Origin of the sequence: Streptomyces sp. NPDC006294, from assembly GCF_042870895.1 — a bacterium.
Classification (GTDB): domain Bacteria; phylum Actinomycetota; class Actinomycetes; order Streptomycetales; family Streptomycetaceae; genus Streptomyces.
Genome location: NZ_JBIAHV010000016.1, coordinates 1 through 54767, shown reverse-complemented (window position 1 = coordinate 54767; position 54767 = coordinate 1). Strand labels below are relative to the sequence as shown.

Genomic DNA, 54767 nt, shown 5'->3' with positions numbered 1-54767 from the left:
GCCCCGGTCCGCGACTACGCGATGACCCGGGACAAGGCGATCGCCTTCTGCGAGGAGAAGCAGCTCCCGATCGCCACCTCCAAGAAGTCGCCGTACTCCATCGACCAGAACGTCTTCGGGCGGGCCGTCGAGACCGGCTTCCTGGAGGACATCTGGAACGGTCCGATCGAGGACATCTACGAGTACACCTCGAACCCGGCCGAGCAGCGCGAGGCCGACGAGGTCGTCATCTCCTTCAAGGCCGGCGTCCCGGTCGCCGTCGACGGCAGGCCCGTCACCGTCCTCCAGGCGATCCAGCAGCTCAACGAGCGGGCCGGCGCCCAGGGCATCGGCCGGATCGACATGGTCGAGGACCGGCTCGTCGGCATCAAGTCCCGCGAGGTGTACGAGGCCCCGGGGGCGATCGCCCTGATCACCGCCCACCAGCAGCTGGAGAACGTCACCGTCGAGCGCGAACTCGCCCGCTACAAGCGGCAGGTCGAGCAGCGCTGGGGCGAGCTGGTCTACGACGGCCTGTGGTTCTCCCCGCTCAAGCGGGCCCTGGACGGTTTCATCGACGAGGCCAACCAGTACGTCACCGGTGACATCCGGATGACCCTGCACGGCGGCCGCGCCGTCGTCACCGGCCGGCGGTCGGACGAGTCGCTGTACGACTTCAACCTCGCCACCTACGACTCGGGCGACACCTTCGACCAGTCGAAGGCCCAGGGCTTCATCGAGATCTTCGGCCTGTCGCAGAAGATCGCCGCGCGGCGTGATCTGCGGGCACAGTCCGACGGGACCTTCCCGACGGGACCTCGCGTAACCCCCGGCCGTTGAACAGACCGCCTCCCCGCCCCGTACGGAGCGGGGAGGAGGCCGCACATCCAATCTCTTGAGGACTCCGAGGAGTTTCAGCTGTGAGCAGCAACAACGGTGACGTCCGGCTCTGGGGCGGCCGCTTCGCCGACGGCCCCGCGGAGGCGCTGGCGAAGCTTTCCGCGTCGGTGCACTTCGACTGGCGCCTCGCGCCGTACGACATCGCCGGCTCCCGTGCCCACGCCCGCGTCCTCAACAAGGCGGGTCTGCTCACCGACGACGAGCTGACCCGGATGCTGGCCGGACTCGACCGGCTCGAGGCCGATGTCGCCGACGGCTCCTTCACCGGCACCATCGCCGACGAGGACGTCCACACCGCCCTGGAGCGGGGCCTGCTGGAGCGGCTCGGCCCCGACCTCGGCGGCAAGCTCCGCGCCGGCCGGTCCCGCAACGACCAGGTCGCCACGCTCTTCCGGATGTATCTGCGCGACCACGCCCGCGTCATCGGCGGCCTGATCGCCGACCTCCAGGACGCCCTCGTCGCTCTCGCCGAGGCCCACCCGGACGTCGCCATGCCGGGCCGTACGCATCTCCAGCACGCGCAGCCCGTCCTCTTCGCCCACCACGTCCTCGCACATGTGCAGTCGCTGTCGCGGGACGCGGAGCGGCTGCGGCAGTGGGACGCACGGACCGCCGTCTCCCCGTACGGCTCCGGCGCGCTCGCCGGGTCCTCGCTCGGGCTCGACCCGGAGGCGGTCGCCGCCGACCTCGGTTTCGAGCGCGGCTCTGTCGGCAACTCCATCGACGGCACGGCCTCGCGGGACTTCGTCGCCGAGTTCGCGTTCATCACCGCGATGATCGGCGTCAACCTGTCGAGGATCGCGGAGGAGATCATCATCTGGAACACGAAGGAGTTCTCCTTCGTCACCCTCCACGACGCCTTCTCCACCGGCTCCTCGATCATGCCGCAGAAGAAGAACCCGGACATCGCGGAGCTCGCCCGCGGCAAGTCGGGCCGCCTCATCGGCAATCTGACCGGGCTGCTCGCCACCCTCAAGGCCCTGCCGCTCGCCTACAACCGCGACCTCCAGGAGGACAAGGAGCCGGTCTTCGACTCCTGCGACCAGCTCGAGGTCCTGCTCCCGGCGTTCACCGGCATGATGGCCACGCTCACCGTCAACCGCGAGCGGATGGAGGAGCTGGCCCCGGCGGGCTTCTCCCTCGCCACGGACATCGCCGAGTGGCTGGTCAAGCAGGGCGTGCCGTTCCGTGTCGCGCACGAGGTCGCCGGCGAGTGCGTCAAGGAGTGCGAGCAGCAGGGCATCGAGCTGGACCAGCTCACGGACGAGCAGTTCGCGAAGATCTCCGAGCACCTCACCCCGGAGGTCCGCACCGTCCTGAACGTCCCCGGCGCGCTGGCCTCCCGCGACGGCCGCGGCGGCACGGCCCCCTCGGCCGTCCGGGCCCAGCTCAACGAGGTCAAGGCCGACCTGGTGATACAGCACGCCTGGGCCGACGCCAAGAAGTAGGCCGGACGCCGAGAAGCAGCCCCTGTACGCCGAGAGGCAGCCGACGGCACTGCAGCGCCGCCGCCAAGTCCGCGAGCGCGTCGAAGTCCGGCCGGGTCAGCCCGATCCGCTCGTCGACGCGCAGCAACAGGGCGGCGGCGGGCACGCCACCGTCGCGGGAGCCGCCCGCCGCGCCGACGCGGCGCTGCCCGGTGACCTGGCCGCGACGCTGAAGACGCCGGAAGGCTCCCGGTTCTCGGAGCTGGAACGGCTGCGCCGGCCGCCGACGCGGACGACGGGAACGGCGTTCGCCCGCGCGCCGACGCGCTTCAAGACCCGCATCGCTCGCGAGCGTCCGCAGCTTCGCCGGCGGCAGCTGCGAGGCCGCAAGGTTGATCCATCTACTACTAGTGGTCACGAAGACATCTTGTCTTCCCTCTTGACCTGGTCACTAGCGATCTCCTCAGATGTGCCTCACGTGCCTGCCGCGATGTCAGGACGAGGACCAGCGGAAGAGCTTGACACTCCTAGATAACGACCGATAACGCCTCGTACTCCGGTCCTACGACCTGCTGCGGATGTTCGGCCGCGAGGGCCACCCGACGCCGCTCGGCGCCGCGTTCGCCGAGTACGGGCGGATCGACAAGACCATGCACCTGCTCGCGTTGGTCGACCCGGTCGACGACACCTACCGTCGGCTGATGAACCGGCAGCTGACCGTGCAGGAGTCCCGCCACCGCCTGGCTTGCGCGATCTGCCACGGCGGCCGGGGCCAGATCCGCCAGGCGTACCGCGAGGGCCAGGAGGACCAGCTTGCCGCCCTCGGCCTGGTCCTCAACGCTGTCGTGCTCTGGAACGCCCGCTACCTGGACGCCGCCGTCGCCCAGCTCCGCGCCGAGGGCCACGACATCAAGGACGAGGACGTCGCCCGCCTCTCCCCGCTCAAGGACCGGCACATCAACTTCCTGGGCCGCTACCTGTTCAACATCAAGGCCAGCGACCCCGGCCAGGGCCTGCGCCCGTTCCGGGATCCGGACGCCGTCGAGGACGCGAAGACGAGGAGTGACGGGCGCGGCGCACCCGACCTGTCGGGCCGCCTGTAGCGGACTGGGATTCATTCTTCGCGGGGCGTTCGTATGGCCAGGATGGCCATGTCGTCGTGGCCGTCGCTGGGATGGTGGTCGGCGAGGGCGTGCACGAGGGCGTCGAGCGGCTGAGTGGCGTGGGCTGCGGCGAGTTCGGCGAGGGCTCTCAGGCGGTCGTCGATGGGATGATCCGGGTGTTCGACGAGGCCGTCGGAGAACAGCAGCACGATGGCGCCTGGCGGCAGCTGATGGGTGTGGTCGGGGCGGTGGATGTCGGGATCCACCCCCAGTGGGATGCCGGGCTCGGCATGCAGGTAGCGGGCTGTGCCATCGGGGGTCAGGATCAGTGGCGGGAGGTGGCCGGCGGTGCTCCAGTGGAGCGTCCAGCCATCGGTGGAGGGGGGCTCGATCCTGACCAGGCATGCGGTGGTGACCGGCAGGTCGGTGATGGCGTGGACGGTGTGGTCCAGCTTGGTCAGCACCTCGCTGGGCGGGGTCTGGCGGTCGTAGAGCAGGGCGCGGAGCATGTTGCGGGCCTGGGCCATAGCGGCTGCGGCATGCAGGTCGTGGCCGACGACGTCGCCGATGACGGCCGCGCAGGCCTGGTCGGGCAGGACGACGGCGTCGTACCAGTCTCCGCCGACGCTGGCCGGTTCGGCCGCTGCTCGGTAGACCGCAGCCCCGGAGAACGGTGTCAGGTCCGGCAGGGTCGGCAGCAGCAGCCGCTGGAACTGTTCGGCGCTGTCGCGCATGTAGCCGAACAGGCGGGCGTTCTCGATGGCGATACCCGCAGCTCCCGCCAAGGCCCGCACGACCGACTCGTCGTCCTCATCGAACGGCCGGCCGTCCCGGCGCTCGGAGAGGTAGAGGTCGCCATAGATCTCCCCACGGACGGTAATCGCCACGCCCAGAAGCGTACGCATAGGCGGGTGTCCGGGCGGAAAACCGACCGAGGCCGGGTGCGAGGGGATGTCGGTCACCCGCAGGGGCTCGGGATGGTGGATCAGATGGCCCAGGACGCCACGGCCGTGCGGAAAATCGATGCCTCCGAGCGCCGCGCGCTCCTCATCGGTGAGGCCGGCCGTGATGAATTGCTGCAGGTGGTCGCCGGAAGGGGCGAGGACGCCGAGCGCACCGTAACGCGCCCCGGCCAGATCCATGGCGGTAGTAACAATCCTGTGCAGCACTGTCGGCAGATCCAGATCACCGCCAATCTCCAACACCGCAGACAGCAGCCCCTGCAAACGGTCCTTCGCCCTGGCCAGCGACCGCAACTGCTGGGCGATGCCCTCCAACTGCTCGTCCAGATTCAGCCGCAACCCAGGCAGACCCGATGTCCCGTGCGGCTCTTCCTCGGTCGTCACAGCACCACCTCATCCATTGCCGCCCACGGTACGCACGCCGCCACCGCCCCGCCGGGAGCACACACCGGACAGACGAGCCTCCCTGGTATCACCAGCCGCAAACCGTCTACCCCCATCGCCGCCTACTTCACGACGGCCAGGCGCCGCAGAACCCCTGGGTCAGCGGCTGGTGGACGGGTCCGTCGACCGCCTCGACGCGGCACCGTCGCCGCTGAACAACGAGGAAGGCTGTCGTCCCAACCTGGGCTGCCCTCCACGCCGGACTCCGCCTGTCGTCAAACGATCGTTTGACGACAGGGGGCCGGTGCGTCCAATGAACCCGCGCAATCCGGGGGTTCGCGACGGCCCGAATCCAATCGAATCCGATGGTGATTGCTGACCGGGTTTGACGACAGATAGGGTCCCATCCTCCGTACGGAAGGGGCCCCACGAGTGGCGAATCTGGTCTACAAGCGGGTCTCGACCGACCAGCAGTCGACCGCCCGGCCGAACCTCGTCCTTCACGAGGCCGGGATCGAGGACCCGGTCGACTTCGAGGAGGACCCGGGCGCACCTCCAGCCGCCTCCACCCTCTCCAGCGGCCGAAGTTCCGCAAGCTGCTGAACTACGCGCGGCCGGGCGACACCGTGCACATCTCCGAAATGTTCCGCCTCTTGCGCGGCACCGGGCACATCCTCGACGTGCTCGACGTCCTGCATCGCGAGCAGGTGGCTGCGTATCCACGACGGCGCGTTCTCCGCGATGGACCTCACCGCCCGCCACCCGCGCACCGGCGAACTGCTGTCCACCGTGAAGTTCATGGTGCAGACCCTCGCCGCCGCCGGCGAACTCCAGCGCGACCTCCAACGCGAGCTGACCTACGACGGACTGCGCGCCGCCGAGGCCAAGGGCAGCAAGGGCGGGCGCCGCCCCGCCGTGGCGGCCGACAGGACCGGCACTGTCCGCACCGCGTACCTGGAGGGCCGATCCATCGCCGCCCTCGCGCGCGACCACGGCGTCAGCCGCGGCGCGATCCGCACCGCCGTCGCCGATCTCCTGCCCGAGCACACGGCCGGCGACCCGGGCGTCCCGGCCCCGGAACTGCCGGTCGTCCTCGACGTGCCGGGCAAGGTCGCCGGCTTCCTCCGCGCCGCCGAGCTGGAGCCCGCCGAGGGGGCCGCGCTTGCCAAAGGGGTGGCCGTGCGGCGCGGCCAGGGCTACACGCTGCGCGTCAGCGCCGTACCCGCAGTCCACCGCCGACTTCTCGACCTCTGCCAGGCCCTCGACGGCACCACGGCAGTCCCGGCTCGGCGCAAGGCCCGCCGCGAGTACAAGAACCGGGTAAGCGAGAACCGGGTAAGCGCGCTCACGCCAATTGAACCGTGATCGTTCTCGGCGCCAACGGCCTTATGGGTGTTCCCCGAGGCCAGGCCGGACACACCCATATGGCCGATGACATCGTGTTTGCTCTATATGCGTCACGCAACATGGGCGCTGTCAGTGCATGGGCCACTGGCGCCTGCCGCAAGGTAGTGCGTCGGCGAACGGCATGAAGGGAAACGCCCATGTACAGCAAGGACGGATACGAGGAAATGAGCGGCATCAGTCAGGGGGCTCAGATGGTGTCGAACTTGATCGGCAAGGTTCTGCGCACCGGGCGGAGCCCTTCGGGCACTCAGCTGTCAGAGAAGGAGCAGCTCGACTTCATCACAGACGTCGTCACGCACATCGAACAGACCAAGGGTGAAGACGAAGCGATCACGACGTTCATCGAGAGCGTCGGCAAGGGGCTTCAGACGCCGGGCAACTTCGTGAGGGACAACGCCGGCGGGGCCATCGACGACGGCACGGTCCATCGGACGGGGGCCGGCAAGGTCGTGCCCGGCCACCGGCACGGGCAGACCGTATTCAGCCCCGGCACCGCCCGGCGATCTTTCCGCGACCCCCCGCAGAGCCCGCAGCCGGTGTGCTGACCGACCATGATCGTTCTCAGCGCCAACCGCTGTACCGATGTTCCCCAGGGTCGTGGAAGCCGGCCGGGTGGTGACGACCGGGCGCATCATCGACCTGCTGTGGGACGGCGGCCCGCCCGCCTCCGCCCGTGGCACCATCCACACCTGCATCGGCCGGCTCCGCGCCCGGCCGGGCCCGTACGGGCCGCGCGTCGACACCCGGCACGACGGCTACGCCGTCGATCCGGACGGTCACACCGTCGACGCCCACGACTTCGCCGACCTCGTCCGCCGAGCCCAGGCCGCCGCCGGCGGGACCGAGCGCGTACACCTGTACGACCAGGCGCTCGTGCTGTGGCGAGGGCCGCTGCTCGCCGACATCGCCGACGACCGGCTGCGCGAACGGCTCGGCGGGCCGGTCGCGCGACTGCGGCTGTCCGCGCTGGAGCAGCGCGCCGAGGCCCAGCTGGAACTGGGCGACCACGACCGGGCCGTGGCGGGACCTGACGCCGCTCGCCGGTGCGCACCCGGACCGGGAGCGGCTGGTCGCGGCGCAGATGACCGCGCTGTACCGAAGCGGGCGGCCGGCCGACGCGCTGGAGCTGTACCGCGCCACCCGCACGGCGCTGGTGACCCGCCTGGGCATCGAACCGGGCGATCGGCTGCACACCCTGTACGACCGCATCCTGCACGGTGACCCGCGGCCGAACCGTCCGGCCACGCCCGGGTACGCGGTGCGGGTCGGCGAGGAGTGGCTGCCGTGGAGCACGAGCGGCGACCCGGCGCTCGAGTTCTGCAACACCTGGGCCGGCTGGCACGGCCCGCCGCGGCCCGGCTCCGAGTGGCTGCGCACCTACCGCACCCTCGCGGTGTGGGCCGGGCACCTGGATCTCGCGGAGGACTGGCTGGTGACGGGCCTCCTCCAGCAGGCGCGGCAGCGTCCGCGGGAGGCGGACGCGGTGCTGGAGGAGGCGAGGGGACTCCGCGCGCGGCTGTAGGCGTGTCTGACCGACCCGGACGACGGGCGGGCGTTCAAAGCGGTGGCCGACGCGGCGCAGGACGCCGCGAAGGTGTCCGTGTTCGTCCGTGGTGCGGACGGTCTGGGGCGCCGGCGGCTGTCGCCGGCCGCCGGTCTGCGGCTGCCCGTCCTCGCCGTGGCCCGCAGCGCCGCCGAGCTGCTCGGTCAGCCGCGGCGCTTCACCGTCCGGGTCTGCCCGGGGAAGGACTGCGGCTGGCTGTTCCCGGACGACAGCGGGCGGCGCAGGCGGTGCAGCCTCGGGACCTGCGGCAAGGAGACATTCAGCTCCTGAATGAGACATTGATGTCTCACATGGCCTATGGTTGTCTCATGGCCATGGATCGAGAGCACGTCCTGCGCGCAGCCGCCGCCCTCCTCGCCCGTAAGTCGACCGCCACCATGGACGAGGTCGCCCGGGCCGCGGGGATCGGCCGAGCCACCCTGCACCGGCACTTCGCCGGCCGGGACGCGCTGGTCAGAGCGCTGGAACAGCACGGCATCCAGGAGTTCGAGGCCGCCCTGGACAAGGCTCGCCTGGACGACGGCGGCGCGGGCGACGCCCTGCGACGGCTGATCGGCGAGGTGGAACCGGCCGCCGATCTGCTGGCCTTCCTCTACACCGAGAACCAGCTCTTCGAGGGCGACGAGGTCAACGAGGGCTGGGCCCGCCTCGACGCCCGCGTCTCCGACCTGTTCCGGCGCGGCCAGGAACAGGGCGAGTTCCGGATCGACCTGACACCTGCCTGGCTCACCGAGGCGCTCTACGCCCTCATCGGCTCCTGCGCCTGGGCCGTCATGGACGGCCGCGTGGCCCAGAAGGACTTCCAGCACATGACCGTCGAGCTGCTGCTCGGCGGCGCACTACGGAGAGTGGATCAATGAGCAGCACCGTCCGGGCCACGAGCGGAGCGGACGAGACCGTGTACCGCCCCGGGCGCTGGCTGGCGCTCGCGGTCCTGGTCCTCGCCGTCCTGCTGGTGGCCGTCGACGCCACCGTCCTCGGCCTCGCGACCCCGTTCCTCAGCGAGGACCTGAAGCCGACCGGGGCGCAGTTGCTGTGGATCGGCGACGTCTACTCGTTCGTGATCGCCGGCCTGCTCGTCTCCATGGGCAGCCTCGGCGACCGCATCGGCCGCAAGAAGCTGCTGCTGACCGGAGCCGTCGCCTTCGGCGCGGCCTCCGTGCTCAACGCGTACGCCACCACCCCCGAGATGATGATCCTCGCCCGGGCGCTGCTCGGCGTCGCCGGCGCGACGCTGATGCCGTCCACGCTGGCGCTGATCCGCAACATCTTCCACGACCCCAGGGAACGCAGCCTCGCCATCGGCATCTGGGGTGCCACCGCGTCCGCGGGCGCGGCCGTGGGTCCGGTCGTCGGCGGGCTACTGCTGGAGCACTTCTGGTGGGGCTCCGTCTTCCTGATCAACCTGCCCGTGATGGCGGTCCTCGTCGTCGTCGGCGTCAAGCTCGTGCCCGAGTCGAAGAACCCGGTCTCCGGCCCCTGGGACCTGCCGAGCGTCGGGCTCTCGCTCGTCGGCATGGTCGCCGTCGTCTACGCGGTCAAGGAGGCGGCCGGCCACGGACCGAGCTGGGAGGCGGGCGTGGCGGCGCTCGTCGGCGTCGCCGGCCTGTACGGATTCGTCCGGCGCCAGCTCACCCTGAGCACACCGCTGCTCGACATGCGGCTGTTCCGGCACCGGGGGTTCTCGGGGGCCGTGCTGGCCGATCTGCTGACCATCCTCGGCCTGTCGGGGCTGGTGTTCTTCCTGTCCCAGTTCCTGCAACTGGTCCAGGGCCGTCAGCCGTTGGAGGCGGGGCTGGCCGAACTGCCGGCGGCGATCGGCGCGGTGGCCACCGGGCTGGTGGCCGGCAGGGTCGCCCGCCGCTTCTCCGTACGCTCGGTGGTCGCGGGCGGCCTCGCGGCGGTCGGCCTGTCGCTGGCCGTGCTCACGCTGCTCGGCAAGACGACCGGCTACCCGCTGCTCGGCGCGGCCCTGCTGGTCGTCGGCGCGGGAGCGGGATTCTCGTTCACGGTCACCGCGGACGTGATCCTCTCCAGCGTCCCCAAGGAACAGGCGGGCGCCGCGTCCGCGGTCTCCGAGACCGCCTACGAACTGGGGGCCGCGCTCGGCATCGCCCTGCTGGGCTCGATCGTGACCGGCGTCTACCGCGGCTTCAGCGCGCCGGACGGCACGCCGGCGAGCGTCTCCTCGGCCGCCCACGAGTCGCTCGGCGGCGCGGTCGAGGCGTCCTCGGCGCTCACCCCCGCCCGGGCGGACGCGCTCCTCGGCGCGGCACAGGAGGCGTTCGTCGACGGCCTGCGGCTCGCGGCGGGCGTGGGAGCGGTGGTGCTGCTGGGGGCGGCGGTGGCGGCGTGGTTCCTGCTACGGGGCCAGACGCTGGCGGACACGGCGGACCACTGAGCGACCCGCCTGCCCCCCTACCCGCCCCTTCCCGCTCTAGCGGATGTGCGGCTCCGCCGCGTGGCGGGGGCAGGCCCCGGACCGCGCGCCGCCCTCCGGGCGGCGGCCCGGGCTCTGCCCGGACCCGTACCGCACTCCGCCCTCCGCGCGGTGGCCCCAATCCCCCCTACGGCCTGGCGGCCGTGGGTCGGGGCACCTCCCACGCCGCCAGGCGTAGGGGGAGTGCCCCCGGGCCGGGCTGGATCTCGCTCCGCGAAACCAGCCCCGCCGGCGTTTGAGGCGCGGGTGCGGGGCGGGGCCCCGACAAGCCGGCAAGTTCCCAGCCCGCCGGTGCTTGAGGCGGCGCGTCCGGGCAGTGCTCTGGCGGGCAACTTCAGCCTCGCCGGCGTTTGAGGCGCGGGGTTCGGGGCGGGGCCCCGACGGGACCGGCAGGCTCCGGCTCGCCGACCCCGACGCGCCGCGCTACGCCGCCTTCGCCTTGGTCGCGTACATGTCCACGTACTCCTGCCCCGACAACCCCATGACCTCCGTCATCACGGAGTCCGTCACCGCACGCAGCACATACCGGTCCCGATCCATCCCCTCGTACCGGGAGAACTCCATCGGCTCGCCGAAACGGAGGGTGACCCGGCCCGGTCGGGGCAGGCCCGCGCCGCCCGGCTGGAGTTTGTCGGTGCCGATGACGGCGAACGGGACGACCGGCGCGCCGGTCATCAGGGTGAGGCGCGCGATGCCCGTGCGGCCCCGGTAGAGCCGGCCGTCGGGGGAGCGGGTGCCCTCCGGGTAGATGCCGAACGCCTTGCCCTCCTCCAGCACCCGCCGTCCCGTCATCAGCGCCGCAACACCGCCGTTGGCGCCGTCGCGGTCGACCGGGATCATGCCGCTGCCGGTGAAGAACCAGGCCATCAGGCGGCCCTTGACGCCCTTGCCCGTGACGTACTCGTCCTTGCCGATGAAGTACACCGGGCGGTCGCAGACCAGCGGGAGGATCATCGAGTCGATGAAGGTGAGATGGTTTCCGGCGAGAATCACCGCCCCGTCCGCGGGGATGTTCTCGGCGCCTTCCACACGGGGGCGGAACATCAGGCGCAGGATCGGCCCCAGCACTGCCTTGATGAGTGTCAAGCGGGACAACGGGTCCTCCGGTGTCATGGGACGGGCGGTTATGACCGTGAAATCTCTGCAGGTGAGGACGATACTCGCGGGTCGCCCCCGACCGCACATCGGGTTCACGCAGTCGATACGCCGTGTTGACGCGCGTTCCCACGGTGTTCGTGCAGGGTCTGCCGCAGGTAAGACGTAACTGCCTACCATCAGGCGTCGCTTGGCAGGTGCGGGACATCACATGAACAACACATGGAGGAACGTTTCATGACACAGGGTGCGAGCAGCAGTCCGGCGCGCCGCAGCGTGCTGGGGGCGGCAGCGGTCGTGACCACCGCCGCCCTCGGGGCCGGCGTCGGCACGGCGGCGACGGCACGTGCGGACGAGCGTCACGGTGGTGGCCCGTCCGGCAGGGGCCGGCGGGAGCTGCCCGTGCCCACGGTGATCGCCCACCGCGGCGCCAGCGGATACCGGCCCGAGCACACGATGGGCGCGTACCAGTTCGCCCTCGACATGGGCGCGCACGTCATCGAGCAGGACCTGGTGCCCACGAAGGACGGCCATCTCGTATGCCGTCACGAGAACGACATCACGGGCACTACGGACGTCGCCGACCACCCCGGGTTCGCGTCCCGCCGGACGACCAAGTCCGTCGACGGCGTCAGCCTCACCGGCTGGTTCACCGAGGACTTCACGCTCGCCGAGCTGAAGACGCTGCGCGCCAAGGAGCGCATCCCGGGCACCCGCCAGGAGAACACCCTCTACGACGGCCGTTGGACCGTGCCCACCTTCGAGGAGGTGCTGCAGTGGGCCGAGCGGGAGGGCCGCCGCCGCGGCCGCCCGGTGTGGCTCTACGTCGAGACCAAGCACCCCAGCTACTTCCGGAGCATCGGCCTCGGCCTGGAGGAGCGGCTGGCGAAGCTGCTGCGCCGGTACGGGCGGCACCGCGCGGACTCCCCGACGTTCCTGCAGTCCTTCGAGCCGACGAGCATGGAGCGGATGGCCCGTCTGGTCGGCACCCCGCGGGTCGTCCTGCTGTGGACCCCGGACGACCGCCCGTGGGACTTCCGCGAGGCGGGCGACCCGCGCACGGTCGCCGATCTGATCACGGCCGAGGGCCTGGACTGGATCGCCGGCTTCGCCCAGGGCATCGGTCCGCTGCTGGACCTCGTCATCCCCAAGGACGCGGCCGGCCGGCTGACCGAGCCGACGACGCTGGTACGGGACGCCCACGCGCGCGGCCTGGTCCTGCACCCCTACACGATGCGCAACGAGAACGCCTTCCTCCCCGCCGACTTCCGGCGCGGCACCGACCCGAACGCCTACGGCGACGTCTTCGGCGCGTACAAGACGTACTTCGCGACGGGCATCGACGGCATCTTCACCGACAACGCGGACACCGGTCTGCTGGCCGCCGCCGAGTTCAAGGGCTGAGGCCCGCCTCCGGGGCGTCAACCCCGGGCCGACCGTGAGGTTGACGCCCCGTCACCGCCGCGGGCCCCGGAACCGGTGCCCGCGGCGCTCTCGTACGGGTGACGCCGGCCGGGCTCGGGCAACCGGAGCCCGTCCCGCCGCCGTCCCGCCGGGCATGACCGCATCCCGAGCAACAGCCACCACCGGCCAGGTCGTCGGCGCTCTGAGAGCGCTGGTGAGCGCGGAGGCGACGGCGGAAGCGCCCGCCGCCGCGATCGAACCGGGCGACCTCGAACAGGCCGTATGGGTACGGCTCCTGGAGCGGCTCGACGGCGAAGGGCCGCCGGCCGACGCCGCCCGCTGGGTCAGGACGGCCGTACGGGCGGAGGCGCGCCGCGCCCGCCGCACGGCCCGGCGGGAACTCCCGCACCGCCACGACCCCTCCGCCGATCCCGTGGCAGGCCCGGAACGCGCCCTGCTCAGGAACGAGCGCCGCCGCGCCGTGCGGGCGGCCGTGGCCCGCACTCCCGGGAACTGCCCGCGCCTGCTGACTGCGATGCTGTCGCCGCAGGACCCCACCTACCGGGAAATCGCAGGGACGTTGGGTATCTCACAAGGAAGTCTGGGGCCGATGCGTTCCCGCTGCCTGGGATGTCTGCGCAGAATGCTGGCGGCAGAGGTTGCAGCTCCTGAGCATCGGGGAAAGGAGCGGTAGACAACCGGCGGTGACAGGTGAGCGGGAGGCGTGCGCACATGGGCATGAGCGTGACCATCTCGGCGGCGGCGGAGGCCGACGCGGAGCACATCCTCAAGCTGCAGTATCTGTGCTATCAGACCGAGGCCGAGCTCTACGGCGACTACGGCATCGAGCCGCTGACCCAGTCCCTGGCCGACCTCCGCGCCGAACTCACCCAGGGCCCCGCACTCGTGGCCAGGCTCGGGGGCGAGGTCGTCGCCTCGGTACGCGCCAGGGTCGACGACACCGGGACGGCCCGTATCGCCAAGCTCATCGTCCATCCCCGGATGCAGCGGCACGGCCTGGGCGGCCGGCTGCTCGACGCGATCGAGGCGCGCTTCACCGGGGACGCGGCGGCCAAGCGGTTCCAGCTGTTCACCGGCCACCGCAGCGAGAGCAATCTGCGGCTGTACCGCAGCCGCGGCTATGTCCCGGTCTCCCGCGAGCAGGTGGGCCCGCGGCTCACCCTGGTCACGCTGGAGAAGGAGGCCGAGGCCGGCTCGTACGTCGCCAGCGCCTGAGCCGCCCGCCCGAACCCGCAGGGGTGCCGCCCTCCGAACCCGCAGGGGTCAGGCGGACGACCGGGAGCGCCGCAGCCAGAGCATCCCGGTCACCGGCAGCAGCACCGGGATGAACAGGTAGCCCATCCCGTACTCGGACCACACCGTCGAGTCGGGGAACGCCGAGGGTTCCAGCACCGTCCAGGTCCCCACGACGAGGACGCCCGCCAGCTCGGCGGCGCAGCACACCAGCGCCGCCCTGCGGGCGGTCTCCCCGCCCCGCACCAGGGTGTACGTGATGAACGCGTACACGACGGCCGCGACGGCCGACAGCACATGGGCGAGCGGCGCGCTGCCGAAGTCGTCGATGATCTGGTAGACGGACCGGGACACGGCGCCGACGGACATCACGCCGTAGAGCCACACCAGCAGCAGCCCGGGCCCCTCGACCAGCTTCGTCCGCTTCTGCTTCGCGGCGGTCCCGGTCATCGTCAGCCTCCCCAGATGTCGTGAAGCCGGACTTCGAGCACGGCCAGCACGACCGCTCCCGCCGCGACCGTCGCGGACCCCCAGCGGGTGCGCTCCGCCACCGACAGGAAACCGGCCGCCGGCACGGCGAGGGCCGAGCCGATCAGATACGACACGAAGATCGCGGTGCCCTGGTCGGGCTCCTCGCCGCGGGCCAGCCACACGATGCCGACGATCAGCTGGGCGACGGCCAGCACCGTCACCACGGCCATGCCGATGAAGTGCCAGTCCTTGGTGGGCTGGTCCCGATAGGCGGCGAAGCCGCACCACGCGGCGAGGGCGAGCGCGGTCACACCGACCGCGACCGTCAGGGCGTCAAGCATGGGCCCGAGGGTATTACGGGCCAAAGGCCGCGATGCGCGCGGCCCCGGCGCACGGGGAGAAGGACCGGAAGCCTAGGCTTCCGGGCATGAAGCTGCACGCCGAAGCCCTGCTGTTCGACAACGACGGGACGCTCGTCTCCTCCCTGGAGTCGGTGAACCGCTGCTGGACCCGCTGGGCCGGCGAGTACGGCATCACCGCGGAGGCGTTCGCCCGGATCGAACTCCACGGCCGCCCGGCCGCGGAGATAGCCGCCGACCTGCTGCCCGCGCACCTCGTGCCCGAGGCGGTCGCCCGCATCGAGCACCTCGAGGTGGAGGACGTCGCCGGGGGAGTGGTGGCGCTGCCCGGCACACTCCGGCTGCTCGCGCAGCTGCCGCCGGAGCGGTGGGCCGTGGTCACCTCCGCCACCCGCAGGCTCGCCGAGGCCCGGCTGGCCGAGGTCGGCGTACGGCCCAAGATGACGGTCGCCGCCGACGACATCACGCGGGGCAAGCCCGACCCGGAGCCGTACCTGCTCGCGGCCCGCCGCCTCGGCGTCGACCCCGCCCGCTGTGTCGTCTTCGAGGACGCCCCCGCGGGGCTGACGGCCGGGCGGGCCGCCGGTATGCGCACCGTGGCATTGACCACAACGCACCGCCGTGCCGAACTCACCGCCGACCTCGTCGTCCCCGACCTCGCCGCGGTGTCGGTGCAGGTCACGGCGGAGGGCTTCGAGATCACCGCGGCGCAGTGATCCGTCCACATGGCGCGACGACTCGGTCCGCTATGCGGACAGCGTCGGTCCGGTGCCCGACCTGTCTGTTTTACTTGCAGCCATGACCACGACGAGCAGCCGCATCCCTGCGACCGAGGCGGACACGACGCCCGGTGCTCGCCGTATGTGTCGAATGTGCGCCATCTGAGGGCCCCTGACTGAGCCTCGCGCCCCGAAGCGAGACCGACAGCCGCGCCGTGTCCGACCGTCCCCGTGGATCAGGAACGCCCCGGACCGAGCTGCCCCGCGCACGCGTTCCCCCCGGCCGCAGGCCGAGTCCGCCCGTGCCGCGTCGGAACCGAAATGCCCCGTGCCCGGCGGACACCTCGCCGCGCACTCGACAGTGACGGAAACCCCCTGTGATCACCACTACGGGCCTGACCAAGGTCTACCAGTCGCGAGGCGGCCGCGAGGTCACCGCTCTGGACGGCGTCGATCTGCACGTCCGCGAGGGCGAGGTCTTCGGAGTCATCGGACAGAGCGGCGCCGGCAAGTCCTCGCTGATCCGCTGCGTCAACCTCCTTGAGCGCCCCACCTCCGGCACCGTGACCGTCGCCGGTGAGGACCTCACCGCCCTGGCCGGCCGCGGCCGGCGCGCCTCCAGGGAACTGCGCGAGGCGCGCAGCCGCATCGGCATGGTCTTCCAGCACTTCAACCTGCTGTCGTCGCGCACTGTCCAGGACAACGTCGAACTGCCCCTGGAGATCCTCGGCGTCCCCGGCGCCCGGCGCTCCCGCAAGGCCCTCGAACTCCTCGACCTGGTCGGCCTCGCCGACAAGGCCAGGTCCTACCCGGGCCAGCTCTCCGGCGGCCAGAAGCAGCGCGTCGGCATCGCCCGCGCTCTCGCAGGCGACCCCAAGGTGCTGCTGTCCGACGAGGCGACCAGTGCCCTCGACCCGGAGACCACCCGCTCGATCCTCCAGCTGCTGCGGGACCTCAACCGGCAGCTCGGGCTCACGGTCCTGCTGATCACCCACGAGATGGACGTCGTCAAGACGATCTGCGACTCGGCCGCCCTGATGAAGAAGGGGAAGATCATCGAATCCGGAACGGTGAGCGAACTGCTGGCGACCCCCGGCTCCGAACTCGCCCGCGAGCTCTTCCCGGTGGGCGGCGACGCGTCCGGCCCCGACCGCACGGTGATCGACGTCACCTTCCACGGCGAGGCCGCGACCCAGCCGGTCATCTCCCAGCTCTCACGCACCTACAACATCGACATATCGATCCTCGGCGCCGCCATGGACACCGTCGCCGGCCGGCAGATAGGCCGGATGCGCATCGAACTCCCCGGCCGCTACGAGGAGAACGTCGTCCCGATCGGCTTCCTGCGCGAACAGGGCCTCCAGATCGACGTCATCGACTCCGACACCGAAGCCGCCCCCGCTCAGGACGCCGCCCCCGCGCTGGTCAAGGAGGTCGCGAAGTGACCTGGTCCGAGATGCAGCCACTGCTGAGCCAGGGCACCCTCGACACCCTCTACATGGTGCTGTGGTCCACCCTCGTCACCGTCGCCGGCGGACTGCCGCTCGGCGTGCTGCTCGTCCTCACCGACAAGGGCGGACTGCTCCAGAACACGCCGGTGAACAAGGCCGTCGGCGTGATCGTGAACATCGGCCGCTCGCTGCCGTTCATCATCCTGCTGATCGCGCTGATCCCCTTCACCACCCTCGTCGTCGGCACCTTCATCGGCCCCACCGCGATGATCGTGCCCCTCGCCGTCGGCGCCATCCCGTTCTTCGCCCGGCTCGTCGAGACGGCGATCCGCGAGGTCGACCACGGACTCGTCGAAGCGGTCCAGGCGATGGGCGGCTCCGTCCCCACGATCGTGCGCAAGGTGCTGCTCCCGCAGGCCCTGCCCTCGCTCGTCTCCGCCGTCACCACCACCGTGATCGTCCTCGTCGGCTACTCGGCGATGGCCGGCGCGGTCGGCGGCGAGGGCCTCGGGTCCAAGGCCGTCACCTACGGATTCCAGCGCTTCGAGACCCAGTTCATGCTTGTCACGGTCGTGATCCTGATCGCCCTCGTGACGATCGTGCAGCTCGCCGGCGACGGCGTCGTACGTCTCCTCGCCCGCCGCGGACGCACCGCCGGCTGAGCCCACAGACCTTCTCCTCCCCACACGGCCCGCACTCCTTGTCCGGGCGACGCACCACCACAAGAAAGAGGCACTTTTCGTGCGCAGCACCATCAAGTTCACCGCGGCCGCCGCCGCCTCCGCCGCCCTCGCCCTCGGCCTCACCGCCTGCGGCACGGCCTCCGACCCGGCCGCCCGGGCAGACTCGGGGTCCAAGGGCGACGCGTCCAAGGCCCTCGTCGTCGCCGCGTCCCCGACGCCGCACGCCGACATCCTGAACTACGTCAAGGACAACCTGGCGAAGCAGGCGGGCCTGACGCTGGAGGTGAAGGAGTTCACCGACTACGTCCTGCCGAACACCGCCACCCAGCAGGGTCAGGTCGACGCGAACTTCTTCCAGCACAAGCCGTACCTGGACGACTTCAACAAGAAGAACGGGACGACCATCGTCCCCGTCGCCGACGTCCACCTCGAGCCCCTCGGCCTCTACTCCAAGAAGGCCGACGCCCTCAAGGACATCAAGGCCGGCCAGACGATCGCCGTCCCCAACGACACCACCAACGAGGGCCGCGCGCTCGCCCTGCTCGCCGACAACGGCCTCATCACCCTCAAGGGCGGCGCCGGCACCGACGCCAAGCTCTCCGACATCGCCGACGCCAAGGGCCTGAAGTTCAAGGAGCTCGAGGCCGCGACGCTGCCCCGCGCCCTGAACGACGTGGACGCCGCGGTCATCAACGGCAACTACGCCATCGAGGCCGACCTGGAGCCCGCCAAGGACGCCCTGGCCCTGGAGAGGGCCGAAGGCAACCCGTACGCCAACTTCCTCGCGGTCAAGGAGGGCAACGAGGACGACGCGCGCGTGCGGAAGCTCGTGAAGCTCCTCAACTCGCCCGAGGTGAAGAAGTTCATCGAGGACACGTACGCCGGTTCCGTCGTCCCCGCCTTCGACTCCGCCAAGTAGGGCCCCGGCAGCTCCACTTGACGCAGGCCCCGCGCACCTACGAAGGTGCGCGGGGCCGTGTCGTACCCCCACCCGGCCATGCGCGGCCCGCACCCGATGTTGCATGCTGTGCCTTTACGGCTACGACAACCCAACGGCTTTGACCATTTATCGACAGTCTTCGGCATGGAGCTGCGCATGACTACCACCTTCCCGGACGTGTCCATCAGCACGGAGCGGTTGGTGCTGCGCCCCTACGAGGACGCGGACATCGCGGCCCACACCGAGATGATGAACGACGAGATGGTCACCGCCTGGACCTCCGTGCCCCACCCCTATACGACGGCGGACGCCGAGGACTGGGTCCGCAGGATCGCTCCTGCGGAGCGGACCGAGGGCCGCGGCATCGTCCTCGCCGTCACCGAGTTCCTCACCCAGCGGCTCGTCGGCGTCGTCCACCTGCGCAACACCGACTGGCGGACCCTGTCCACCGAGGTCTCCTACGTCACGGCCCCCTGGGCACGCGGCGAGGGATACGCCACCGAGTCCGTCCTCGCCGTCGCCCGGTGGCTCTTCCGCAACCAGAAGTTCGAACGCATGGAACTGCGCACCGCCGCCGACAACACCGCCTCCCAGCAGGTCGCGCAGAAGATCGGCTGCATCAGCGAAGGCGTCCTGCGCAACGCCTGGATAGCCCGGACCAGGCCCGACGACGGCACCGGAAGCTGGACGGACATCCGCACCGACCTCATCGTGTGGAGCCTGCTGCCCGAAGACCTGGAGGCCGACCGGATGGCCGAGGCCGGATACCGCTCCCTCACCGACTGGGACTGAGGCCGCCCGGGCGTCCGGACGCCCTCCGTACCGCCCGCGGCCATGGCCGCCAGGTACGCTCACGGTGCGACGCGTACCCGCGGTACTGCCCACCACCTGCGACAACTGACGGAGACTGACGACGATGGCCGACCGGGTCACGGTGATCGGCTGGGACGGTTCGCCTCTCACCCGAGCAGCGAGGTCCGCCCTCTCCGCCGCCACTCTGGTGGCCGGCGCCGCCCACCACCTGGCACTGCCCGAGGTCCCGCCGAGCGCCGAACGCATCCGGCTCGGCAGCGTCGGCCTCGCCGCCCGCCGTATCGCCGGACACCGCGGCAGCGCCGTCGTCCTCGCCGACGGCGACCCGGGCTTCTTCGGCGTCGTACGCACCCTGCGCGCGCCCGAGTACGGCCTGGAGGTCGAAGTCGTCCCCGCCGTCTCCTCCGTGGCCACGGCCTTCGCCAGGGCCGGTATGCCCTGGGACGACGCCCAGATCGTCGTCGCACACCGCCGCACCCTGCGCCGCGCCGTCAATGTGTGCCGCGCCCACACCAAGGTCGGGATCCTCACCTCCCCGGGCGCCGGCCCCGCCGAACTGGCGCTGCTGCTCGACGGCATCCACCGCACCTTCGTGATCTGCGAGGAACTGGGCACGACCCGCGAGCAGGTCACCGTCCTCACCTCCGACAAGGTCGCCGACCACATGTGGCGCGACCCCAATGTCGTCATCGTCATCGGCGGCACCGGCAGCGCGCCCGCCCCGACCGGAACCGGCGGCTGGATCGCCGGCCGCGACCCGGGCTATCCGCCGGCCGACCGCGGCTGGGCGCTGCCGCCCGAGGAGACGCCCACCCGTGGCGAGGGCGAGTACGCCGGGCTGCGGGCCGCCCAACTGGCCCGGCTCGGCCCGCGCACCGGCGACCTCGTCTGGGACATCGGCTGCGGCAGCGGCGCGCTCGCCGCGGAAGCCGGCCGCTTCGGCGCCGCCGTCATCGCCGTCGACGACGACCCCGAAGCCTGCCGTCGCAGCGAGGCGGCGGCACGTCGCCTCGGCGTCCAGCTCCAGGTCGTGCACGGACGCGCGCCGCACGTCCTCGAACGGCTGCCCGAGCCCGATGTCGTGCGGATCGGCGGCGGGGGAGTGCCGGTCGTCACCGCCGTCGCCGACCGCAGGCCGGAGCGCATCGTCACCCATGCCTCCACGCGCGACGAGGCGGAGGCCATCGGCGCGGCCCTCGCGGCCGGTGGATACACCGTCGAATGCGCCCTCCTCCAGTCCGTCGAAATGGACACCTCCGACTGGTCGGAGCGGGAACGCTCGGTGGTCTTCCTGCTCTGCGGAAGGCAGTCCGAGCCTCGGCCCCGGCCCCCCGTGACAGACGGTCCGGGGTAGGCTGGCCGATCGTTGTACCGCAGCCGGGCGTTCGTCGCTTCGTTCGTCAATGTCCGGAAAAGGGAGTCACTTTGGTTCCCGTATGTGGTACGTCGATACCGGGGGGGTCGCGCGACGTGGCGCAGCCCACAGCGAACCACGGCGGATCTTGCTGCCGTGGTGGCGAACGACCGCGACAATGCTTTGGTCCGTGGGTCAATCGTGCCGCGCGGCGCACACGCTCGTTCTTGTTCACGGGCGTCCGGTGTGCCGCTGTCGGACGCCCCGGGCGAAGGGCGAAGGAGCAAACCGATGGGCGAGGGGTACGCGCATGACTGACACCGGCCAGATCCCGGGCGAGGGGCTGCCGGAGAACGCAGGCATGGTGGAGCAGCCGGGCATCCCCGCTCCGGACGCGTACACCTACCTCGAGAACTCCGAGAACAGCCCCGAAGAGGACGACCTGCTGCTGATGCCGGGCTCCCAGGGCGCCTGGAGCGACGCCCAGCACGCGGCTCCCGCCCAGGGCGGGCACCACCCGCAGGGCGTGCCCGCCGCCGATCAGTACGCGGCCGCGGCCGCCTCCGTTCACCCGATGGCGAACCACGCCGCCGGACCGCAGCACCAGAGCGGCGAGTACCGGCCGGACCACGGCGCGGTGGGCTACGCGCCCCAGGACTACCAGGCCGCGCCGGTCGTGCACGGAACCCTGCAGACGGCGGAGCCCGTTCCCCCGGTCACGGAGAACGCGGCAACGCCGGCGCCCGAGTTCGTCGAGGTGTCCCAGACCGCCGGAGCGTCGGGGCACGCGCAGCAGCAGCCCCAGCAGCCGCAGTTCCACGAGGTCCAGCCGCAGGAGGCCGCGGCCCACGAGCCGTTGACGCAGGTGCAGGGGACCATGTCGGTCGTTCCGGGCGTGGCGCCGGCCGGCGCGGAGCCCGAGGCTGTCGCGGAGCCGTCGGCCGCCGTGGAGGCCGAGGCCGCTCAGGCCGTGGCACAGGCGGCGGTTCACGAGACCGGTGCACACGAGGCGGGCGGTCGCGATTCCGGCGCCGTCGACCTCGGAGCCGTACGGACACCGGCCGCCGCCACCTCCGCCATGCCGACGCCGGCGCCCGCCCGCCGCCCGCTCCACATGGGACCGCCCGTGCCCGAGTCCTCGAGCGGCGTGGTCCGCTCGCTGGCCGACCGCGGGCCGGCCGGCACGCCGCCGCACCCGATGGTCGTACGCACCGCGCAGGCCCAGGCCGCAGCCACCACCGGCGTGGAGTACCTCGACGTACCGCGGGAGGACCCGGCCGCCGAGCTGCCGGGCCCGCAGCTGGGCGAGATCCCGCCGCAGGCCGGGGCCCCCTGGGACCCCCGGCCGGCGCAGGAGCAGACGGCGGCCCCGGCAGAAACGGTCGCCCCGCCCGCCCCGCCCGCCGCGGAGGACGCCCCCGAGCACGCCCCCGAGAACGCGCAGGCCACCGTGCCCGCGCCGCGAGCCGGCGGGTCCGACCAGCCGGTGGCCCCGGAAGCGGCCGTGCCCGAGGCGGCCGTCACCGAGCCGGAGGCTCCCGCACCCGCGGCGGCGCCCGCTCCGGCCGCTGAGGCCGTCGAGCCGGCCGCTCCGGTCGTCGCCGACGCGCCGGAGACGGTCGCCCCCGAGACCGCCGTCGCTCCGCAGCCGTCCGCGCAGGCCGAGGCCCCCGTAGAGGTGCATCCGGAGGCGCAGCCCGTACCCGTCGAGGCCGAGCCGGTGGCCGTCGCGCCGGAAGCGGAAGCGCCGGCTCCGCAGCCGGAGCGGCAGCCGGGCACGGACGCGCCCGAAGCCGCCGCTCAGGACGCCCCCGTCACGGCCCCGGAGGGTGCCACGCCGCCCCCGGCGGAGCACCTGACGCCGGCCGCCCCCGAGGCGCCCGCCGCCGAGCCGGTTGCCGTCGCCCCCGCCGGCCCGTCCCCGGTGGCGGAGGCTCCCGCTTCCGCCACCGTGCCCGCCGGCCCGCAGGTACCCGACGCGCAGCCCGAGGCCGCCCCCGTGGACGCCCCCACCCCCGCCGCCGGCACGCCGGCCCCTGATGAGGCGCAGCCCGAGGCCGCCCCCGCGGAGACGCCCGTCCCCGCCGCCGAGACGGCCGCCCCCGCCGAGACGCCCGTCCCCGCCGCCGAGACGCCCGCCCTCGCCGAGACGGCCGCGCCCGCGGAGGCCGGCCCGGAAGCCGCGCCCGAGCCCGGCGACACCGCCGCGGCCGACGCCGCACCGCGGGAGGCCGAACACGCCCCCGCCCAGCCTGCCCCCGACGCCGCCCAGCCCGCCCCGGCGGACGCCGGACCCGCCGTCGCGGACGTCGAGCCGGCCGAGGACCACCCCGCCGCGCCCCCGGCCCCCGGCTACGCCGACGCCGAGCGCGAGGCCGTCCTGCGCGTCATGCGGGAACGGCGCGACATCCGCAACGGCTTCCGCAGCGACCCCATCCCGCACGAGGTCCTGCTCCGTGTCCTCGAAGCCGCCCACACCGCGCCGAGCGTCGGCCACTCGCAGCCGTGGGACTTCGTCGTCATCCGCTCCGCGGAGACCCGCCGCACGATGCACGAACTGGCCCAGCGGCAGCGCGAGGCGTACGCCAAGTCGCTGCCCAAGGGCCGGGCGAAGCAGTTCAAGGAACTGAAGATCGAGGCCATCCTCGACACCCCGGTGAACATCGTCGTCACCGCCGACCCCACCCGCGGCGGCCGCCACACCCTCGGCCGGCACACCCAGCCGCAGATGGCGCCGTACTCCTCCGCCCTCGCCGTCGAGAACCTGTGGCTCGCGGCCCGCGCCGAGGGCCTCGGCGTCGGCTGGGTGTCGTTCTTCGACGAGCGTGAAATGGTCCGTACGCTCGGCCTGCCCGAGCACCTGGAGGTCGTCGCCTACCTCTGCGTCGGGTACGTCGACGAGTTCCCGGAGGAGCCCGAGCTGATGCAGGCGGGCTGGTCCAAGCGCCGCCCGCTGTCCTGGGTGGTCCACGAGGAGACCTACGGCCGCCGTGCGCTGCCGGGCGAGGAGCCCCACGACCTGTTGCAGGAGACCGTCACCAACATCCGTCCGCTGGACGCCAAGGCGCTCGGCGAGGCGTGGGAACGCCAGAAGCGGATGACCAAGCCGTCCGGCGCGCTCGGGATGCTGGAGATCATCTCCGCGCAGCTCTCCGGTCTCTCCCGGATGTGCCCACCGCCGATCCCGGAGCCCGCGGCCGTCGCGATCTTCGCCGGCGACCACGGAGTGCACGCCCAGGGCGTCACGGCCTGGCCCCAGGAGGTCACCGGCCAGATGGTCGCCAACTTCCTCGGCGGGGGAGCGGTCTGCAACGCCTTCGCCAACCAGGTGGGCGCCGAGGTCTGCGTCATCGACGTCGGCGTGGCGTCCGACCTGCCCGCCACCCCGGGCCTGCTGCCGCGCAAGGTCCGCGCCGGCACCGCCGACTTCACCACCGGGCACGCCATGACCCGCGACGAGGTCCTCTCGGCGATCGAGGTCGGCATCGAGACCGCCCGTGACCTGGTGGCCGCCGGGAACAAGGCGCTCCTCACCGGTGAGATGGGCATCGCCAACACCACCACCTCCGCCGCCCTGATCGCCGTCTACACGGGCGTCGACCCGGCGGAGATCACCGGCCGAGGCACGGGCATCAACGACGAGATGCACGCCCGCAAGGTCGACGTCGTGCGCCGTGCCCTCGAGCTCCACCGGCCCGACCCGGCCGACCCGATCGGCGTGCTGTCGGCCGTCGGCGGTCTGGAGCACTGCGCGCTGGTCGGCCTCATCCTCGGCGGCGCCTCCCTGCGCACCCCGGTGGTCCTCGACGGCGTCAGCACCGGCGCGGCGGCCCTCGTCGCGCGGGCCATCGCCCCCGAAGCGCTGGCCGCCTGCATCGCGGGCCACCGCAGCGCCGAGCCGGGTCATGTGGCGGCGCTGAACAAGCTGGGCCTGCGGCCCCTGGTCGACCTGGACCTCCGCCTCGGCGAGGGCACGGGCGCCCTGCTGGCGCTCCCGATCGTCCAGAGCGCGGCACGGGCCATGCACGAGGTGGCGACCTTCGACTCGGCCGGAGTCACCGAGAAGTAGCACCCCGCCACGCCCCCCACGCACGCCCTGCGTCACACACCCGGTCCACCTCCGCACCGGGTGCGTGACGAACTCGGAGGCAACCGTTCCGCAACGGCCCCCGACAGCCCCGTGAGCGGGGCCGTATCGTGGTCGCCAGGACCCCGCACCTGTCCCCACCAGCCGCTTCACCGTCGCAGCGGCGTCACTCACGCACTGCCCTGCCCGAGGAGCCGCACCGCCATGGCTGAGCACGTCCCGCCCGCCGAGCACCCCGCCTACCCCGTCGGCCTGCGACTCGCCGGGCGCCGCGTCGTCGTCATCGGCGGCGGACAGGTCGCCCAGCGCAGACTCCCCGCCCTGGTGGCGGCCGGTGCCGACGTCACCCTGATCTCCCCGTCCGCGACGCCCTCCGTCGAGGCGATGGCCGAGTCCGGCGAGATCGCCTGGACCCGTCGCCGCTACGAGGACGGCGACATCGCCGACGCCTGGTACGCCCTCGTCGCCACCGGTGACCCCGACGCCAACGCCCGCGCCTCCGAAGAGGCCGAGCGCACCAAGACCTGGTGCGTACGCAGCGACGACGCGGACGCCGCCACCGCCTGGACCCCGGCCACCGGCCGCAGCGACGGCGTCACCGTCGCCGTCCTCACCGGCCGCGACCCGCGCCGCTCCGCCGCCGTCCGCGACGCGATCGTCGAGGGCCTGCGCGACGGCACCCTCGCCGCGCCGCACCGCCGCAGCCGTGCCCCGTTCGTCGCCCTCGTCGGCGGCGGACCGGGCGACCCCGACCTGATCACGGTCCGGGGCCGCCGGCTGCTCGCGGAGGCGGACGTCGTCATCGCCGACCGGCTCGGCCCGCGCGACCTCCTGGACGAACTCCCGCCGCACGTCGAGGTGATCGACGCGGCCAAGATCCCCTACGGGCGGTTCATGGCCCAGGAGGCCATCAACAACGCGCTCATCGAGCACGCGAAGGCCGGCAAGGCCGTCGTCCGGCTGAAGGGCGGCGACCCGTACGTCTTCGGGCGCGGCATGGAGGAGGCCCAGGCGCTCGCCGAGGCCGGTATCCCCTGCACGGTCGTGCCCGGCATCTCCAGCTCCATCTCGGTCCCCTCCGCGGCCGGCATCCCGGTGACCCACCGCGGGGTCGCGCACGAGTTCACCGTCGTCAGCGGCCATGTCGCCCCCGACGACCCGCGCTCCCTGGTCGACTGGAAGTCCCTCGCCCGGCTGCGCGGCACCCTCGTGATCCTCATGGGCGTCGACAAGATCGGAGCCATCGCGGAGGCGCTCGTCGCGCACGGCAAGGCGCCCGACACCCCGCTCGCCCTCGTCCAGGAAGGGACGACCGCGGCCCAGCGCAGGGTGGACGCCACGCTCGCGACCGTCGCGGAGACCGTCAGGGCCCAGGACGTACGCCCGCCGGCCGTCATCGTCATCGGTGACGTCGTCGCCGTCGGCCTGCCCAAGTAACCACCGGTAACCCGACTTTGCGGGAACCGTTGGCACCGCACATCCAAGAAGGCAGTATCACCCCGTGGCCGATCTCATCACCATCGACGACCCCGACGACCCCCGTCTGCACGACTACACGGGCCTGACCGACGTCGAGCTGCGCCGCCGCCGCGAACCGGCGGAGGGGCTGTTCATCGCCGAGGGCGAGAAGGTCATCCGCCGTGCCGGACAGGCCGGTTACGTGATGCGCTCCATGCTGCTGTCCGCCAAGTGGGTCGACGTCATGCGGGACGTCATCGAAGAGGTCCCGGCCCCCGTGTACGCGGTCGACCCCGCCCTCGCCGAACGCGTCACCGGCTACCACGTGCACCGCGGCGCCCTCGCCTCCATGCAGCGCAAGCCGCTGCCGGACGCCGGGGACCTGCTCGGCACGGCCCGCCGGGTGGTCGTCATGGAGTCGGTCAACGACCACACCAACATCGGCGCCATCTTCCGCAGCGCGGCGGCCCTCGGCATGGACGCCGTGCTGCTCTCCCCGGACTGCGCCGACCCGCTCTACCGCCGCTCGGTCAAGGTCTCCATGGGAGCGGTCTTCTCCGTCCCGTACGCCCGCCTCGACACCTGGCCCCGCGGCCTCGAAACGGTCCGCGAGGCGGGCTTCCGGCTGCTCGCCCTCACCCCCGACGAGAAGGCGTCCTCGATCGACGAGGCCGCCCCGCACCGTCTGGACCGCGTGGCGCTGATGCTCGGGGCCGAGGGCGACGGGCTGTCCACCAAGGCGCTCATGGCCGCCGACGAATGGGTACGCATCCCCATGGCCCACGGCGTCGACTCGCTCAACGTGGGAGCGGCGGCCGCCGTCGCCTTCTACGCGGTCGCCACCGGCCGCCCCGCGTAGCGGCTACAGCTTCCGCGCCCCGGCGCCCGCCTGGCCGCTTCAGCTTCCGCGCCCCGGCCCGCGCGTCGCCGTTACAGCTTCTGCGCCGCGGCGATCCCCAGCGCCACGATCAGGGTCACCACGAAGAAGACGGTGATCCGCTGGCGCAGCAGCCGCGGATTGGCCGGCCGCCGGCCGGTCGACGTCGTCCGAGCCCCCGGCCGGGTGCCGTTGCCCTGCCGGCCGTTCGTACGGCCCGCGGTACGCGGCTGCTGCGGCCGGGACCCGCCACCCGTGCGGGCCGGCGCCTGCGGCCGCGACGAGCCGCCCGTCCGCCGCTCCAGGCGTTCGGTGCGCTCAGGCCGCTCCGGGTAGCGCGCGGTCGGCCGGTTCGACTCGACCCGTTCCCGCTGCGCCGCCGGCCGGGCGTCGTGCTGGAGTCCCTGCGCCTCCCGGGCCGCGATCTCCTTGAGCCGCATGGACAGTTGCAGTGTGCTGGGCCGCTCCTCCGGATCCTTCGCCAGGCACGCCGACACCAGCGGGGCCAGCGCGTCGTGCACCCCGTGCAGCTGCGCCTCCTCGTGCACCACCCGGTACAGCATCACCTCGGAACTGCCGTGCCCGAACGGCGAGTCGCCCATCGCCGCGTACGCCAGCGTCGCGCCCAGCGCGAAGACGTCCGTCGCGGGCGTCACCGCCGCGCCGCGCACCTGCTCCGGCGCGAGGAAACCCGGAGACCCCACGGCCGTGCCCACATGCGTCAGCGTGCTCGCGCCCGTCGCCCAGGCGATGCCGAAGTCGATGATCCGCGGCCCCTTGGGGGACAGCAGGATGTTCGACGGCTTCAAGTCACGGTGCACCACACCGGCCTCATGGACCGCCACCAGCCCCTCCGACAGCGCGGCACCCACCGCGGCCACGTCGGCGGCCCGCAGCGGACCCTCCTCGACGACCTTGTCGTGCAGCGACGGCCCCGGGACGTACTGGGTCGCGAACCACGGCCGGTCCGCCTCCAGGTCCGCGGCCACCAGCCGGGCCGTGCAGCCGCCGCGGATACGCCGCGCGGCCGACACCTCACGGGCGAACCGCGACCGGAACTCCTGATCCTCCGCCAGGTCCGGCCGGATCACCTTCAGCGCGACCCGCTGCCCCCGCCGGTCAGAGCCCAGATAGACGACACCCATGCCGCCCGCGCCGAGCCGCCGGTGAATCCTGAACGAGCCGACGACTCGCGGGTCCTCGCGCCGGAGCCGCATCATCGCCATGTCCGTCCCCTACCTACGGTGGGGAGGCCCCACCCCGCTGCCCGGTCGTCCGCTTGTGACGTGCCACAGCTTACGTACCCCCGCGCCGGTGCGCTCATAGGCCGCGCCCTCCCGTTCGGATCGATTGTCAGTGCCCGATGGGACACTTGAGGAGTGGTCAAAGGAGGGCGGATCCCTCTCCTTCGACCCGTGCGAGATGTCAACGACTCGTCGCAGAAGGGGGATTGGATCGATGAAGGGTGACCGCGTGGAGATAGTGGTGGACGCGGGGGACACGACGCGTACGTACGAAGTGGTGGCAAGCCGGGCGGGCCGCAGGGTCGAGACAGCGGTGCGCAGAGGAGTGGTCGAAGTGAGCGAAGTCACTCGTTCCGGCTCCGTCGTCCGCACCGCGCGTTTCATGGCGACCCGGGTCCTGGCCCTGGTCGAACAGCCCGTCCCGCGCGAGGACACCGCCGACTGACCGGGTCCCCTCAGGGAAGACCCCAAGACCCGGAGACCCGTCTCCACCCAGGGGAGTACGCCGGGGGGTGACGGCTCATCCTCCGGGAGGCCAGGCAATCGGTACGAGGGCATGACGTCCCGGCCCCGCCGTTTCCCTAATGTTGATGTCAAGCGGCGGGTGCAGCACTCGTCCCCCGAGGTCAGACACCCGCCGCTGCCAACCACGACAGGAGAAGGACCATGACGGACACGGCAACGCGGACGATGATCCGCACGCAGGGACGCAAGGCATCCGCCGCGTTCGGCGGCCGCCGGTCCGGTACGCGCCACCCCCTGGTGGCGACGGCCATGGTCCTTCCCCTCGCGGCACTGCTCGTGGTCGTCTTCGGCGGCTGGGAAGCAGTGGTCACACAGGCGTCGTCCGTGGGCGTGATGCTGGGGCGCTGAACGGCGCCCCGGACCCGGAAGAGCGGTCCGGGTCGGGGACATCCGGCCAACAACCCCGTGGGGACGGGGGTGCGGCGGACGGCAGCGTTTGGCCGGTCAGCTGGGGAGCTGACCGGCCATCGCGCGTTGTCCGACGGGGGTACGTCCCATGCCCGAAGGGCTATGGGGGAGGGCCGCGGCGCAGGTCTCCGGGCGTCGCCCGGTCCCAGGCCCTGGCCAGTCCTGTTCGCTCGCGTCCGGGCACGGCTCCGGGGGCGTCCACCTGCCCCCGGGCCGACGGTTTCAGCTGATGTCCACGTCGGAGTGGAGCAGGTGGTGGTCCGAGTACGGGGTGGGGTGCACGCCGTGGCCGAGCGGGACGACACCCCGCAGGAACACGTAGTCGAACTTGCTCCGCCAGTCCGTGGTCGGCTTGCAGTCGCCGGCGGGCGAGGGGCGGCACTCGGGGTCCGTGTCCGTGGCCAGTGCCCGCATCCCGGCGAGTTCCGGAGCGTCCGGCACAGCGTTGAAGTCGCCGAGAACGATCGCACGGTCGTGCCGGGCGACGGCCGCGGCGAGCACGTCGATCTGGTCCGCCCGGACCGCCTCCTGACGCCGCTGGGCGAGGTGCGTGTTGAAGACCCGGACGGGCCGGCCGTCCACCGTGGTGGTGACCGCCATGTACCCGCGGTCCTCGGACCCTCCGTCGGGGTACTCCACGCTGACGCGGTCCGTCATCGGCGCCGCCGAGAGGATCGCCTGGCCATAGGCCCCCGGACTCCACGGCATTCCGCCGCAGCGCCCCCAATTCTGCAGAACCGTCCCGTACTCGACGTGGTAGACCAGCCCGTGACGGCTCTCCAGATAGTCCCGGATCCTCGCGACGTCGGGCTCGCAGGCTTCCTGCAGACCGATGACCTGGGGCGCGTACGCGGCGATCTCCGCCGCCCGGTCGAGGTTGCTCTCCTCGCAGGGGTTGCACATGTTCCACGTCATGACCCGGTTCGGCACGACGTCCTTGACGGCTTCGGCAGGCAGCGGCCTGGTGAAGAGGGCATCGCTGAGTGAGCTGGGGCCGACGAGCACCGTGCAGGTCACGATCACGGCGCCCGCGAGCAGCAGCGTGCCCCTTCGGCGCACTGTCGCCTCCTGGAAGTGGACGGAGAAATCCGGCGTCTTCATGCACGAGGTTAGGGGACCGGGTGGTCGCCACACGCGCCGTACCCGGCGCTACGCTCCCCGCGTGACCGCTTCCGTCGTACGCGCACTCGCCTCCGTCGCCCGGAGCGCCGCCCACCTGGCGACGCCGCGCGGGACCTGTGGCGCGTGCGGGGCCGCGCAGGACGGGCAGACGCTCGCCGACCGGCCCGACGGCACCGTCGTGCGTCACGGCGCCGCCGTGGCGAAGGCCCACGCCCCCGGGACCGACCCGGTCGCCCACCGCGCTCGTCTGGCGCTGGCGGCGCACCCGGCGCTGGCGGGCATCCTCCTGCCGCCGCTCCCGCACGGCGCGAGCGCCCCGGCGCCAGACCGCCCCGTCACCGCCTGGCCCTACGGCGCTCCCGTCGACCCCACGGACCCGGACGCCGCGCCCTGGGAGGACGCGGCGGTCCTCCTGGCGCGCCTGCACCGCGTCGCGCCCGCGGAGCTCCCGGGCCCGCTGCCGCCGATGCGGGGCCCGGCGAAGGCCGCCGCCGCGATGGCCCGCATGGAGGCGGCCGCGGCGGACGACCCGGCCGCCCGCGACGTCCGGCGCGCCTGGGCACACCTGCCGGCCTGGGCCCGCGGCGAGGAGTCCTCGGCCGCGGAGCGCCGGAGGGTGTGCCACGGCGACCTCCACCTCGGCCAACTCGTGCGCCACCCCGCCCCCGACGGCCCCTGGCTGCTGATAGACGTCGACGACCTGGGCCTCGGCGACCCGGCCTGGGACCTCGCCCGCCCGGCAGCGTGGTTCGCCGCGGGCCTGCTGCCGTCGGAGGTCTGGCAGCGGTTCCTCGGCGCCTACGCGGCGGCCGGCGGCCCCGCGATCGCGTCCGCGGAGGACCCGTGGCCCCAACTGGACGTGCCCGCCAGGGCGCTGACCGTCCAGGCGGCGGCGCTGGCGCTGGCGAAGTCGGCGGCGGAGGGCCGCGGTGCGGACGAGGACGAACGGGCGATGCTCGACGCCTGTACCCGAATCGGGACACTGGCACCCGAGTTGGAGCCCGGGACTCCGTCGTAGGGTGAAGACCTCGTCCCCGGGCAGCTGTCCCGGTGACGTCGACGAGACGGCGAGGAGCTGACCAGACGATGCAGTGTCCCAAGTGCCATGCAGCGATGCACACGTACAACCGCAATGGCGTCCAGATCGAGCAGTGCAGCGGCTGCCGGGGCATATTTCTCGACTACGGCGAGCTGGAGTCGCTGACCCGCCTCGAGTCGCAGTGGACCCAGCAGGCCCCGCCCCCGCCGCAGGCCCCGCAGGCGTACCCGGCCGCTCCCGCACCCGCGGCGCCGGCCTGGGGCGCGCCGCACCAGGGCGGCCACCACGGGCACCACCGTCAGCGCGGCTTCGGCCGGATGCTCTTCTCCTCCTGACGGACCGCGCAGGACATGACGAAACCCCCGGTCGTCGAGACGACCGGGGGTTTCGGCTGGTGCGCGATACTGGGATTGAACCAGTGACCTCTTCCGTGTCAGGGAAGCGCTCTCCCGCTGAGCTAATCGCGCAGGGCGGCGGAGCGCGAAGTGACCTGCGTCACCACGTCCCACGTTACTGCGTACAGCGTGCGCGATACTGGGATTGAACCAGTGACCTCTTCCGTGTCAGGGAAGCGCTCTCCCGCTGAGCTAATCGCGCTCGGGTCCTCGCGGACCCAGTGGACGATACTGGGATTGAACCAGTGACCTCTTCCGTGTCAGGGAAGCGCTCTCCCGCTGAGCTAATCGTCCTTGGAGGTGGAGACGGGATTTGAACCCGTGTAGACGGCTTTGCAGGCCGTTGCCTCGCCTCTCGGCCACTCCACCCGGAGTGCGGGGGTCGGGAAGATCCCCCACTTTCTCGAGCGGACGACGAGATTCGAACTCGCGACCCTCACCTTGGCAAGGTGATGCTCTACCAACTGAGCCACGTCCGCTTGTCGGTTCCGATCCGCTTGCGCGTCCCGGCGACGTGTTGAACTCTAGCGGATTCCGGGGCCAGTACAAAAACGCGTTTGTGCAGCTTGCCGCCGTGTGTTCACGTCGCGGCAGCTCACCGGCCGCCCGTCCCCGCCGCAGCCACGCCGGTCATACACTCACAGACGTGCACGACCTCGCTCCTCTGGCCCGTTTCGGCTCCCTCGTCGCCACCGACCTCCGGGACGTCACCAGCGACCCCGCGGCCCTCGACTCCACCGGCTTCTGGGCGGTCGTCGCCGACTTCGAGGGCCGTCTGACCTGCGCCCGCTTCGGCGATGTCCGCACCGAGCCGGTTCCGGAGCCCGCCCCGGGACGCTGGCGGGGGCCGGCGGCCGACGCGTGGACGTCGTCGCTGGACCGCGCCGCCTACACCGCCGGCGTACGACGTGTCCGGGAACACATCGCGGCCGGCGAGGTCTACCAGGCCAACCTGTGCCGGGTGCTCTCCGCCCCGCTGCCCGAACCGGACGCGGCGGACGTCGACGAGCTGACCGCCCTGCTGGCCCGCGGCAACCCGGCCCCGTACGCAGGAACGATTCGGCTGCCCGCGCACGGCGTGGAGATCGCGACCGCCTCGCCCGAGCTGTATCTGCGCCGCGAGGGGCGCTCCGTCGAGTCCGGCCCCATCAAGGGAACGGGCCGTACCGCCGACGACCTCCTGGAGAAGGACCACGCGGAGAACGTCATGATCGTGGACCTGGTCCGCAACGACCTGGGCCGGGTGTGCGCCACCGGCAGCGTGAGCGTGCCCGCGCTCTGCGCGATCGAGGCCCACCCCGGACTCGTCCACCTCGTCTCCACCGTCCGCGGCGACCTCGCCCCGGCAGCCGGCTGGGCAGAACTGCTCGCGGCGACCTTCCCGCCGGGTTCGGTCACCGGCGCCCCCAAGTCCAGCGCACTGAAGATCATCGAGACGCTGGAGACCACCCCGCGCGGCCCGTACTGCGGCGGCATCGGCTGGGTCGACGCCGACCGCGGCACCGCCGAGCTCGCGGTCGGCATACGCACCTTCTGGATCGACCGCACGGAGAACGCCCTGCGGTTCGGCACCGGAGCGGGCATCACCTGGGGCTCGGACCCGGAGCGCGAATGGGCCGAGACAGAACTGAAGGCGTCGCGGCTGCTGGCGGTAGCGTCGGGCGCGTACGCGGCAATCGGAAGGACAGCTCGATGAAGGTTTGGGTAGGCGGCGCGCTCTCGGAGCTCGAGGACGCCCGGGTGTCCGTACTCGACCACGGCATGACCGTGGGTGACGGCATCTTCGAGACCGTGAAGGCCGTCCACGGCCGGCCCTTCGCCCTCACCCGCCATCTGGAACGCCTCGCCCGCTCCGCCGAGGGCCTCGGGCTGCCGGAGCCCGACCTCGACGAGGTCCGGCGCGCCTGCGCCGCCGTGCTGGCCGCCAACCCGATGCCGCTCGGCCGGCTGCGCATCACCTACACCGGAGGGCTCTCCCCCCTCGGCTCCGATCGTGGCGCCGACGGCCCGACCCTGATCGTCGCGATCGGCGAGACCGCCCGCCGCCCCGACACCACCTCGGTCGTCACGGTCCCCTGGACCCGTAACGAACGCGGCGCGCTGACCGGCCTGAAGACCACCTCCTACGCCGAGAACGTCGTCGCCCTCGCCAGGGCCCACCGGCACGGCGCCTCCGAGGCGCTGTTCGCCAACACCGTGGGGCAGCTCTGCGAAGGCACCGGCTCGAACGTGTTCGTCGTCCTCGACGGCGAACTGCACACCCCGCCCCTGGCTTCCGGCTGCCTCGCCGGCATCACGCGCGCCCTCACCGTCGAATGGACGGGCGCCAAGGAGACCGACCTGCCCCTCGAAGTCCTCGACAGCGCCGAGGAGATCTTCCTGACCTCCACACTCCGCGACGTCCAGGCCGTCGTACGTCTCGACGGGCGCGGCACCGGCGAGGGCCCGGGGCCGGTGACGACCAAGGCGATGCGGGTCTTCGAGGAGCGCGCGGCGGCGGACCAGGACCCGAAGTCCGGCTGACCGGCCCGCGGCCAGCGGCAAAAAGCGGGTGTCGGACGGTCGCGGGGCAGGTAGAAACTCCTCGATGACCACAACTCTGCGGCCCACCGGGCCGATCCAGCGCGACGAGTCCGGCGCCACCTCCCGCCGCTACGACGTGTGCGTCAACGGCAGACCCGTCGGCGGCGTCGAACTCGCCACCGACCCCGGCGCGGGCCGCCCCGTCGGCTCCATACGGTCGCTGCGCATCGACGACGCCGACAGACGGCGCGGCCGCGGCACCGTCGCCGCCCTCGCGGCCGAGGAAGTGCTGCGCGGCTGGCGCTGCACCGAGGTGCGCACGTCCGTCCCCGCCGACGCCGTCCCCGCGCTGCGGCTGGCCGGCGCCCTCGGCTACACGGAGCGCGGCCGCAACATGATCAAAGAGGTGGCCGCGACTCCGCCCCCGCTGCCCGGCGACGTCGAGAGCCGCCCCATGACAGAGGCGGAGTTCGACCGCTGGCGCTCCCACGCGGTGCGGCAGTTCGCACGCGACCTGTCCTCGGGCGGTTCGCCCGAGGACGAGGCCCTCGCCCGGTCGGAAGCCGTCCACGCCCGCTTCCTCCCGGACGGCCGCGCCACTCCGGGCGTCCACGTCCACGCCCTGTTCGCCGGCGGCACCGCCGTCGGCCACGTCTGGGTCTCCGAGCAGGAGGTGCGCCCCGGCGAGCAGGGTGCGTACGTGTTCGGCGTCGAAGTGGCCGAGCCCTGCCGGGGCCGCGGCCACGGCAGGGCCCTGATGCTGCTCGCCGAGCGGATCGCGGCCGACGCCGGGAGGCCGCTGATCGCTCTGCACGTCTTCGAGGGCAACGACCGGGCACGCACCCTCTACGAGTCCCTCGGCTACCGCACCACCCACCGCAACTTCGCCAAGCGGCTGTTCTAGGCCGGCTCAGCGCCCGGTCAGCAGCCCGTCGGCGATCTCCTCGATGCGCTCCAGCAGCCCGTCCTTGCTCTTGCCGCCGTCCAGCCGCTCGCCGCCGATGACGTACGTCGGCGTGCCGGTCACGCCGATCGCCTTGCCCTCCGCCTGGTCGGCGTCGACGATCAGGATGTGCCGGCCGTCGACCAGGGCGGTGTCGAACTCGTCGGCGTCCAGGCCCAGTTCGCGGGCGACCTCCAGCAGGACCGGCTCGCCCCGCGCGGCCAGCTCCCCGGTGCGCGCCAGCACCGCCTCCACGTACGGCCACGCCTGCCCCTGGACAGCGGCCTCCTCCGCGGCCTGCGCGGCGGCGAACGCGTGCTTGTGCTTGTCGAGGGGGAAGTGCCGCAGCCGCAGCTCCAGCCGGTCGCCGTACCGGGCACGAAGCGCCCGCAGGTCGTCCAGGGCGCGGTGGCAGTCGGGGCACTGGAGCTCGCACCAGACGTCGAGGACGACGGGGGAGCCGGTCGGGGAGTCGCTCATGCCGCCAGTCTCCCAGCCCGCCGCCCGCCGCCCCAACCGGGACCTGGGGAGGAGTCCGCCCCCGAGATCTCCCCCAGATGTCACGGTGCCCGTCCCGGACCGTGGCCCCGGACCCCCTGGTCGGTGCAGGATGGAAGGGACGCAAACCGCTCGAGCTGCCTACGCCTGGAGGACCGGATGCTTGCCGAGACCATTTGTTCCGCGGTGTCCGCGGCGGGCCTGGGCATCGCCGCGATCACGGCGTACCGCCGGCGCTTCCTCGCCGCGGCGCGCATCGCGGCCTACTCCCTGGTCCCCGTCGCCCTGGTCATGACCGGTGCCGTCGAGTGGGCCGTGGGCACGGCCTTCAGCCCGACCGCGTGGGCCGGATTCGGTGTCCTTGGCCTCGCCTGGCTGCTGTTCGTCACGACCAGGGCCGTCGAACGCCGAGGGGGCGGCACACGCAAGGAACGCAAGGCCGCTGCCGCGGCGGCCCGCCAGGACGCCGTCGAACCGGCCGCCTCCCGGCCCTCCCTCGGCGGCTCCGCCCCGGCGGCAGAGAAGCCCAAGGCGGCCCGCCCCAAGGGGTCCGCCGCCGACGACGACTTCAGCGACATCGAGGCCATCCTCAAGAAGCACGGAATCTGACGCCCGCCGGCCACGGAATCCGGCGCCCGCCGGCCACGGAATCCGGCGCCCGCCGGGCCCGGCGGGCACGGCACCGCGCCACGGGATGTGATGAACAACCCTGCCCATGGGGCGTGTTGGGTGATGATCAAGGTCCCGGCTGCGTCATCATCACCCCGAGATGCTCGATACCTCGCGGGGCCGTCCCCCCGCACCGACCCAGGAGCCGCGCGGATGCCTTTTCGCGCTCTCCCAGCCGCCCCTGATGATCTTCCTCGGGGTGATCGGCGTCCTGCTGCTCATGGCGGCCGTTCACGACCTCTTCTGGTTATGAGGCCGCGATGACCCGCCACCCCCTCAGCCCGCGGCCTCCCGGCGGCGCGCCCGGTACGCGGCGACATGCAGACGGTTGCCGCACGTGCGGCTGTCGCAGTAGCGGCGGGAACGGTTGCGCGACAGGTCCACGAACGCGCGCCCGCAGTCCGGGGCGTCGCAGCGCCGCAGCCGCTCCTGCTCACCGGCGACGACGATGAACGCCAGCGCCATCCCGCAGTCCGCCGCGAGATGATCGGCCACCGACGCGCCCGGCGCGAAGTAGTGGACATGCCAGTCATGACCGTCGTGGTCGGTGAGCTGCGGAGTCGTGCCCGCCGCCGCCACCAGGCGGTTGATCGTCTCCGCGGCGGCCCTGCTGTCGGTCGCCGCGAACACCTCCGCGAACAGCGCGCGAATGCCGTGCACGGCCTTGAGATCCCGCTGGGTCAGTTCCCCCACGCCGCTGACCATGTGCTTCCGAACGAAGTCGTAGAGCGCTTCGACATTCGCCAGGTTGTCGTCCTGCCCGCTCTGCGGCGCGGTGTTCATCAGGTCGACGACGGTGTCGAGTGCACTACGGGTGTCGTGGGGGATCAGCACGTAATTCGCTCCCTGGCCGGATGCGGGCCGGTGCCCGCCGAATTGCGCTGACTCTAGCGGTTCGTGCCGAGGGCGCACCGGCGCCGTCGCCGCGGTGGATTCCGCGACGACGGCGCCGGTGTTCGCCCTATGCGGTTGTCCGCGCGGCGCCGTCTCCCCGAGACGGACGGCGCCGTGCGGCTTTCAGCCGGCCGGACTGGAGTCAGTTCTCGGCCAGAATGTGCGACAGCTCCGTGTCGAGATCGAAGTGCCGATGCTCGGTGCCGGGAGGCACCGCGGCGTCCGTCCGCTTGAGAAACGATTCCAGGGCCCGCGCCGGGGCCTCGAGCAGTGCCTCGCCCTCCGGGGAGCTCAGCGCGATGCAGACGACGCCCTGGCCATGACTGCGTGACGGCCAGACACGTACGTCGCCCGTGCCGGTGGGCCTGTGCAGACCCTCGGCGAGAAGGTCGCGGGCGAAGACCCACTCGACCGTCTCTTCGGCTCCGGTGTGGAAGGTGGCGTGCACGGCATAGGGATCGGCCGTGTCATACCGCAGGCCCGCGGGTACAGGCAGTGAGGACTCGCTCGATACAACGAGGCGCAGGTGCAGCTCGCAGCTGACCGTGGTGTTCATAAGCGCCAGGGCCTTTCGCTCAGTGTGCGCTCGGGGATTCGCACGTCGGCGAAATCGACATGCCACCTGGGGTGCCGTTGTAAACCCCTCTGACCGTTTTGGGGTCCTTCAGGTCGCTCGTACGGCGGTGGATTACTTTGCGTTATACGGCCATCCCAGTGACCGAGTTCGATCCGGTAGGTTTGGAGATATGAACGCGCAGAGTGACGAGCGGGACGAGGCCGCCGCGGCGACGGCGGCCCGCCCCGTGACGGGGGACGTGACGACGGGGACGGCCGAGCCGGTCCCGGAGGCCGCCCAGGAGGAACGGGAGCTCGGCTCCAGGGCGCCGCACTTCATCAAGAGGTCCAGAACGCTGCATGTGAGCTGGCAGGTCGGCGTCTTCGTCGTCGGCCTCGCCGTCGTCCTCGCCGGCGTCTCCATGCTGGTGCTGCCCGGGCCCGGCTGGGTCGTGATCTTCGGCGGCATGGCGATCTGGGCGACCGAGTTCGTCTGGGCCCAGCTGGTGCTGCGCTGGACCAAGCGCAAGGTCACGGAGGCGGCCCAGCGGGCGCTCGACCCGAAGGTCCGGCGGCGCAACATCATCCTCACCACCATCGGCCTCGTCATCGTCGCGGTGCTCTGCGCCGTCTACCTCTGGAAGTTCGGCCTGGCCATGCCGTGGAAGATCGGCCAGTGACCGAGAAGCGGTCCGGGGCACCGGCTGACATGCGGTAATGTTTGCCGTGCGCCCGGGCGATTAGCTCAGTGGGAGAGCGCTTCGTTCACACCGAAGAGGTCACTGGTTCGAACCCAGTATCGCCCACCATCCGGACCGAATGCCCCGGAGACTTTCGAGTCTCCGGGGCATTCGGCGTCGGGGCGCAGGGCCCCGCCCCTCACCGCATCCGGGCCAGGTGGTCCCGCAGCCTGCGGGCGTCCCGCAGACGCTGCTCATAGGTGGCCCCCACCGCGAGCAGCAGCAGGCCGGCGAAGGCCGGCGGCAGCCAGCGCGGCAGCGCCCCGACGACCTGCACCACGTACGGCGCCAGCTCGTGCAGCGCGACCAGCGTCAGCACCGTGCCGCCGAGCACCAGCAGCGCCTGCAGTCGCCACCGCGCCCCGGCCAGGGTGGCCGCCAGCGCCGCGAGCCCCAGCAGCAGTGGACGCACCCAGTGCTCGTCGCCCCAGGCGGCCACGAGGCTCGGCACCAGCGTCGCGCCCAGGCCGGGCCCGTACGCCGTCCACGACGACGCCCCCGGGTCACGCCGGCGCCGCAGCACCCCGACCGCCAGCGCCGCGACGGTGACGGGCAGCGTGTACGCCTCGGGGGACGCGACGTCCGCGGCCGCCAGCCGCACCCACGTCGCCGTCACGAACAGGACCGCCGCGACGATGCCGGCGACCGGCCGTCGCTCCGGGCGGACGGCCGTGCCCGCGGCGATCACGCCGGCCAGCGCGAGGACCAGCGCCAGATCCGGCGCCGGTGCGTCGGCCGCCGCCGGAGCGATCGCCAAGAGCCCCGTGGCCGCGCCGGTGACCTCCACCGGCAGCGCGACCGGGCGGCGCCGCAGTACGGCGCCGAGCAGCGCGGTCGCCGCCGGCACGGCCAGCAGCACCAGCGCGGCCCGGTGCGGCGGCAGCTCCCAGGCCGCGGCGGCCGCCCCGGCGAAGCCGGCCCCGTAGACCGTCGCCGCACAGGCGAGCAGCGCCTGCACCGGGCCGCGGGTCCGCAGCGCGGCGGACGCGAGTGCCACGACGAGGACACCGAGCACGGCGAAGGTCCCCGGCCGCGTCGCGAGCGACAGCAGCGCGACGCTCACCGACCCGGCGAGCGCACAGACCAGCGCGGTGGTCCCCGCCGGGCCGGACCGGCGGACGCCGAGCGCCAGGACGGCCGCCGTCAGCGCCAGCTGCCACGAGAGCGCGGCGGCGTGCGCGAGACCGAACACGACGGGCACGACCGTGAGCGCCGCCCACGCCGACACCAGGGCCCCGCAGCGCGCGGCGGCCCGGAGCGGGCCGGACCGGTCGGGCGGCGCGACGGGCGGCGGCCACGGCGCGGGCGTGCCGGCCGCAGGCGGGGCGGACGCCGCCGCCGGGCCGTGGTGACGCGAGGCCGCGACCAGGACCGCCGCGGTGATCAGCAGCACGACAGGGACCGGGAGCAGGCCCGCCGCCGTCGCGTCCGGCTCCAGCAGCGACGGCGTACCGGACCAGATGTCCGCCGTCGTCGCGGCGGGGCCGGCGAGCGCCAACGCGGTCAGCGGCAGCGCCGTCACCACCGCGGCGGCGTGCACCGCCCCGGCCGCACCCGCCGCACCCGGCAGCAGCCGCGCCGGCAGCACGGCCCGCGCCGCACCCAGCAGAGCCACCGCGCACAGCAGGTAGCCCGTGACCGCCCAGCCGTCCGGCACCACCGTGCGGACCACACCGCCGACGCCCGCCACCACCGCCAGGCCCGACACGGCGGAGACCCAGCCGGCCGCGGGCACCCGCCACGCGGCGAACAGCGCGACCGCCGCCACCGTGACCAGCAGCACCGCCGGACCCGCGGCAGCCGCCGCGCCGTCCGCCGCGACCGACCGGAACACCCCGGTCAACAGCGCCCCGCCACCCGTCACGGCGGCCGCCGTCCACGCGACCGCCCGCACCCCGGCCGGCCGCGTCCACAGCACGACCGCCAGATCCAGCACGGCGGTCAGCAGCAGCGCCCACTCCATGGGAGGGACCGCGGCGTCCGCGGTCAGCGCCCACAGCGGCAACGGAAGCTGGCCGGCCGCCACGGCCACCGGCAGCGGCGAACCCAGCCGGGGCAGCGACACCCCGTACCCGCACCACAGCGCCGCGAGCGCCGCCGATGCCAGAGCCGCGTAACCGAGCCCGTCCGTGCCCGCCAGCACCGTCCGGTGCAGGGCGTACGCGTCGAGGACCATCAGCACCAGACCCAGCACGGCCACGGACTCCGCCGTCGCGACCAGACCCCGGCGCAGCAGCACGGCCGGCGTGCCGAGGGCCGCGACCGTCACCACGCCCAGAACCACGGCGCGCCCGCCGATGCCCATCTCGCCCCAGCTGACCAGGGTGAAGGCGATCGCCGCGATCGCCAGCAGCAGGCCACCGAGCGTCAGCAGCAGATTCTGCACACCAGGCGCGGACGTCTCGGGCGGCGCCGCGGGCATCGCGGGCGCCCCGGCCGACGGGCCGAAGCCGGCCGGCGGCGCCGCGGGCGGCGCGAACGGTGCGGCAACAGGCCGCAGCGCGGCGACCAGCCAGGCCCTGCGGGCCAGCAACTGCCCGCGTCGGGCATCAAGTTGGCGCAGCTCACGGTCGAGCATCGCCAGTTCCTCAGCCGGTGACGGCACGTTCTTCATGGCCGCAGTGTGGCCCCCACCACAGCCAAGGGCATGGGTGCGGGTACTCAATTCCCGCTGAGTACGCACCGGCGGGCGCAGACTGGGCCCATGGACTGGTGCCGATACCGCTTCCGCAGCACCTGGGACCTGCCCGCCGAACCGGGCAAGGTCTACGACGTGCTCTCCCGTGCCGAGGACTATCCCCGCTGGTGGCCGCAGGTCCGCGAGGTGACACCCGCCGACGACGACTCCGGCACCGCCAGGTTCCGTTCCTTCCTCCCGTACGACCTGCACGTCGGCGTCCGCGCACAGCTGCGCGACCCGGCGGGCGGCGTGCTGGAGATCCGGCTGGCCGGCGACCTCGAGGGCTGGTCGCGATGGACCCTGCGGGCCGGCGGCAGAGGCACCCGGGTCAGGTACGAGCAGGAGGTCGTGGTGCGCAAGCCCCTGATGAGACGGCTCGCGATCCCCTGCCGCCCCTTCTTCCGCGCCAACCACGCGCTGATGATGCGCGGTGGACGGCGAGGGCTGGAGAGGTACCTCGAAGCGGTTTGAACCAAGCCCGCGGAGCCCTGTATGGTTCAGTGCGTTCCCGGGCGATTAGCTCAGTGGGAGAGCGCTTCGTTCACACCGAAGAGGTCACTGGTTCGAACCCAGTATCGCCCACCGGGAGAGGCCGGTCCGTCGCAGACGGACCGGCCTTGCTCATGTCCGCGAGGACCCGGCCGCCTCGCTGTCAGGCCGCCGCAGGCATGTCCGGCCGCAGCGGCCACGCGGGATCGACCGCCTCCGGGGCGCCGCTGCGCGCGAACCACGCCTGCAGCCCCCGCGCCTGGGCCGCATGCCACACCGCCTGCAGCGTGTGCAGCTCCGCCGGGGACAACCGCTCCAGCCGGGCGTTGAAACGCCGCCCCACGGCCCGTACGACCTCCAGCGCCGCCAGCGCGTCCGCCGCCGCGTCATGCGCGCCGTCCAGCACCACCTCGTAGTGCGCGCACAGATCCGTCAGCGTCCGCCGGCCCTTGCGATAGCGGTCCAGATGCTTGTCCAGCACCCGCGGATCCAGCACGCACAGCGGCGACCGGTCCAGATAGCGGCTCAGCGACGACGCCCGATGCCGCCTCAACTCCCGGTCCAGCAGGGTCAGATCGAACGGCGCGTTCATCACCACCAGCGGCCGGGCGGCCGCGCACTGCTCCGCCAGCGCCCTCGCTATCTCCTCCATCACCGGCGCCGGCCAGCGGCCGTTGCGCTGCAGGTGATCCTCCGTCAGCCCGTGCACCTCGACGGCGCCCGGCGGCACCGGCACCCCCGGATTCACCAGCCAGCGCCTGATCCTCGGCCGTCCGCCGGGCGAGTCCTGGACCACGACCGCCGCCGACACGATCCGGTCCTCCTCGACGTCCACTCCGGTTGTCTCTGTGTCAAATGCGGCCAATGGGCCGTCGAACCAGTCCGTCATCCCCGAACTCCTCGCCCTCAACCGGCAGATGGTGTGAGCCCCTGCCCGAAACGGTGATACCCGGGCTGTTTGCACCGTACGCAGACAGGTGACAACACAGATGACGGGGAAGGGAATTGCCATGGCGCTCGCCCAGCCCGAGCAGGGAGGGCTGCTGCCGCAGCGGACGCCCCCGCTGCGCGGAGCACTCGCCACCACCGCCTGTATGGAGACGCTTCAGGTGGGCTATCTGCATGCCGTCGCCGCGGCCGCCGGCTGCTCGCTCTCCCAGCCGTTCCCGGACAACGGCATCGACTGGCACGTCAGCCACAGTTCCGCCGGCCACGCGGTCGACGACGAGGTGACCATCAAGGTGCAGCTCAAGTGCACCTACCAGATCCCGCCGCACCCGCCGGGGCCCGCGTTCTCCTTCACCCTCGACAACGACCACCTGGTGAAGCTCGCCCGGACCCCGGTCTCCGTGCACAAGATCCTGGTCGTGATGCTCGTCCCCAGGGCACAGGACGAATGGCTGCGGGCCGGCCACGACCGGCTCGACCTGCGGCACTGCTGCTACTGGACCAACCTGGCCGGCCAAGAGGTGACCGGCAGGCGCAGGACCACCGTGCGCATCCCGACCTCGCGGATCTTCGACGACCGGGCACTCTGCGAGATCATGACGCGTGTAGGGGCGGGAGGGAGACCCTGATGCACCGGCCCTTCGACGACCATGTGCGCCCCCATCCGAGCACCGCCGAACCTCCCGGCCCCTGGCTCGGCGCGGCCGAACCCGACCCCGCCGACGTCGACCCCGTCGTCCTCGGCGCGCTCCTCGACCGGCACGGCTGGCGCCGCCGCGGCGGGGCCGCCGGCCGCTACACCCGCTGGACCCCGCCCGGACCCGCCACCGGCGGCACCAGCCTGCTCGTGCCCGAGAGCCGGGCCTTCCCCGACTGCGAGGACCTGCTCGGCGAGGCCATCACCGCCCTCGTCCGCAGCGCCGTGCCCTCCGCCAGGGAAGTGCTCGTCGGACTCACCGTCCCCAGCGACGAGATCCGCTGGTGGCGCGACATCCCGGACGGCGGGCCCTCCGGCACCGCCTCCTGGACCGTTCAGGAACAGTTCCGCTCCGCCGCCCGGCAGATGCTGCTCGCCGGGGCACTCGCCGCACGCGAACGCGCCGGCTACTACGGCGCACGCCACCGCAGAGCCGCCCAGGCCCTCCTCGAAGGCGTCCTCGTCGGACCCGCGCCGGGCGGCCGGTCCCTCACCGCGTTCGTCCCCGTGGCGACCGGGCGCACCCTCGCCGTCCGGCTGAGCCACGCCCTCCAGGCCACCAGGGAGGCCATCGACTACCAGCGCGCGACCGGCGGCGCCGAGGCGTTCGACGCGGCGGTCCGGGCCGGCGTCAGCCGCGAACTCACCGAGTCCGTCATCGCCCTCGTACGCGGCTCCGAAGGCGCCCGTGTCGCCCTGGCGTGGTCACCGGTCGCCGGAGTGCCGCCGGGCTGCGCCGCCCGCATGGAACCCGTCGAGTTCTCACCCGGCGACCTCCCCGCGCTGCGGGCCGCCGGCGCCCGGTACCTCCAGGGCGAGCCGTCCGTACCCGTGCGGATCACCGGCACCGTCGTCCGGATGCGGCGCTCGGGCCCGCGCGGCGCCGGCACGGTGCGGCTGCGGGTCCTGGCCGGCGCCGACGTCCCGCATGTCCGGGTGGCGCTCGACGAGGACGCGTACCGCACCGCGGGCCACGCGCACCTGGCGGGGCTGCCGGTCCGGGTCGCGGGCCGGCTGGAGAGCCGGGGCGGCTTCCGCCGGCTCACCGACGCCTCCGGACTCGTGCCGGTACCGGTGGACGAGGCGGAGCGCGACCGGTTGATGAAGTCGCTCCAGGAGAATCCGGACTTCTTCGAGGAGCCGGGCGAACAGGGCGCGGACGGATAGGCGCCCCCACGCGCGAACAACCGTTTCGCGAGCGGTCCCTCCGGCTCGGTACGATTCCGAGTGCGTGCGCGACAGACATGGCGCCGCATCCGCCTTCAGTCAGGAGAGACCGGTGTCAGACGTCCGTGTGATCATCCAACGCGATTCCGAGCGGGAAGAGCGCGTGGTGACGACGGGCACTACGGCCGCCGACCTCTTCCCCGAGCGCACCGTCGTCGCGGCCCGCGTGGCCGGCGAGCTGAAGGACCTCAGCTACGAGCTGAAGGACGGCGAGGAGGTCGAGCCCGTCGAGATCTCCTCCCCGGACGGCCTCGGCATCCTGCGCCACTCCACCGCGCACGTCATGGCCCAGGCCGTGCAGGAGCTCTTCCCGGAGGCCAAGCTGGGCATCGGCCCGCCGGTCAAGGACGGCTTCTACTACGACTTCGACGTCGAGAAGCCCTTCCACCCCGATGACCTCAAGGCCATCGAGAAGAAGATGCAGGAGATCCAGAAGCGCGGCCAGCGCTTCTCGCGCCGCGTCGTCACCGACGAGGCCGCGCGCGAGGAGCTCGCCGACGAGCCGTACAAGCTGGAGCTCATCGGCCTCAAGGGCTCGGCGTCCTCGGACGACGGCGCGGACGTGGAGGTCGGCGCGGGCGAGCTGACCATCTACGACAACCTGGACGCGAAGACCGGCGAGCTGTGCTGGAAGGACCTCTGCCGCGGTCCGCACCTGCCGACGACCCGCAACATCCCGGCGTTCAAGCTGATGCGCAACGCCGCCGCTTACTGGCGCGGCAGCGAGAAGAACCCCATGCTGCAGCGCATCTACGGCACCGCGTGGCCGTCGAAGGACGAGCTGAAGGCGCACCTCGAGTTCCTCGCCGAGGCCGAGAAGCGCGACCACCGCAAGCTCGGCAGCGAGCTCGACCTGTTCTCCGTCCCGGAGCAGATCGGCTCCGGCCTCGCCGTCTTCCACCCCAAGGGCGGCATCATCCGCCGGGTCATGGAGGACTACTCGCGCAAGCGGCACGAGGAGGAGGGCTACGAGTTCGTCTACACCCCGCACGCGACCAAGGGGAAGCTCTTCGAGACCTCCGGTCACCTGGACTGGTACGCCGACGGCATGTACCCGCCCATGCAGCTCGACGAGGGCGTGGACTACTACCTCAAGCCCATGAACTGCCCGATGCACAACCTGATCTTCGACGCACGCGGGCGTTCCTACCGTGAACTGCCGCTGCGTCTCTTCGAGTTCGGGACCGTGTACCGGTACGAGAAGTCGGGCGTGGTGCACGGCCTGACCCGTGCCCGCGGTTTCACCCAGGACGACGCGCACATCTACTGCACCAAGGAGCAGATGGCGGACGAGCTCGACTCGACGCTCACCTTCGTGCTGAACCTGCTGCGCGACTACGGGCTGACCGACTTCTATCTGGAGCTGTCCACCAAGGACCCGGAGAAGTTCGTCGGCTCGGACGAGATCTGGGAGGAGGCCACCGAGACGCTGCGGCAGGTGGCCGAGAAGCAGGGCCTCCCGCTGGTCCCGGACCCGGGCGGCGCCGCGTTCTACGGCCCCAAGATCTCCGTGCAGGCGCGCGACGCCATCGGCCGGACCTGGCAGATGTCGACCGTGCAGCTCGACTTCAACCTCCCGGAGCGCTTCGACCTGGAGTACACCGGTCCGGACGGGACCAAGCAGCGTCCGGTCATGATCCACCGCGCGCTGTTCGGTTCGATCGAGCGGTTCTTCGCGGTGCTGCTGGAGCACTACGCGGGTGCGATGCCGCCGTGGCTGGCGCCGGTGCAGGCGGTCGGCATCCCGATCGGCGACGCGCACGTCGAGTACCTGGAGGCCTTCGCGGCGGACGCCAAGAAGAAGGGCCTGCGGGTCGAGGTGGACTCGTCCTCGGACCGGATGCAGAAGAAGATCCGCAACCAGCAGCGGCAGAAGGTCCCGTTCATGATCATCGTCGGTGACGACGACATGAACGCCGGCACGGTCTCCTTCCGCTACCGCGACGGTTCGCAGGAGAACGGGATCGCCCGTGACGAGGCGCTGGCCAAGCTCGTCGATGTGGTCGAGCGCCGCGTGCAGGTGTGACGCGTTCCCCGCGTGAGCGGGGGTGATCCCAAGATCCGGAAGCACCACAAGCTCAAGGTGCCTTGCTCCCCGCCTTCGCGGGGGTGACCGAGGGGCGGCCCCTTGCCCAGGGCCGCCCCTCTCCGCACGTCCGCGCCGGCGGCGAATATGCTGGCCCGCATGACGACAGAGCCGGAGCAGCAGATCGGGGTCGGGACGCCGGACGCGTTCCAGCGCCTGTGGACGCCTCACCGTATGGCGTACATCCAGGGTGAGAACAAGCCGACCGGCTCGGGTGCCGGGGACGGCTGCCCCTTCTGCTCCATCCCGTCGAAGTCCGACGAGGACGGCCTGGTCGTCGCCCGTGGCGAGCGCGTCTACGCCGTGCTGAACCTGTATCCGTACAACGGCGGCCACACCATGATCGTCCCGTTCCGGCACGTCGCCGACTACACGGACCTGGACGCCGCCGAGACCCTCGAGCTGGCCGAGTTCACCAAGCGGGCCATGGTCGCGCTGCGGACGGCGTCCGGTGCGCACGGGTTCAACGTGGGGCTGAACCAGGGGTCGGCCGCCGGCGCCGGGATCGCCGCCCATCTGCATCAGCACATCGTGCCGAGGTGGGGCGGCGACACGAACTTCATGCCCGTCGTCGGCAACACGAAGGTGCTGCCGCAGCTGCTCGGCGACACCCGCAAGATGCTCGCGGACGTCTGGCCCGCGTAGCTCCTCGGCCCTTACGCGTCGTAGATGTCGGCCTTGCCGGGCGACGGGTCCTGGATGAAGCCGCTGACGACCGACGCGCGGTTGCCGAAGCGCTCCGTGTCGACGCCGTTGTCCTCGAGGACGCGGATCGCGGCCGCGTGCGCCACGCGCAGCACGGGGGCGGCGGCGCGCATGGCGTCGTCGGCCATGAAGCGGTGGCGCCACGGCTTCTCCGCCCAGGCGTGGCGGAGGCCGAAGGGCTCGGGGAGGACGAGTTTGCCGCCGAGGAAATCGAGCAGCGGCGGGTACCAGGTGAACGGGGCGCGCACGGTGAGGCGGACGACCTCTTTGGTGTCGACGAGGGGCAGGACCCGGTCGACGGTCTCCCAGAAGCGGATCGTCTTGCTGACGGTCTCGGTCTTGGGCTCCGGCTTTGTCGTGAAGAGGGAGTGCACGGGGCCGAGGGCGTGGCCGGTGACCTCGACGCGCAGGGTCTCGTGGAGCACGGTGACGGTGATCATCATGGTGATGACGAGCTGGCCGTCCCAGAGGGTGAACTGCACGCCCAGGTAGTGGCGGTTGCCGCTGCCGAACTGCTGGTGGTTGCAGATGCGCTGTATTTCGTGGCTCTTGATCTGGAAGGTCTCGACCTCCTGCCCCTCCGGGCGGGCCACGGCGCCGGCGTTCTCGCCGACGGGGGAGACGATCCAGTGCTTGACCGAGGGGGTGGGGAAGCCGCCGGAGTTGAGGGGGCCGCGCTCCAGGAGCTTGAGCTTGTCGTGGATGGCCCGTACGACGTCCCAGCTGCGGAACTGGTTGATCTCCTTGGTGGCGTCCTTGGAGACGAGTTCCTCGGCCATCTGCCAGCTGCCCCATCGGGTGCCCATGCCGAGTATGCCCTTGGGGCCGGCGTAGAAGACGACGTTGGACTGCTGTTCCGCGGTGAGTTTCTCGAGGCCCTGGCGGAGCTGCTCGCGGGAGGCGTCGCCCGGGTTTCCCGGGACGGCTTCCGGCACCTTGGCGCCGATGCCGCCGCCGGACAGCAGGCCGTCCCAGCGGGCGCGCATGTCCTGGGCGGAGGATTCGCAGATGCGTTTGGCGAGGAACCAGCCGATGACCGGGGCGACGAGCATGGCGCGCACGTAGTAGGCCCAGAAACCGCCGAAGGGCAGCCGGACGAGGAAGATCACGGCGAGGATGCCGATGCCCACCAGCAGGAGGCTGCCGAGGGCTCCCGCGCTCTTCTTCTGTGAGCCGGCGAGGGTGCGGCGGAGCTGGAAGACGCCGAGCCACAGCAGGAGTCCGGGTAGGAAGAGCAGTCCGCACGCGGCCATGACGGCGGTGAGTCTGCCGTCGCGTTCGTGGCGCAGGCGGGTGGCGGCGAGGCAGTGTTCGACGACGGTCTGGGGTTCGGTGCCGAAGGACTGGATGAGTGCCTTGCGGCCGCCGCCGAGCATGCGGTCCTGTACGGCGCGGCAGAAGCCTTCTCCGAGGTTGGGTTCGAAGAGCGAGATCTTTCCCGGTTTGACCTCGGACTTGTGCCATTCGCTGTTGGCTTTGAGGATCTCCTTGAGTTCGGAGTCGCGGTAGGCGGCCGATGCGAGGGCGTGGGTCGCCGCGGTCTGGCCGGCCGCGCCCATGAGCGGGACCTGTGCCCCGGGCGTGAAATCGAATAGGTCGTTCGCCACTGCCGCCCCCATCGCCGCGTGTTTCCGCACTGCGGCCTGTTCCCAACTGCCGTGCCCCGCACACCTTCTGAGCCGTCCGGCCCGGTCGGAGTGCCCAGCCTATCGAGGGTGCGGCCGTCGGATAAGGGGGCGATCGGGTCGGCCGCCGGCCCCCGGCCCGTGATCGGGACCGGGTGATCGGGACCGGGGGGCGGGCGGCGTCGGTGGCGAAGTGCCGGAAGGGCGGGGTTCAGGCGTCGGCGGTTTCGCGCAGTCTGTCGGCGACCTGCTGCGGCATCGCCTCGTGGCGGGCGTAGCGGCGGCTGAAGCGGCCGCTGCCGTGGGAGATGGAGCGCAGGTCGACGGCGTATCTGCCGATTTCCAGTTCGGGCACCTCGGCCCGTACGAGGGTGCGTGATCCGGCGGTCTGTTCGGTGCCGATGACTCGGCCGCGGCGGCCGGACAGGTCGCTCATCACGGGGCCGACGTACTCGTCGGAGACGAGGACCTGCAGTTCCGCGACGGGCTCGAGGAGGTTGATGCGGGCGTCGGCGGCGGCTTCGCGCAGGGCGAGGGCGCCCGCGGTCTGGAAGGCGGCGTCGGAGGAGTCGACGGAGTGCGCCTTGCCGTCGCGCAGCGTGATCCGCACGTCGACCAGCGGGTAGCCGGCGGCGACGCCTCGGGCGGCCTGGGCGCGTACGCCCTTCTCGACGGAGGGGATGAACTGGCGCGGCACCGCGCCGCCGACGACCTTGTCGACGAATTCGATGCCGGATCCGGGCGGCAGCGGGTCGACGTCGATCTCGCAGATCGCGTACTGGCCGTGGCCGCCGGACTGTTTGACGTGCCGGCCGCGGCCGGCGGAGCCGGTGCTGAAGGTCTCGCGGAGCGACACCTTGTGCGGGACGACGTCGACCTGGACGCCGTAGCGGCTGCGGAGGCGTTCGAGGGCGACGTCCGCGTGTGCCTCGCCCAGGCACCACAGGACGACCTGGTGGGTGGCCTGGTTCTGTTCGAGGCGCATGGTCGGGTCCTCGGCGACGAGGCGGGCGAGACCCTGGGAGAGCTTGTCCTCGTCGGCCTTGCTGTGGGCCTCGATGGCGAGGGGCAGCAGCGGGTCGGGCATGGCCCAGGGCTCCATGAGGAGCGGGTGGTCCTTGGCGGAGATCGTGTCACCGGTCTCGGCGCGGGAGAGTTTCGCGACGCAGGCCAGATCGCCGGCGACGGCGTGGGGGAGGGGGCGCTGCTGCTTGCCGAGGGGGACGGACAGGGCGCCGACGCGTTCGTCTGCTTCGTGGAGGGCGCGGCCCTCTTGTCCGCCGTCCGCGAGGCCGTGCCCGGACACATGCACGGTGTCGTCGGGGCGCAGGGTCCCGGAGAAGACGCGGACCAGCGAGATCCGGCCGACGTACGGGTCGGAGGCCGTCTTGACGACCTCGGCGACGAGCGGGCCGGCGGGGTCGCAACTGATCTGCGGCCCCGGCCTGCCGTCGGGGGTGGTCACGGTCGGCGGGACGGGTTCGAGGGGGGTGGGGAAGCCGCCGGTGATCAGTTCGAGGAGTTCGACGGTGCCGAGACCGGCCTTCGCGCCGTCGGCCGCCGGTGCGGCGGCGAGGACGGGGTGGAAGGTGCCGCGGGCGACCGCCTTCTCCAGGTCGTCGATCAGCGTCTTGAGGTCGATCTCCTCGCCGCCGAGGTAGCGGTCCATGAGGGTCTCGTCCTCGCTCTCGGCGATGATCCCCTCGATGAGGCGGCCGCGGGCCTGCTCCATCAGCGCTGTCTGGTCGTCCGGCGGCGGGCTCTCCTTGCGTTCGCCGGACGAGTAGTCGTAGATCTTCTGTGTGAGGAGCCCGAGGAGGCCGGTGACGGGTGCGTGGCCGTCGGCGTGCTGGGGCCCGTACCGCGGCAGGTACAGCGGCAGTACGGCGTCGGGGTCGTCGCCGCCGAAGATGCGGGCGCAGACGCCGGTGAGCTCGTCGTAGCCGGTGCGGGCGGTCTCCAGGTGGGTCACCACGATCGCGCGGGGCATGCCGACCGCCGCGCACTCCTCCCAGACGGCACGGGTCGCGCCGTCGACGGCGTCGGCCTCCTGGGCGGCCGAGACGACGAAGAGGGCCGCGTCCGCGGCGCGCAGACCGGCCCGCAGCTCGCCGACGAAGTCGGCGTATCCCGGGGTGTCCAGCAGATTGATCTTGCAGCCGCCCCATTCGAGGGGGACGAGGGAGAGCTGTACGGAGCGTTGCTGGCGGTGCTCGATCTCGTCGTAGTCGGAGATCGTCGCGCCGTCCTCGACCCGGCCGGCCCGGTTGACCGCTCCGGCGGCCAGCGCGAGCGCCTCGACCAGGGTCGTCTTGCCGGATCCGCTGTGGCCGACCAGCACCACATTCCGTACGGATGCGGGGCGGTCGGCCGTTACTGCCCTGCCGGCGGCTCCGGGGTGGTGTGCGTGCGCCTTGTCGCCCATGGTCTTGCCTCCCGATCGATTCACGGCTCGATTGCACGGCGAGGAAGGAAGCCGCGGGCGGGCGGGGGAGCCGTGAAGGCGTCCCGAAGGGCGTCCGGGGCAGCTCCGGCGGTGCCCGCGGTGGTCTTTCGAGCTTTCCACTCCCGTCACTGTGCGTCCATACGTCCGACGCCGCCTCCGGGGACGGGTGCGCGGCGCTGGGGCGGCGGGGTCGTGGCTACGATGGGCCAGCCGGTGGCCGTAGGGGCCACGCGGCCCACCGGACCCTCGGGAAGGCCATGCTGAACAAGTACGCGCGTGCATTTTTCACGCGTGTCCTCACACCGTTCGCCGCGTTTCTCCTCCGCCGCGGGGTGAGCCCGGACGCGGTCACGCTCATCGGTACGGCCGGGGTGATGGCGGGGGCGCTGGTCTTCTTTCCTCGCGGGGAGTTCTTCTGGGGCACGATCGTCATCACGCTGTTCGTCTTCTCCGACCTGGTCGACGGGAACATGGCGCGCCAGGCGGGGATTTCCAGCCGCTGGGGCGCTTTCCTGGACTCGACTCTGGACCGGGTCGCCGACGGAGCGATCTTCGGCGGCTTCGCGCTCTGGTACGCGGGCGGCGGTGACGACAACGTGCTGTGCGCGGTGGCCATCTTCTGCCTGGCCAGCGGGCAGGTGGTGTCGTACACCAAGGCGCGCGGCGAGTCGATCGGTCTGCCGGTGGCGGTCAACGGGCTCATCGAGCGCGCGGAGCGCCTGGTGATCTCGCTGGTGGCCGCGGGGCTCGCCGGTCTGCACGGGTTCGGCGTGCCGGGGATCGACATCCTGCTGCCGATCGCGCTGTGGATCGTCGCCGTGGGCAGTGCCGTGACGCTGGGGCAGCGGGTGGTGACCGTGCGGCGTGAGTCGGCGGAGGCCGACGCGGCCGCGAAGGGCGACCGAGGGGCGGAGGCGTCGTGATGCGGGACAGGCTCACGGACGCGCTGTACGGACTGGGCTGGGGCGCCGTCAAGAAGATGCCGGAGCCGATGGCCGCCCGGCTGGGCCGGACCATCGCGGACACCGCGTGGAAGCGGCGCGGCAAGGGTGTGCTGCGGCTCGAGTCGAATCTGGCCCGGGTGGTGCCGGACGCCGGCGCCGAGCGGCTCCGGGAGCTGTCCAAGGCCGGTATGCGCTCGTACATGCGCTACTGGATGGAGTCGTTCCGGCTGCCGGCGTGGAGCAGCGAACGCGTCGAGCGCAACGTCTCCATCCAGGATGTGCACCATCTGACCGACGGCCTGGCCGCCGGCCGGGGCGTGGTCCTGGCGCTGCCGCACCTGGCCAACTGGGACCTCGCCGGTGTGTGGGTGACCAGGGCCCTCGGGGTGCCGTTCACGACGGTCGCCGAGCGGCTGCGGCCCGAGTCGCTGTACGACCGGTTCGTCGCCTACCGCGAGAGCCTCGGTATGGAGGTGCTGCCGCACTCGGGCGGCGCGGCCTTCGGCACGCTCGCGCGCCGGCTGCGCTCCGGCGGCCTGGTCTGCCTGGTCGCCGACCGCGACCTGTCGGCGTCCGGGGTCGAGGTCAAGTACTTCGGCGAGACGGCGCGGATGCCGGGCGGACCGGCACTGCTGGCGCAGCAGACCGGGGCGCTGCTGCTGCCCGTGACCCTCTGGTACGGCGAGGAGCCGGCCATGCACGGGCGGGTCCACGCTCCCGTCGACGTACCGGAGACAGGTACGCGGGCCGAGAAGACGTCCTCCATGACACAGGCGCTGGCCGACGCCTTCGCCACAGGGATCGCCGAACACCCGGAGGACTGGCACATGTTGCAGCGGCTGTGGCTCGCGGACCTCGAGGAGCGCCGGACGTGAAGATCGGCATCGTGTGCCCGTACTCGTGGGACGTGCCCGGCGGTGTGCAGTTCCACATCCGGGACCTCGCCGACCATCTGATCCGTCTCGGCCACGACGTCTCCGTGCTCGCGCCGGCGGACGACGAGACGCCGCTGCCGCCGTACGTCGTCTCCGCCGGGCGGGCCGTGCCGGTGCCGTACAACGGTTCCGTGGCACGGCTGAACTTCGGCTTCCTGTCTGCGGCCCGGGTGCGGCGGTGGCTGCACGACGGCACCTTCGACGTGATCCACATCCACGAGCCGGCGTCGCCCTCGCTGGGGCTGCTGTCGTGCTGGGCGGCGCAGGGGCCGATCGTGGCCACCTTCCACACGTCGAACCCGCGGTCGCGGGCGATGATCGCCGCGTATCCGATCCTCCAGCCGGCGCTGGAGAAGATCAGCGCGCGGATCGCGGTCAGCGAGTACGCGCGGCGGACGCTGGTGGAGCACCTCGGAGGCGACGCCGTCGTCATCCCGAACGGTGTCGACGTCGGCTTCTTCGAGAAGGCCGAGCCCAAGAAGGAGTGGCAGGGGAACACGATCGGCTTCATCGGCCGTATCGACGAGCCCCGCAAGGGGCTGCCGGTCCTGATGAAGGCGCTCCCCGCGATCCTCGAACAGTGTCCCGAGACACGGCTCCTCGTCGCCGGCCGCGGCGACGAGGAGGAGGCCGTCGCGACCCTGCCGGCCGCCGTGCGCGAACGCGTCGAGTTCCTCGGCATGATCAGCGACGAGGACAAGGCACGGCTGCTGCGCAGCGTCGACGTGTACGTGGCGCCCAACACGGGCGGCGAGAGCTTCGGCATCATCCTCGTCGAGGCGATGTCGGCGGGGGCGCCGGTGCTCGCCTCCGACCTGGACGCGTTCGCCCAGGTCCTGGACCACGGCGGGGCGGGCGAGCTGTTCACCAACGAGGACGCGTCGGCGCTGTCCGCCGCCGCGGTGCGGCTGCTGCGCGACCCGGACCGGCGCGCGGAGCTGCGGGCGCGGGGCAGCGCGCACGTGCGGCGCTTCGACTGGTCGACGGTCGGCGCGGACATCCTGGCGGTGTACGAGACCGTCACGGACGGGGCGGCGTCGGTCGCGACGGACGAACGGGTGGGCCTGCGGGCGCGGTTCGGACTGGCGGCGCGGGACTGAGGGGTCCGCTGCGCGGGGCTTGTTCCCCTCCCCGCCCCTCCCCGTAACCGGGCTCCGCCCGGACCCGCGCCTCAAACGCCGACGGGGCTGACACAGTCAGCCCGGCTCTACCTTCTTGATCGGGTTGATCGAGCCATTCGTAGGGTTGGGTCGCCCAGGGGTGCTGGGTGTGGCTATCAGCCCGCTGCCGTCTCGTGGC

General features: G+C 72.2%; 51 protein-coding genes, 7 tRNA genes and 2 pseudogenes (1 of these 60 running past the window's edge). 42 read left to right on the top strand and 18 right to left on the bottom strand.

Going from position 1 to position 54767, the window contains the following annotated elements; genetic code table 11:
• The 3 genes and pseudogenes from ACFYOP_RS26395 to ACFYOP_RS26385 all read left to right on the top strand — a co-directional run.
• Positions 1-819, top strand: partial view of an argininosuccinate synthase gene (locus ACFYOP_RS26395; RefSeq protein ID WP_356895020.1) — the 3' portion only. It extends 426 nt beyond the left edge of the window; 819 of the gene's 1245 nt are visible here — the last part of the coding sequence; its start codon lies off the left edge, out of view; the stop codon is at positions 817-819.
• An 80-nt stretch (positions 820-899) separates the two neighbouring features.
• Positions 900-2327: an argininosuccinate lyase gene (gene argH, locus ACFYOP_RS26390; RefSeq protein WP_356895018.1), complete on the top strand. Its 1428-nt coding sequence runs from the start codon at positions 900-902 to the stop codon at positions 2325-2327.
• 533 nt (positions 2328-2860) lie between these two features.
• Positions 2861-3409: pseudogene (locus ACFYOP_RS26385) on the top strand (Tn3 family transposase); the annotation flags it as partial.
• Positions 3410-3420: 11 nt separating this feature from the next.
• Here the strand turns inward: ACFYOP_RS26385 and ACFYOP_RS26380 are convergent.
• A complete protein-coding gene (locus tag ACFYOP_RS26380; protein ID WP_388452994.1) occupies positions 3421-4755 on the bottom strand; it encodes a PP2C family protein-serine/threonine phosphatase in 1335 nt (444 codons plus the stop codon).
• A 432-nt stretch (positions 4756-5187) separates the two neighbouring features.
• Between ACFYOP_RS26380 and ACFYOP_RS26375 the strand changes: the two genes are divergently transcribed.
• The 8 genes and pseudogenes from ACFYOP_RS26375 to ACFYOP_RS26340 all read left to right on the top strand — a co-directional run bounded on the left by ACFYOP_RS26375 (position 5188) and on the right by ACFYOP_RS26340 (position 10127).
• A complete protein-coding gene (locus ACFYOP_RS26375) occupies positions 5188-5358 on the top strand; it encodes a hypothetical protein (protein ID WP_356895016.1) in 171 nt (56 codons plus the stop codon).
• Positions 5359-5496: 138 nt separating this feature from the next.
• Positions 5497-6120 carry a hypothetical protein gene (locus ACFYOP_RS26370; RefSeq protein ID WP_356895014.1) on the top strand — a complete coding sequence of 208 codons (624 nt, stop codon included), beginning with the start codon at positions 5497-5499 and terminating at the stop codon, positions 6118-6120.
• A 179-nt stretch (positions 6121-6299) separates the two neighbouring features.
• On the top strand, positions 6300-6707 hold the full coding sequence (locus ACFYOP_RS26365; RefSeq protein ID WP_356895012.1) for a hypothetical protein: 408 nt from the start codon (positions 6300-6302) through the stop codon (positions 6705-6707).
• A 37-nt stretch (positions 6708-6744) separates the two neighbouring features.
• A pseudogene (locus tag ACFYOP_RS26360) lies at positions 6745-7140 on the top strand (BTAD domain-containing putative transcriptional regulator); the annotation flags it as partial.
• 103 nt (positions 7141-7243) lie between these two features.
• A complete protein-coding gene (locus ACFYOP_RS26355; protein WP_356895010.1) occupies positions 7244-7684 on the top strand; it encodes a BTAD domain-containing putative transcriptional regulator in 441 nt (146 codons plus the stop codon).
• A gap of 42 nt (positions 7685-7726) precedes the next feature.
• Complete coding sequence (locus ACFYOP_RS26350) at positions 7727-7996, top strand: CGNR zinc finger domain-containing protein (protein WP_356895008.1); 270 nt, start codon at positions 7727-7729, stop codon at positions 7994-7996.
• Positions 7997-8034: 38 nt separating this feature from the next.
• Positions 8035-8586 carry a TetR/AcrR family transcriptional regulator gene (locus ACFYOP_RS26345; protein WP_356895006.1) on the top strand — a complete coding sequence of 184 codons (552 nt, stop codon included), beginning with the start codon at positions 8035-8037 and terminating at the stop codon, positions 8584-8586.
• The gene (locus ACFYOP_RS26340) at positions 8583-10127 is read left to right on the top strand and encodes an MFS transporter (RefSeq protein WP_356895004.1); all 1545 of its coding nucleotides are present in this window, start codon (positions 8583-8585) and stop codon (positions 10125-10127) included. Before ACFYOP_RS26345 ends, ACFYOP_RS26340 begins: the two co-directional genes overlap by 4 nt.
• A 462-nt stretch (positions 10128-10589) precedes the next feature.
• On the opposite strand, the gene ACFYOP_RS26335 is transcribed toward ACFYOP_RS26340, so the two are convergent.
• Entirely contained in the window at positions 10590-11351 is a 762-nt protein-coding gene (locus ACFYOP_RS26335; RefSeq protein WP_356895002.1) for a lysophospholipid acyltransferase family protein, read from the bottom strand.
• 147 nt (positions 11352-11498) lie between these two features.
• Here ACFYOP_RS26335 and ACFYOP_RS26330 point away from each other — a divergent pair, with 147 nt between their 5' ends.
• The 3 genes from ACFYOP_RS26330 to ACFYOP_RS26320 all read left to right on the top strand — a co-directional run bounded on the left by ACFYOP_RS26330 (position 11499) and on the right by ACFYOP_RS26320 (position 13901).
• Positions 11499-12665, top strand: a complete 1167-nt coding sequence (locus ACFYOP_RS26330; protein ID WP_356895000.1) for a glycerophosphodiester phosphodiesterase — start codon at positions 11499-11501, stop codon at positions 12663-12665.
• 154 nt (positions 12666-12819) lie between these two features.
• Positions 12820-13359, top strand: a complete 540-nt coding sequence (locus ACFYOP_RS26325; protein ID WP_356894998.1) for a sigma-70 family RNA polymerase sigma factor — start codon at positions 12820-12822, stop codon at positions 13357-13359.
• 38 nt (positions 13360-13397) lie between these two features.
• The gene (locus ACFYOP_RS26320) at positions 13398-13901 is read left to right on the top strand and encodes a GNAT family N-acetyltransferase (RefSeq protein ID WP_356894996.1); all 504 of its coding nucleotides are present in this window, start codon (positions 13398-13400) and stop codon (positions 13899-13901) included.
• 48 nt (positions 13902-13949) lie between these two features.
• Here ACFYOP_RS26320 and ACFYOP_RS26315 read toward each other — a convergent pair whose 3' ends face one another.
• A complete protein-coding gene (locus ACFYOP_RS26315) occupies positions 13950-14369 on the bottom strand; it encodes a hypothetical protein (RefSeq protein WP_356894994.1) in 420 nt (139 codons plus the stop codon).
• 2 nt (positions 14370-14371) lie between these two features.
• Positions 14372-14731 carry a hypothetical protein gene (locus ACFYOP_RS26310; RefSeq protein WP_356894992.1) on the bottom strand — a complete coding sequence of 120 codons (360 nt, stop codon included), beginning with the start codon at positions 14729-14731 and terminating at the stop codon, positions 14372-14374.
• An 86-nt stretch (positions 14732-14817) separates the two neighbouring features.
• Here ACFYOP_RS26310 and ACFYOP_RS26305 point away from each other — a divergent pair, with 86 nt between their 5' ends.
• The 9 genes from ACFYOP_RS26305 (at position 14818) to ACFYOP_RS26265 (ending at position 27113) form a co-directional block, all read left to right on the top strand.
• The gene (locus tag ACFYOP_RS26305; protein ID WP_356894990.1) at positions 14818-15465 is read left to right on the top strand and encodes an HAD family hydrolase; all 648 of its coding nucleotides are present in this window, start codon (positions 14818-14820) and stop codon (positions 15463-15465) included.
• A 380-nt stretch (positions 15466-15845) separates the two neighbouring features.
• Positions 15846-16913 (top strand): ATP-binding cassette domain-containing protein, encoded by a 1068-nt coding sequence (locus tag ACFYOP_RS26300; RefSeq protein ID WP_356894988.1) that lies wholly within the window; start codon positions 15846-15848, stop codon positions 16911-16913.
• Positions 16910-17581, top strand: coding sequence for a methionine ABC transporter permease (locus ACFYOP_RS26295; protein ID WP_356894986.1), 672 nt, complete (start codon positions 16910-16912; stop codon positions 17579-17581). Before ACFYOP_RS26300 ends, ACFYOP_RS26295 begins: the two co-directional genes overlap by 4 nt.
• Positions 17582-17660: 79 nt before the next feature.
• The gene (locus tag ACFYOP_RS26290; RefSeq protein WP_356894984.1) at positions 17661-18521 is read left to right on the top strand and encodes a MetQ/NlpA family ABC transporter substrate-binding protein; all 861 of its coding nucleotides are present in this window, start codon (positions 17661-17663) and stop codon (positions 18519-18521) included.
• Between the two features lie 165 nt (positions 18522-18686).
• Positions 18687-19334: a GNAT family N-acetyltransferase gene (locus ACFYOP_RS26285; protein ID WP_356894982.1), complete on the top strand. Its 648-nt coding sequence runs from the start codon at positions 18687-18689 to the stop codon at positions 19332-19334.
• A 124-nt stretch (positions 19335-19458) separates the two neighbouring features.
• Positions 19459-20709 carry a precorrin-6y C5,15-methyltransferase (decarboxylating) subunit CbiE gene (cbiE, locus tag ACFYOP_RS26280; RefSeq protein WP_356894980.1) on the top strand — a complete coding sequence of 417 codons (1251 nt, stop codon included), beginning with the start codon at positions 19459-19461 and terminating at the stop codon, positions 20707-20709.
• A gap of 310 nt (positions 20710-21019) precedes the next feature.
• Positions 21020-24778: a nicotinate-nucleotide--dimethylbenzimidazole phosphoribosyltransferase gene (cobT, locus tag ACFYOP_RS26275; protein ID WP_356894978.1), complete on the top strand. Its 3759-nt coding sequence runs from the start codon at positions 21020-21022 to the stop codon at positions 24776-24778.
• 222 nt (positions 24779-25000) lie between these two features.
• Complete coding sequence (gene cobA / locus ACFYOP_RS26270; RefSeq protein ID WP_356894976.1) at positions 25001-26233, top strand: uroporphyrinogen-III C-methyltransferase; 1233 nt, start codon at positions 25001-25003, stop codon at positions 26231-26233.
• Between the two features lie 64 nt (positions 26234-26297).
• Positions 26298-27113: an RNA methyltransferase gene (locus ACFYOP_RS26265; protein ID WP_356894974.1), complete on the top strand. Its 816-nt coding sequence runs from the start codon at positions 26298-26300 to the stop codon at positions 27111-27113.
• Between the two features lie 71 nt (positions 27114-27184).
• Here the strand turns inward: ACFYOP_RS26265 and ACFYOP_RS26260 are convergent, their stop codons facing one another.
• Positions 27185-28357, bottom strand: a complete 1173-nt coding sequence (locus tag ACFYOP_RS26260) for a protein kinase (RefSeq protein WP_356894972.1) — start codon at positions 28355-28357, stop codon at positions 27185-27187.
• A gap of 232 nt (positions 28358-28589) precedes the next feature.
• On the opposite strand from ACFYOP_RS26260, the gene ACFYOP_RS26255 reads away from it, so the two are divergent.
• Together ACFYOP_RS26255 and ACFYOP_RS26250 are read left to right on the top strand one after the other, a co-directional pair.
• Complete coding sequence (locus ACFYOP_RS26255; protein WP_356894970.1) at positions 28590-28820, top strand: hypothetical protein; 231 nt, start codon at positions 28590-28592, stop codon at positions 28818-28820.
• Between the two features lie 221 nt (positions 28821-29041).
• On the top strand, positions 29042-29248 hold the full coding sequence (locus tag ACFYOP_RS26250) for a hypothetical protein (protein WP_356894968.1): 207 nt from the start codon (positions 29042-29044) through the stop codon (positions 29246-29248).
• Between the two features lie 282 nt (positions 29249-29530).
• Here ACFYOP_RS26250 and ACFYOP_RS26245 read toward each other — a convergent pair whose 3' ends face one another.
• Complete coding sequence (locus ACFYOP_RS26245; RefSeq protein WP_356894966.1) at positions 29531-30409, bottom strand: endonuclease/exonuclease/phosphatase family protein; 879 nt, start codon at positions 30407-30409, stop codon at positions 29531-29533.
• Positions 30410-30470: 61 nt separating this feature from the next.
• Here ACFYOP_RS26245 and ACFYOP_RS26240 point away from each other — a divergent pair, with 61 nt between their 5' ends.
• Entirely contained in the window at positions 30471-31448 is a 978-nt protein-coding gene (locus ACFYOP_RS26240) for a phosphotransferase (protein ID WP_356894964.1), read from the top strand.
• A gap of 68 nt (positions 31449-31516) precedes the next feature.
• Positions 31517-31804, top strand: a complete 288-nt coding sequence (locus ACFYOP_RS26235) for a zf-TFIIB domain-containing protein (protein ID WP_356894962.1) — start codon at positions 31517-31519, stop codon at positions 31802-31804.
• Between the two features lie 57 nt (positions 31805-31861).
• Here ACFYOP_RS26235 and ACFYOP_RS26230 read toward each other — a convergent pair.
• The 5 genes from ACFYOP_RS26230 to ACFYOP_RS26210 all read right to left on the bottom strand — a co-directional run bounded on the left by ACFYOP_RS26230 (position 31862) and on the right by ACFYOP_RS26210 (position 32343).
• Positions 31862-31936: transfer RNA gene (locus ACFYOP_RS26230), tRNA-Val, on the bottom strand.
• 58 nt (positions 31937-31994) lie between these two features.
• A tRNA-Val gene (locus ACFYOP_RS26225) sits at positions 31995-32066 on the bottom strand.
• Positions 32067-32086: 20 nt separating this feature from the next.
• Positions 32087-32158, bottom strand: a tRNA-Val gene (locus ACFYOP_RS26220).
• A gap of 1 nt (position 32159) precedes the next feature.
• A tRNA-Cys gene (locus ACFYOP_RS26215) sits at positions 32160-32233 on the bottom strand.
• A gap of 37 nt (positions 32234-32270) precedes the next feature.
• Positions 32271-32343: transfer RNA gene (locus ACFYOP_RS26210), tRNA-Gly, on the bottom strand.
• A gap of 167 nt (positions 32344-32510) precedes the next feature.
• On the opposite strand from ACFYOP_RS26210, the gene ACFYOP_RS26205 reads away from it, so the two are divergent.
• The 3 genes from ACFYOP_RS26205 to ACFYOP_RS26195 all read left to right on the top strand — a co-directional run bounded on the left by ACFYOP_RS26205 (position 32511) and on the right by ACFYOP_RS26195 (position 35291).
• On the top strand, positions 32511-33560 hold the full coding sequence (locus ACFYOP_RS26205; protein WP_356894960.1) for a chorismate-binding protein: 1050 nt from the start codon (positions 32511-32513) through the stop codon (positions 33558-33560).
• Positions 33557-34387 carry an aminodeoxychorismate lyase gene (locus tag ACFYOP_RS26200; RefSeq protein WP_356894958.1) on the top strand — a complete coding sequence of 277 codons (831 nt, stop codon included), beginning with the start codon at positions 33557-33559 and terminating at the stop codon, positions 34385-34387. The genes ACFYOP_RS26205 and ACFYOP_RS26200 overlap by 4 nt, the downstream gene beginning before the upstream one ends.
• Before the next feature lie 64 nt (positions 34388-34451).
• The gene (locus ACFYOP_RS26195; protein ID WP_356894956.1) at positions 34452-35291 is read left to right on the top strand and encodes a GNAT family N-acetyltransferase; all 840 of its coding nucleotides are present in this window, start codon (positions 34452-34454) and stop codon (positions 35289-35291) included.
• A gap of 6 nt (positions 35292-35297) precedes the next feature.
• Here the strand turns inward: ACFYOP_RS26195 and ACFYOP_RS26190 are convergent, their stop codons facing one another.
• Positions 35298-35810, bottom strand: coding sequence for a DsbA family protein (locus ACFYOP_RS26190; RefSeq protein WP_356894954.1), 513 nt, complete (start codon positions 35808-35810; stop codon positions 35298-35300).
• A 177-nt stretch (positions 35811-35987) separates the two neighbouring features.
• On the opposite strand from ACFYOP_RS26190, the gene ACFYOP_RS26185 reads away from it, so the two are divergent.
• Entirely contained in the window at positions 35988-36437 is a 450-nt protein-coding gene (locus ACFYOP_RS26185; RefSeq protein WP_356894952.1) for a hypothetical protein, read from the top strand.
• Positions 36438-36773: 336 nt separating this feature from the next.
• On the opposite strand, the gene ACFYOP_RS26180 is transcribed toward ACFYOP_RS26185, so the two are convergent.
• Positions 36774-37331, bottom strand: a complete 558-nt coding sequence (locus ACFYOP_RS26180; RefSeq protein WP_356894950.1) for a CGNR zinc finger domain-containing protein — start codon at positions 37329-37331, stop codon at positions 36774-36776.
• 202 nt (positions 37332-37533) lie between these two features.
• Positions 37534-37947 carry an SsgA family sporulation/cell division regulator gene (locus ACFYOP_RS26175; RefSeq protein ID WP_003987206.1) on the bottom strand — a complete coding sequence of 138 codons (414 nt, stop codon included), beginning with the start codon at positions 37945-37947 and terminating at the stop codon, positions 37534-37536.
• Positions 37948-38137: 190 nt separating this feature from the next.
• Here ACFYOP_RS26175 and ACFYOP_RS26170 point away from each other — a divergent pair, with 190 nt between their 5' ends.
• Both ACFYOP_RS26170 and ACFYOP_RS26165 read left to right on the top strand, forming a co-directional pair.
• Positions 38138-38626, top strand: coding sequence for a TIGR02611 family protein (locus tag ACFYOP_RS26170; RefSeq protein WP_356894948.1), 489 nt, complete (start codon positions 38138-38140; stop codon positions 38624-38626).
• 54 nt (positions 38627-38680) lie between these two features.
• Positions 38681-38755, top strand: a tRNA-Val gene (locus ACFYOP_RS26165).
• Positions 38756-38825: 70 nt separating this feature from the next.
• On the opposite strand, the gene ACFYOP_RS26160 is transcribed toward ACFYOP_RS26165, so the two are convergent.
• Positions 38826-41300, bottom strand: a complete 2475-nt coding sequence (locus tag ACFYOP_RS26160) for an SCO7613 C-terminal domain-containing membrane protein (protein WP_356894946.1) — start codon at positions 41298-41300, stop codon at positions 38826-38828.
• Positions 41301-41390: 90 nt separating this feature from the next.
• Between ACFYOP_RS26160 and ACFYOP_RS26155 the strand changes: the two genes are divergently transcribed.
• Both ACFYOP_RS26155 and ACFYOP_RS26150 read left to right on the top strand, forming a co-directional pair.
• Positions 41391-41837 carry an SRPBCC family protein gene (locus tag ACFYOP_RS26155; RefSeq protein WP_356894944.1) on the top strand — a complete coding sequence of 149 codons (447 nt, stop codon included), beginning with the start codon at positions 41391-41393 and terminating at the stop codon, positions 41835-41837.
• A 39-nt stretch (positions 41838-41876) separates the two neighbouring features.
• Positions 41877-41948: transfer RNA gene (locus tag ACFYOP_RS26150), tRNA-Val, on the top strand.
• A gap of 70 nt (positions 41949-42018) precedes the next feature.
• Here ACFYOP_RS26150 and ACFYOP_RS26145 read toward each other — a convergent pair.
• Positions 42019-42744 carry a 3'-5' exonuclease gene (locus ACFYOP_RS26145; protein ID WP_356894942.1) on the bottom strand — a complete coding sequence of 242 codons (726 nt, stop codon included), beginning with the start codon at positions 42742-42744 and terminating at the stop codon, positions 42019-42021.
• A 121-nt stretch (positions 42745-42865) separates the two neighbouring features.
• On the opposite strand from ACFYOP_RS26145, the gene ACFYOP_RS26140 reads away from it, so the two are divergent.
• The 4 genes from ACFYOP_RS26140 (at position 42866) to ACFYOP_RS26125 (ending at position 47458) form a co-directional block, all read left to right on the top strand.
• Positions 42866-43432, top strand: coding sequence for a DUF4365 domain-containing protein (locus tag ACFYOP_RS26140; RefSeq protein WP_356894940.1), 567 nt, complete (start codon positions 42866-42868; stop codon positions 43430-43432).
• A complete protein-coding gene (locus tag ACFYOP_RS26135; protein ID WP_356894938.1) occupies positions 43432-44667 on the top strand; it encodes a hypothetical protein in 1236 nt (411 codons plus the stop codon). The genes ACFYOP_RS26140 and ACFYOP_RS26135 overlap by 1 nt, the downstream gene beginning before the upstream one ends.
• 112 nt (positions 44668-44779) lie before the next feature.
• Entirely contained in the window at positions 44780-46753 is a 1974-nt protein-coding gene (gene thrS / locus ACFYOP_RS26130; protein WP_356894936.1) for a threonine--tRNA ligase, read from the top strand.
• A 147-nt stretch (positions 46754-46900) separates the two neighbouring features.
• Positions 46901-47458, top strand: coding sequence for an HIT domain-containing protein (locus ACFYOP_RS26125; RefSeq protein WP_356894934.1), 558 nt, complete (start codon positions 46901-46903; stop codon positions 47456-47458).
• Between the two features lie 11 nt (positions 47459-47469).
• Here ACFYOP_RS26125 and ACFYOP_RS26120 read toward each other — a convergent pair whose 3' ends face one another.
• Both ACFYOP_RS26120 and ACFYOP_RS26115 read right to left on the bottom strand, forming a co-directional pair.
• A complete protein-coding gene (locus tag ACFYOP_RS26120) occupies positions 47470-49125 on the bottom strand; it encodes a hypothetical protein (RefSeq protein WP_356894932.1) in 1656 nt (551 codons plus the stop codon).
• A gap of 229 nt (positions 49126-49354) precedes the next feature.
• Positions 49355-51568, bottom strand: coding sequence for an elongation factor G-like protein EF-G2 (locus ACFYOP_RS26115; RefSeq protein ID WP_356895227.1), 2214 nt, complete (start codon positions 51566-51568; stop codon positions 49355-49357).
• Positions 51569-51846: 278 nt separating this feature from the next.
• On the opposite strand from ACFYOP_RS26115, the gene pgsA reads away from it, so the two are divergent.
• The 3 genes from pgsA to ACFYOP_RS26100 are packed head-to-tail and all read left to right on the top strand — an operon-like array spanning position 51847 to position 54568.
• Complete coding sequence (gene pgsA, locus ACFYOP_RS26110) at positions 51847-52512, top strand: phosphatidylinositol phosphate synthase (RefSeq protein ID WP_356894930.1); 666 nt, start codon at positions 51847-51849, stop codon at positions 52510-52512.
• A complete protein-coding gene (locus ACFYOP_RS26105) occupies positions 52512-53408 on the top strand; it encodes a phosphatidylinositol mannoside acyltransferase (RefSeq protein WP_356894928.1) in 897 nt (298 codons plus the stop codon). The genes pgsA and ACFYOP_RS26105 overlap by 1 nt, the downstream gene beginning before the upstream one ends.
• Entirely contained in the window at positions 53405-54568 is a 1164-nt protein-coding gene (locus ACFYOP_RS26100; RefSeq protein ID WP_356894926.1) for a glycosyltransferase family 4 protein, read from the top strand. The genes ACFYOP_RS26105 and ACFYOP_RS26100 overlap by 4 nt, the downstream gene beginning before the upstream one ends.
• The last annotated feature ends 199 nt before the right edge of the window (positions 54569-54767 follow it).

What these genes read in the sequence shown, in the direction of transcription:
- ACFYOP_RS26370 (WP_356895014.1), top strand. Translation starts at nt 5,497, where the DNA reads ATGGACCTCACCGCCCGCCACCCGCGCACCGGCGAACTGCTGTCCACC.
- ACFYOP_RS26365 (WP_356895012.1), top strand. Translation starts at nt 6,300, where the DNA reads ATGTACAGCAAGGACGGATACGAGGAAATGAGCGGCATCAGTCAGGGG.
- ACFYOP_RS26355 (WP_356895010.1), top strand. Translation starts at nt 7,244, where the DNA reads ATGACCGCGCTGTACCGAAGCGGGCGGCCGGCCGACGCGCTGGAGCTG.
- ACFYOP_RS26345 (WP_356895006.1), top strand. Translation starts at nt 8,035, where the DNA reads ATGGCCATGGATCGAGAGCACGTCCTGCGCGCAGCCGCCGCCCTCCTC.
- ACFYOP_RS26340 (WP_356895004.1), top strand. Translation starts at nt 8,583, where the DNA reads ATGAGCAGCACCGTCCGGGCCACGAGCGGAGCGGACGAGACCGTGTAC.
- ACFYOP_RS26335 (WP_356895002.1), bottom strand. Translation starts at nt 11,351, where the DNA reads ATGTGCGGTCGGGGGCGACCCGCGAGTATCGTCCTCACCTGCAGAGAT.
- ACFYOP_RS26330 (WP_356895000.1), top strand. Translation starts at nt 11,499, where the DNA reads ATGACACAGGGTGCGAGCAGCAGTCCGGCGCGCCGCAGCGTGCTGGGG.
- ACFYOP_RS26325 (WP_356894998.1), top strand. Translation starts at nt 12,820, where the DNA reads ATGACCGCATCCCGAGCAACAGCCACCACCGGCCAGGTCGTCGGCGCT.
- ACFYOP_RS26320 (WP_356894996.1), top strand. Translation starts at nt 13,398, where the DNA reads ATGGGCATGAGCGTGACCATCTCGGCGGCGGCGGAGGCCGACGCGGAG.
- ACFYOP_RS26315 (WP_356894994.1), bottom strand. Translation starts at nt 14,369, where the DNA reads ATGACCGGGACCGCCGCGAAGCAGAAGCGGACGAAGCTGGTCGAGGGG.
- ACFYOP_RS26310 (WP_356894992.1), bottom strand. Translation starts at nt 14,731, where the DNA reads ATGCTTGACGCCCTGACGGTCGCGGTCGGTGTGACCGCGCTCGCCCTC.
- ACFYOP_RS26305 (WP_356894990.1), top strand. Translation starts at nt 14,818, where the DNA reads ATGAAGCTGCACGCCGAAGCCCTGCTGTTCGACAACGACGGGACGCTC.
- ACFYOP_RS26285 (WP_356894982.1), top strand. Translation starts at nt 18,687, where the DNA reads ATGGAGCTGCGCATGACTACCACCTTCCCGGACGTGTCCATCAGCACG.
- cbiE (WP_356894980.1), top strand. Translation starts at nt 19,459, where the DNA reads ATGGCCGACCGGGTCACGGTGATCGGCTGGGACGGTTCGCCTCTCACC.
- cobT (WP_356894978.1), top strand. Translation starts at nt 21,020, where the DNA reads ATGACTGACACCGGCCAGATCCCGGGCGAGGGGCTGCCGGAGAACGCA.
- cobA (WP_356894976.1), top strand. Translation starts at nt 25,001, where the DNA reads ATGGCTGAGCACGTCCCGCCCGCCGAGCACCCCGCCTACCCCGTCGGC.
- ACFYOP_RS26260 (WP_356894972.1), bottom strand. Translation starts at nt 28,357, where the DNA reads ATGGCGATGATGCGGCTCCGGCGCGAGGACCCGCGAGTCGTCGGCTCG.
- ACFYOP_RS26255 (WP_356894970.1), top strand. Translation starts at nt 28,590, where the DNA reads ATGAAGGGTGACCGCGTGGAGATAGTGGTGGACGCGGGGGACACGACG.
- ACFYOP_RS26250 (WP_356894968.1), top strand. Translation starts at nt 29,042, where the DNA reads ATGACGGACACGGCAACGCGGACGATGATCCGCACGCAGGGACGCAAG.
- ACFYOP_RS26245 (WP_356894966.1), bottom strand. Translation starts at nt 30,409, where the DNA reads ATGAAGACGCCGGATTTCTCCGTCCACTTCCAGGAGGCGACAGTGCGC.
- ACFYOP_RS26235 (WP_356894962.1), top strand. Translation starts at nt 31,517, where the DNA reads ATGCAGTGTCCCAAGTGCCATGCAGCGATGCACACGTACAACCGCAAT.
- ACFYOP_RS26200 (WP_356894958.1), top strand. Translation starts at nt 33,557, where the DNA reads ATGAAGGTTTGGGTAGGCGGCGCGCTCTCGGAGCTCGAGGACGCCCGG.
- ACFYOP_RS26195 (WP_356894956.1), top strand. Translation starts at nt 34,452, where the DNA reads ATGACCACAACTCTGCGGCCCACCGGGCCGATCCAGCGCGACGAGTCC.
- ACFYOP_RS26190 (WP_356894954.1), bottom strand. Translation starts at nt 35,810, where the DNA reads ATGAGCGACTCCCCGACCGGCTCCCCCGTCGTCCTCGACGTCTGGTGC.
- ACFYOP_RS26185 (WP_356894952.1), top strand. Translation starts at nt 35,988, where the DNA reads ATGCTTGCCGAGACCATTTGTTCCGCGGTGTCCGCGGCGGGCCTGGGC.
- ACFYOP_RS26175 (WP_003987206.1), bottom strand. Translation starts at nt 37,947, where the DNA reads ATGAACACCACGGTCAGCTGCGAGCTGCACCTGCGCCTCGTTGTATCG.
- ACFYOP_RS26170 (WP_356894948.1), top strand. Translation starts at nt 38,138, where the DNA reads ATGAACGCGCAGAGTGACGAGCGGGACGAGGCCGCCGCGGCGACGGCG.
- ACFYOP_RS26160 (WP_356894946.1), bottom strand. Translation starts at nt 41,300, where the DNA reads ATGAAGAACGTGCCGTCACCGGCTGAGGAACTGGCGATGCTCGACCGT.
- ACFYOP_RS26155 (WP_356894944.1), top strand. Translation starts at nt 41,391, where the DNA reads ATGGACTGGTGCCGATACCGCTTCCGCAGCACCTGGGACCTGCCCGCC.
- ACFYOP_RS26145 (WP_356894942.1), bottom strand. Translation starts at nt 42,744, where the DNA reads ATGACGGACTGGTTCGACGGCCCATTGGCCGCATTTGACACAGAGACA.
- ACFYOP_RS26140 (WP_356894940.1), top strand. Translation starts at nt 42,866, where the DNA reads ATGGCGCTCGCCCAGCCCGAGCAGGGAGGGCTGCTGCCGCAGCGGACG.
- ACFYOP_RS26135 (WP_356894938.1), top strand. Translation starts at nt 43,432, where the DNA reads ATGCACCGGCCCTTCGACGACCATGTGCGCCCCCATCCGAGCACCGCC.
- ACFYOP_RS26125 (WP_356894934.1), top strand. Translation starts at nt 46,901, where the DNA reads ATGCTGGCCCGCATGACGACAGAGCCGGAGCAGCAGATCGGGGTCGGG.
- ACFYOP_RS26115 (WP_356895227.1), bottom strand. Translation starts at nt 51,568, where the DNA reads ATGGGCGACAAGGCGCACGCACACCACCCCGGAGCCGCCGGCAGGGCA.
- pgsA (WP_356894930.1), top strand. Translation starts at nt 51,847, where the DNA reads ATGCTGAACAAGTACGCGCGTGCATTTTTCACGCGTGTCCTCACACCG.
- ACFYOP_RS26105 (WP_356894928.1), top strand. Translation starts at nt 52,512, where the DNA reads ATGCGGGACAGGCTCACGGACGCGCTGTACGGACTGGGCTGGGGCGCC.